Consider the following 56,190-nt stretch of genomic DNA (forward strand, 5'->3'; position numbering starts at 1 on the left):
GCACTTTGCCCTGCAACCCGGCGGCGAGTTTGCCGCGGGCCAGGTGTAGTACAAATGAAGCTGAGCGGTTGTTTGACCTTGAGAGCCAATCAAAACCGTTAGAAGGCTCAGGCTGAGGTTAAAAAAAATTAAGGTGGCGGCTTCCTCAGCCAGTGCAATTTTTGCCGGCCCCAGGAGCCGGCGCCGCAACGAATGGGGCCAGCTCCCGGCGGAGCGGCGCCAACTTTTCGCCGCGCTGCGGCTTATTCAGCGGTACCATCCTGCTCCGCATGAAGCTTCACCAACTCGGCACTTCCGATTTGCGCGTCAGCGCCGTCAGCTTCGGCTGCATGTCCCTCGGCAACGACCACGCCGCCAACGCCCGCCTGCTGCACCAGGCCCTCGATGCGGGCATCAACTTCTTCGACACCGCCGATTTGTACCAAAAGGGCGAAAACGAAGCCAGCGTCGGCAAGGCATTCCTGGGCCGGCGCGCGGAAGTGGTGCTGGCCACCAAAGTCGGCAACCAGTGGCGCCCCGACGGCAGCGGCTGGGACTGGAACCCCACGAAAAGCTACATCCTACAAGCCGTGGAAGGCAGCCTGCGCCGGTTGCAGACCGACTACATTGACCTCTACCAGCTGCACGGCGGCACCGTTGAGGACCCGATTGACGACACCATCGAAGCCTTCGAGCTGCTGCGGCAGCAGGGCAAAATCCGGGCGTACGGCATTTCGTCCATCCGGCCTAACGTCATCCGCGAGTACGCGCAGCGTTCCAGTATTGCCAGCGTGATGATGCAGTACAGCCTGCTGGACCGCCGGCCCGAGGAAAGCTGCCTGGATTTGCTGCAGGAGCATCACGTGAGCGTGCTGGCGCGGGGTAGCTACGCCCAGGGGCTGCTGCTGGGCAAGGCGGCCAAGACCTATCTGAACTACTCCGCCGAAGAAGTGGCCCGCGCTGCCCAAGCCGTGCAGATGGCCGCGGAGCCGCCGCGCCCGGCTTCGGAAACGGCCGTACAGTTTGCCCTGGCGCACCCGGCCGTTACGTCGGCGGTGCTGGGCATCCGCACCGAGCAACAGTTACGGGAGGCCGTGGCTGCCGGCCAGGCCCCGCCGCTGACGGATGCGGAGTTGCAAATGCTCCGCCATGCCTTGCCGGTCAACCGGTACGAGCAGCACCGGTAGCCCGGGCTACTTGCCGATGCAGAAGCGGGTGAAGATGCTGCCCAGCAAATCGTCGGAGCTGATGTCGCCGGTGATTTCGCCGAGGGCGCGTAGGGCCCGGCGCAGGTCGGAAGCCACCAGCTCGGTGCCCAGGCCGTGCTGCAAGCCCTGCTGCACGGCCGTCAGGGCTTCGGCGGCCACTTCCAGGCTGCGAGCGTGACGCAGGTTAGTCACGATGGTGGCGGCGCCGGCGTCGAGGCCTTCTTTGCGCACGGTGGCGAGCAGGCGCTGCCGCAGCTCCTCCAGGCCCGCATGGCTGGCGGCGGAGAGCAGCAGCATATCGGGGTAAGCGGCGCGCAGCTCGGCGACGGCCGCGGCCGGTGCTTCGTCCAGCTTGTTGCCGACGAGCAGCAGGGCCGCGCCTGCGGGCAGGGGTAAATCTGCTACGTCAGCCGCTACTTCGGCAGGCGAGGCGGTGGCCAGGTCGAAGAGGTAGAGCACCACGGCGGCCTGCTGCACGCGCTGCCGGGTGCGCTCCACGCCAATGGCCTCGACCACGTCGGTGGTGGCGCGCAGGCCGGCCGTGTCGACGAAGCGAAACTTGATGCCTTCCAGGCTGACCTCGTCCTCGATAAAGTCGCGGGTGGTGCCCGGAATGGCCGACACGATGGCGCGCTCCTCGTTAAGCAGGGCGTTGAGCAGGGTGCTCTTGCCCGCATTGGGCCGCCCGGCAATGACGGTGGTGACGCCGTTTTTGATGACGTTGCCCAGCTCAAAGGAGCGCAGCAGCCGTTGCACCAGGGTTTTAACTTCCGTCAGCAGCTTCAGCAAGCCGGTGCGGTCGGCAAATTCCACGTCTTCCTCGCCGAAGTCCAGCTCCAGCTCCAGAAGGGCCGCGAAGTCGATGAGGCGCTGGCGCAAGTCGGCCAGTTCGCGCGAGAAGCCGCCGCGCATCTGGTTCAGGGCCACGCGGTGCTGCAGGGCCGAGTCGGCGGCAATCAAATCGGCCACGGCCTCGGCCTGGGCCAAATCGAAGGCGCCGTGTAGAAAGGCGCGCTTGGTAAACTCCCCAGGCTCGGCCAAACGGGCGCCGCGGCGCACCAGCAGGGCCAGCAGCTCGCGCACGATGTAGTCGGAGCCGTGGGTGCTGATTTCGACCACGTCCTCGCGGGTGTAGGAGTGCGGGCCGCGAAACAGGCTGACCACCACTTCGTCGAGGATGGTGTCGCCGTCGCGCAGGGTACCGTAGTGCAGGGTGTGGCCGGGCTGGGCGGTCAGGTCTTTGCCGCGAAATACCTCGTTGGTCAATGCTATAGCTGCCGGGCCCGAGAGGCGCACGACGGCAATAGCCCCCGCGCCGGGCGGGGTGGATAGCGCAACGATGGTATCGGAAAGGGCGAGGGGCAGCAAGGGAAAAAGCGTGAAGCGGTGAAGTGGGAAGTCAAAGTGAAGCGGCGCAACTGGCAGGCGCTAGGAAGCATGCCGCAGCGCACCCGTTACAGCTTTACCACTTAAAACGTGACGAATAGATTACGGCTGACCTCCGCCGAAATTTGGTTTTTCGGTTGCTGGTTGATGCTTATTTCTAGTGAGTTGTCGAATAAGATCTTATCCAGTACTTCAATGTGGCAGCCCAGGCTGAGGCCGACCTTGTTCAGGTACTGCAGGAAGGGCTGGGACGTGTTTTTAACCGCCACCAATAGGCCTTGTTGGCCGGGTTTCAGCTCCGAGAGCAGCTGGTGCTGGGGGCGGAGCATGGCCCCGTCCTCGCGCGGAATCGGGTCCCCGTGCGGGTCGACTTCCGGAAAGCCCAGGAACTCATCGAGCCGACGCACGAGCACGGGGGAGCTGATGTGCTCCATTTCCTCGGCCACGTCGTGCACCTCGTCCCAGGCAAAGCCCAGCTTTTGCACCAGAAACACCTCCCAGAGGCGGTGCTTGCGGATGGTGAGCAGGGCCAGCTGGCGCCCCTCGGCCGTGAGCAGCACCCCGCGGTAGCGCTGGTAGCTCAGCAGGCCTTTTTCGCCGAGGCGGCGCAGCATGTCCGTCACCGACGCGGGCCGGGTCTGCAGCACTTCGGCAATGCGGTTGGTGCTGACCTCGGCGCCGGGCTCGGCTTCCGACAACTTGTAGATGGCCTTCAGGTAGTTTTCCTCGGTGTGGCTGGGCAAGGCGGAGAATGGCTGAATGGAGAGGTATGAATTCCGGCTGGGGCGCCGAAGTCACGCGGCAAAGGTCCCAAAAAAAAGTGAGGCCGACGCAGCGCGTCGGCCTCACCAGGCTCTTAAAAAATGGCGGCTACCACTTGATCAGCGCCGAGGCCCAGGTGAAGCCCGAGCCGAAGGCGGCCAAGCAGATCAGGTCGCCGGACTTGACGCGGCCTTCCTGCACGGCTTCGCTCAGGGCCAGGGGCACGGAGGCGGCGGTGGTGTTGCCGTACTTCTGAATGTTGCTGAACACCTTGTCGGCGCCCAGGCCCATTTTCTGGCCCACGTACTGGGTGATGCGCAGGTTGGCCTGGTGCGGAATGAGCAGGTCGATATCCGAGGCCTGGTAGCCGTTGGCCTGCAGGGCTTCGTTGATGACTTCCGGGAAGCGCGTGACGGCGTGCTTGAACACCTGCTGCCCGTTCATGTAGGGGTACATGGCTTCCGGGTCGTCGAGCACGACCTGCACGCGGTTTTCGCGGTTGGAGCCCGGCTCTTTGGTAATCAGCTCCTCGGCGTACTCGCCCTGCGCGTGCAGGTGGGTGCTCAGGATGCCGTGGCCCTCGCGCGAGCTGCGGCGCAGCACGGCCGCCCCGGCCCCGTCGCCGAAAATCACCGACACGGCCCGGCCGCGGGTGGTTTTGTCGAGGCCCGAGGAATGGATTTCGGAGCCGACGACCAGCGCCGTTTCGTACATGCCGGTTTTGATGAACTGGTCGGCCAGCGAGAGGGCGTAAATGAAGCCCGAGCACTGGTTGCGCACGTCGAAGGCCGGAATGGGCGCCTTGATGCCCAGCTCGCGCTGCAGCAGCACGCCCGAGCCCGGGAAGAGGTAATCGGGCGAGAGCGTGGCGAAGACGATGAGCTGCACGTCGTCGGGCTGCAGGCCGGCTTGCTCCAGGGCCATGCGGGCGGCGCGGGCGCCCATGTTGGCGGTGGTGTCTTCGCCTTCGTTGAACCAGCGGCGCTGCTGAATGCCGGTGCGCTCCTGAATCCACGCGTCGGTGGTTTCCATGAGGCCTTCGAGGTCGGCGTTGGTGACCACGCGGGACGGCACGTAGTGGCCCATGCCGGCAATTTCGGCGGTATACAATTGGGACATGATGTTGATGGGGGTGAGAAGGAACGCGGAGCGGTGAAAAGCGGGGAAAAAGGCGCCAAAGATAGCAATAGCGCCGGGCTTAGAACGAAGCCCCGGGGCGGGCAGTTTCCGCGGCGGTGGCCGGGCCCAGCGCCGCCTGCACGGCCGCCAGCAGGCGCGGCGCTTCGCTTTGCCACAGCGCGTCGGCCGGCGGGCCGTGCGGGTAAAAGCCGCGCGGGTAGTGGCGCGGGCTGCTCATGGCCCACACCCGCTCTACTTCAGGTAAAGCCCGCTGAAAGTCCACGACAGCGCCGGCCTCGTGCTGCTCGACTTCCGCCTGCCACAGCGGGTTGGGTGGAATCAGCACGGGCAGTGCGTTGGCGAAGTATTCGTAGAGTTTGGTGGGGATGCAGTGCCAGCTGCTGGGGTGGGGCCGGTAGGGCAGCAGGCCCAGGTGGCTGCGCCGGATTTCGGCCAAGATTGCCGCGTGCGGCACCGGCTGCGCCCCGCCCACCACGCGCAGCCAGTCGGCATGTTCGGTAGCGAGGTCGTCGAGGCGCCGTTGCTCGTCGGGGCGCTGGCAATAGCCGATGACGGTCAGCGACACGTTGCCCCGGTGCCGGTGCAGCCGGGCCGCCAGGTTGATGGCGTCGAACACCCCGTTCAGCTCCGAGATGGTGCCCGAATACAGCAGCCGCAGCGGCTCGGCCGGCGCAGGCAGGCGCACCGGCGCGGGGGGCGGGGCGGGGGCGCCGGCGGGCGGCACGTACTTGTTTTCGAGTACCACGGTGCGGCCGGCGGGTAGCCAGGGCAGCTCGCGGGCGTAGCTGCGCTCGGCCAGTAACACCGCGGCGGCGCGGCGGGCGGCCGCTTGCTCCATCCACGCGACGCCCGCGGCCAGCACCCGGCGCAGCAGCCCACGGTACACCTGCTGGGTGCGGATGTTCAGGGCGTAGTTCTCGCGCACGTCGTAGAAGAAGGGACGGCCGGTGAGCTTGTGCCAGAGCACGGTGAGCGGCAGCAGCTCGGGTGCGTGAGCGATTACCAGCTCGGGCTTCGTGGTCCGCAGCAGCCGCCAGTAGTGCCATTGGGCCCGCAGGCGGGCCAGCCCCAAGCGGTGGCCGTGAAAAAGGGGCTCCTGCAGAATGCCGTCGTTGGCGCCGGAGGGGGCGCCGGCGGCGCGTCCGGCCACGGCAGCCCGGTAGCCCGCTTCGGCCAGGCTGCGGCCAAACTTCTCGTACATGCGCGTGTCGTCCACCGGCTTCAGCACGGAAGCCAGCAGGATGAACGGCGCAGGGCGGGAGGGTGACAGCACGGGTCAAACCTACTACTTTCGCGCCTCCGCCGGCAAGCGGCGCTTGTACAACTGTTTCCGACATCTGACTTTATGACCGACATTCAGCCCCTCATCGAGGCCGCCTGGGCCGACCGCAGCCAGCTGCAGAACGCCGCCACCCAGGACGCCATCCGCTCCGTTATCGACCACCTCGACCGCGGCCTGCTGCGCGTAGCCGAGCCCTCCGCGGCCGAAGACGGCAGCTGGCAGGTGAACGACTGGGTGAAGAAAGCCGTCATCCTCTACTTCCCGCTGCAGCAGATGAAGACCGAGGAAGTGGGCATCTTCGAGTTTCACGACAAGATGCAGCTCAAGACCAACTACGCCCAGCAGCAAGTGCGCGTGGTGCCCCCGGCCGTGGCCCGCTACGGCGCCTACCTCGCGCCCGGCGTCATCATGATGCCCTCGTACGTGAACATCGGCGCCTACGTGGGCGAGGGCACGATGGTGGACACCTGGGCCACCGTGGGTTCGTGCGCGCAGGTGGGCAAGCACGTGCACCTTTCGGGCGGCGTGGGCCTGGGCGGCGTGCTCGAGCCGGTGCAGGCCTCGCCGGTCATCGTGGAAGACGGCGCCTTTATCGGGTCGCGCTGCATTCTGGTGGAAGGCTGCCACATCGGCAAGGAAGCCGTTATCGGCGCGGGCGTCACCATCACCGGCAGCACCCGCATCATCGACGTGAGCACGCCCGAAGGCCAAGAGTACCGCGGCTACGTGCCGCCCCGCTCGGTGGTCATTCCCGGCTCCCTGCCCAAGCAGTTTCCGGCCGGCGAATTTCACGTGCCCTGCGCCCTGATCATCGGCCAGCGCAAGCCCTCCACCGACCTCAAGACCAGCCTCAACGACGCCCTGCGCGAGCATAACGTGGCCGTGTAACCAACGGTAGTGGGCTTCGCTCCCGACCACGCTCCGCCAGCCGGCGGGGCGTGGTCGGGAATGGACCGGTTTAGGAAGTAGCAAAGAGAATCCGAAAGCCCCGGCGCCACCAGACCTAGCCAGTACGGCCGGGCCCGGTGGCGCCGGGGCTTGCTGTTCTACTTAAAGTGAGCTTCCACTTCCTCTTTCCAGATGGCCACAAAGGGTTCCTGGTCGGTCTGCTGATACGCGCAGCGCATCACGTTGGTGTTCGACTCGATGGCAATGTTGCCGTCCGGGTCCAGGGCGATGATGCCCCGGTCGCCCTGCAGCTTGTCGGCGTACACGTCCACGGCTGCCTGGGCCGCCTTGGCTATGCTCACCTTCTTGTACTTGCGCAGGGCGTACACCTCGTGGGCCACCCCGGCCAGCATGATGATTTCCCCGTCGCCGGTGCAGGACACGGCGCAAACCTCGTTGTTGGCGTAGCCGCCCCCGCCGAAGATGCAACTGTCGCCCACGCGGCCGCGCAGTTTGCCCTCGATGCCGCCGGTGGAGGTGGCCATGGCCAGGTTGCCGTGCATGTCCAGCGCCACGGCCCCCACGGTGTCGTGCTTGTTGGCGTGCTCCACTTCGGCCTCCTGGATGATGTCCAGCCACTCCTGCCGCTGCTCGTCGGTCTTGAAGTAGTTCGGGTCGTGCAGGGGCAGGCCCTGCGACAGGGCGAATTCCTGGGCACCCTCGGCCGTGAGAAAGGAATGCTTGCATTGCTCCATCACCAGCCGGGCCACGCTGACGGGGTTTTTTACCAGCTTCAGCCCGCTTACGGCCCCGCCGCGCAGGGTAGCCCCGTCCATGATGGAGGCTTCGGTTTCCACTTCGCCGTTGATGTTGAACATGCCCCCGCGGCCAGCGTTAAACAAGGGGTTGTCCTCCATGCTCTTGACGGCGGCTTCTACCGCGTCGAGGGCCACGCCGCCGCGCGTCAGGATTTCGTAGCCGGCCATCAGCGCCTGCCGCAGGCCCTGCTTGAGCTGTTCTTCCTTGTCCGGGGGGATGGTCGTCGGATCGGTGTTGACGGCCCCGCCGTGGATAATCAAAACGCATTTGCCCATGTTCAGCAATGGTCGGAGGTGAAGGGAACGGGTAATGCGGCGTGCCCTGCTACGCGCGCTGTTTTGGATTGGTTAGCGCCGGGCTGGTCAACTGGCTGAGGGACACAAGTAAAATAATGCTCCCTGTCGCCCAGCACCCCTTGCCTCGTGCCGATAGGCCAGCGGGATGGGGCAATGGGCTTTGTTGGGCTTCTGCGCGCAGTGCCGGCGCTGCCCCTGGGCCACCACGTGGAAGCGTCGGCGGTCCGGGGGCAGCGGCCAAGCCGGCTACGGAGGCCTTGAAGCCTGCGGGCTGCAGCTCGTGGGTAAGCTACCGCGTGCAGGCTAGCTGCCGGTAGGAGCGGAGAAGCGGGAGCCGGCCGGAAAACCCCAGCAGAAAAGCGTAGCTACGGCGTCGTAGGCAGTTGTTTTTCCCGCAGCTTGAGTTCCTCCAGATCCAGCAACGTCAAGTGCTTGCGAATCCGGTCCTCGTCGAGGTTTTCCCGCTTGTTGAGCTCGTGCAGCACGCGCCGCTGCCGGGTTAGCAAGTCGGCGTAGAGTTGGTGGAACTGCAGCAGCTCCCCGGCGGGTTGGGCGTCCCGCTCGGCCAGTCCCTCGCCGGAGGAACCCAGTTCGAGCTGCAGCCGGGCCCGCAGGTTGTGTAGGTAAGGGTTAGCCCCGGGCTGCGCCTGCACAAACGACAGGGACTCCCGGGCGAGGGTTTGCCGGATCAGCAGCTCCTGCTGGGTTTCGGAAAGCGTGTTGTCGAATTCCTCCGGCTGCACCTGCCGAATCACCCAGGGCAGCGTCAGGCCCTGAAACACGAGCGTAACCAGAATGGCGACGAAGGTGACAAACAAAATCAGGTTGCGGTACGGAAACGGTTGCCCGGCCGGCGTGAGCAGCGGCACCGACAGGGCCGCGGCCAACGACACCACCCCGCGCATGCCCGCCCAGCCGATGACCACCGGGCCGCGCCAGCCCGGGTCGGCCACCGCCACGGTGATAAACCGGCTGGCCAAGCGGGTGAACTGCGCCACCCCAAAGGCGCTCAGCATGCGCGTGACGATGAGCACCAGCGAGATGAGCAGGCCGTAGCTGATGGCGCTGCCCAAACTGGTGCTGCCCAACTGCCGGACGGTGATGGGCAGCTGCAGCCCAATCAACATAAACACCAGCCCGTTGAGCACAAAGCTGAGTACCGTCCACACGTTCACGCCCTCCAGCCGGCTGCGGAAGGAGAGCAACACGTGGCGCTTGCTGGAGAGCAGCAGCCCGCCGCCCACCACGGCCAGCACCCCGGAGTAGTGAAAATGCTCGGCCGCGTAGTACATGCAGTAGGGCGTCACCAGCGTCAGCACCACCTCGATGCTGGGCGTGGTGGGCAGCCAGCGGTGAATGGCGTAGAACACCAGCCCCACCAGCAGCCCGATCAGCGTGCCCAGCACAATCACCAGCACAAAGCTTGTGGTGGCCTCGCCCAGGTGGAACTGCCCGGTGAGCACGGCCGCCAGGGCAAACCGGAACACCACCAGCGAGGAGGCGTCGTTGAGTAGACTCTCTCCCTCGATGATGCTTACCAGCGGCTTGGGCACCTGTACTTGCCGCATGATGGTGGTGGCCGAAATGGCGTCGGGCGGGGAAATGATGCCGCCCAGCAGAAAGCCCAGCGCCAGCGTGAAGCCCGGAATTAGGGCGTGGGACACCACCGCCACCACGCAGGACGTCAGGATGACGATGGGGAAGGCAAAACCGGTAATGACGCGCCGCCAGCGCCAGAACTCCTTCCACGAGGTTTGCCAGGCAGCTTCGTAGAGCAGCGGCGGCAGGAACAGGAAAAAGACCACTTCGGGCTTGATGACAATGTCGGCAAACCACGCCGTGAAGCTCAGCCCCAGCCCGCCCAGCACCAGCACGATGGGGTAGGCCACGCGCAGCTTGCCGGCCAGCATCACCAGGGCCAGAATGATCAAGACCAAACAGACGTACTCAAACAACTGGCTTTGCATGGCGGGCGGCGGTTGGCAGAAACACCCCGGGTGCCCGCGGGCGAGCTTTCGGGGGCGGCAACATACGCACGCAGTCGGCCGCCTGCGTCGCCGGCGCCCCGATTTGTTGCCGTCGCCAGGCACGTGGGCGGCCCGCTTGCCCGTCGCATGGCCTGCTGCCCGTTCGCCCGGGCGTCGAGTTTGCGTCCGTCCAGCCCTTGCACCCCAGCCGGAGCGCGGTGGTCGAGGAAAAGGTTGGTGCCGGTGTCTAGGGGTTGGATGGCCTTCAGCTCCGCCGGCGCGGGTGAACCGGTGCGCACGCACTGGGCGCGTCCGATCTACACCAGACAACAGCCCTGATCGGACACACCGTCAGCTGGCTTAGCCGTTTCAAGTCAGAGCTGCGGCTGCGGCCCGCACTGCCCGAAAACAACAGCGCCCCAACCAACCGGCTGGGGCGCTGTATGCTGTTGAACGACTAGGGCGGACTACACGCCGGCTTTTAGCTTGTCGGCGAAAAGGGCCTTAACCTTTTCCACTTTGGGCCGGGCCACAAACTGGCAGTAGGGCTGCGAGCCGTTCTGGTTGTAGTAGTTCTGGTGGTAATCCTCGGCCTTGTAAAACGGGCCGGCGGGCAGGATTTCCGTCACCACGGGCTTGTCGAAGGCGTGGGCTTCGTTGAGCTTCTGCTTGTAGCCTTCGGCGAGGCGCTTTTGCTCCTCGTTGTGGTAGTAAATGCCCGAGCGGTACTGCGTGCCCACGTCGTTGCCCTGGCGGTTGAGGGTGGTCGGGTCGTGGGTTTTCCAGAAGATTTCGAGCAGCTCCTCGAAGCTGATAACGGCCGGGTCGAAGGTGAGCTGAATCACCTCGTTGTGGCCGGTCAGGCCCGAGCAGACTTCCTTGTAGGTGGGGTTGGCAATGCGGCCGCCGGTGTAGCCCGATTCAACTTTCTCGACGCCGTTCAGGTTTTGAAATACGGCTTCGACGCACCAGAAGCAGCCGGCCCCGAAGGTTGCTAATTCCATGAAGGGAGGGAAATAAGGTGTGGAATGGTGGTTAAGCGTAATTCGGCCGGGAAGGTTGCAGTGGCCTTGCCACCGCCTCTTTGCCGCCCCGCTTATCCTGCCATCCACCTTACAAATACCAAGCCCCGACACCTCCTGGGCGTCGGGGCCTGACAGAACCGCCAGAATGGCGGTAAGTGGCAGCTTTTCAGTCTATTTGCGGAAGCGCGGGGCCACCACCAGCTCCTTGGAGCCCGGCGTCCAGCTGTAGAAGCCTTCCCCCGATTTGGCGCCCAGACGCCCGGCCGTCACCATGTTTACGAGCAGCGGGCAGGCGGCGTATTTCTGGTTGCCCAGCCCGTCGTAGAGCACATTCAGGATGGCCAAGCACACGTCGAGCCCGATGAAGTCGGCCAGCTGCAGCGGGCCCATGGGGTGGGCCATGCCCAGCTTCATCACCGTGTCGATTTCCTCCACGCCGGCCACGCCCTCGTGCAGCGTGATGATGGCCTCGTTGATCATCGGCATCAGGATGCGGTTGGCCACGAACCCGGGGTAGTCGTTGACTTCGGTGGGGACTTTCTCCAGCTGGCGCGAGAGGTCCATTACTTGCGTGGTTACCTCGTCGGAGGTGGCGTAGCCGCGAATAACTTCCACCAGCTTCATCACCGGCACCGGGTTCATGAAGTGCATGCCGATAACCTTGTCGGGCCGCTGGGTAACGGCGGCAATGCGCGTGATGCTGATGGAGCTGGTGTTGGTGGCCAGAATGCAGCCGGGCTTGGTCAACTCGTCGAGCTGGCGGAACAGGTCCAGCTTGATGCTCACGTTTTCGGTAGCGGCTTCCACCACGAGGTCGGCGTCGCGCACGCCGTCGGCCATGGAGGTGCTGCGGTGCAGGCGGCCCAGGGTGGCGTTTTTATCTTCCTCGGTCAGGCCGCCTTTGGCCACCTGGCGGTCCAGGTTTTTGCCGATAGTGGTCCAGGCCTTGTCGAGGGCAATCTGGTTGAGGTCGATGAGGGTGACGGGAAAACCGTGCTGGGCAAACACATGGGCAATGCCGTTGCCCATGGTGCCCGAGCCGATTACGGCGACGTTCAGCATGTGTGGGAAGGGGAGGAATGGAGCAAAAAGAAGGCGCCCGGCGGCGCCTCGGCGGCAAAGCTAACCCAATCCGCGGCTACGCTCAAGCCGCAACAAGAACCGGCTTGCCGGCCCTCGGAAGAGAACTACCCCGCAAAACCGCAGATTTTCAGAATTGTTTGGCCGCAGAAAACCAAGACGCTAGCATAGCTATGCAACTATGTGTTGAAATATTTTTTGCCCGCGGATATCCTTTTGTACAACCCCGCGTACAAACCCGCAGAACGCCCCGCCAATGGCCTTCCTAACTAGGATGCAACCGGGGCGGAGCACAAGCAAGTTCTCTCAACCAACCTCTCACCTTAAAACCTTCCCCTGAGTCATGGGCAACCTACTGTACATCATCGCCGTCGTCCTGGTCATCATTTGGCTCCTCGGCTTCCTGGGCTTCAACAGCTTTGGCATGGGCAACCTGATCCACGTGCTGCTGGTTATTGCCATCATCGCCGTGGTGCTGCGCCTGATACGCGGCAGCGCGGTGTAGGTACCGCGTCCGCGCATAGTCTGAAAAACACGCAACGGGCGGCTTCCCACTGGGAGGCCGCCCGTTGCGTGTCTAAGCCCGAGGACTTACTTACCGCCCAGGTTATACACCAGGCTCAGGCGCTGAATCAGGACGCCGTAGTAGTTGAAGGCGGAGTTGGAGTTGTACAGCAAAGCGCCGTCGATGGCAAACCGGTCACCGAGGCTCTGCCGGTAGCCCACGCCGAGCAGGAACGCCCGGGTGTCGAGGCTCACTTTCCGGGCCGCATACTGTTGGTTGGGAATGATTTCGCTGACCGCGTAGTCCTGCGAGCGGGTCGATTCGTATTCGGCTTGCAGGTAAAAATTCTTGTACACCGTGAACTGCACCAGGCCTCGGGCTCCGATGTCCTTGAGCTGGTAACCGCTCGTGGGCAAACCCAAGCTGCCCGCGTCGGGCCCGAAATCGGCGCTGTGATACACGAACACCGGCCCCGCGGCCACCGACAGCCGGTTGGTGATGCGATAACCCAAGGCGGGCGCAAAGCCCGCCGAGAAGTCCACGCCGTTAAAATAGTTGCTGCTCAGGCCGAAGCGCAGCAGGCTGCCGTACAAGAACAGCTTGCCCGGCTGGTACTCCGACTGCAGGGTCGCGCCGGGCACCGCGCCGTTTTGCGGCAGCGTCTGCGCGGGCCGGCCGTCGTCGTCGATGCCACCGCCGGGGCGCTGGGGCGTTGCCGGAACCGCGGGTTGGGCCGGGCTGCTGCCGGGCAGGGGCTGGGCCGAACGGCCGTCGTCATCGATGCCGCCAGGGCGGGTTGGTTGCGCGGGCTGAGGTTGGGGCGCCGTCTGCTGCGGCGTGTACACCGGGCGCGGGGGCTGCGCTGGCGCGGGCGGCGGCACTGCCGGCGGCCCGGTGGGCAGCTGCGGCTTTACGTAGGTAGTATCGGTGCGCTGGGCCAGCGCGTCGGTGGCGGTAGCGAACAGTCCGGCGACGCCAAAGGCGGCGGCCAGTAACAAACGCTTCATAGGAGTGAGGAACAAAGGGTCGTTTGAGTAGTAAGTAACGAAAAGGCCGCGGATGGTTGTATCCGCGGCCTTCCCGAAGTCAGGTACTAAGCGCCAACCGTTTGGTACATGCGCTGGCGCTGGGCCTTGATGTTCTCGTCGGCAAGGTACTCCTCATACGACATCCGCTTGTCAATAATTCCCTCCGGCGTCAATTCGATGATGCGGTTGGCAATGGTGTCGATGAACTGCAAATCGTGCGAAGCGAAGAGCATGGAGCCCTGGAAGTCGCGCAGCGAGTTGTTCAGGGCCGTGATGCTTTCCAAGTCGAGGTGGTTGGTCGGGTCGTCGAGCACGAGCACGTTGCCGGCCTCCATCATCATCTTGGAGAGCATGCAGCGCACTTTTTCGCCCCCGCTGAGCACGTTCGATTTCTTCTGCGACTCTTCGCCCGAGAAGAGCATGCGGCCCAGGAAGCCGCGGATAAACGACTCGTCCTTCTCGGTGGAGTACTGGCGCAGCCAGTCCACCAAGTTCAGGTCGGTGTCGAAGAACTCGGTGTTTTCCTTCGGGAAGTAAGAGGGCGTGATGGTAGTGCCCCACTTGTACGTGCCCTTGTCGGCCTTGCGCTGCTCAAACAGGATGTCGAACAGCAGCGAGGCGGCGCGGTCGTCGCGGCTCACGATGGCCACTTTGTCCTTCTTGTCCAGGGTGAAGTTCACGTCGCGGAAAATCACCTCGCCGTCCACCGCGGCCGAAAGGTTTTCCACCGTCAGCAGCTGGTTGCCGGCTTCGCGCTCCGATTTGAAGGCGATGTAGGGGTACTTGCGCGACGACGGCTTAATCTCCTCCAGCGTGAGTTTCTGCAGCAGCTTCTGGCGCGAGGTAGCCTGCTTGGACTTCGAGGCGTTGGCCGAGAAGCGGCGCACAAACTCTTCCAGTTCCTTGCGCTTGTCCTCGGTCTTCTTATTTACCTCCTGACGCTGGCGCAGGGCCAGCTGCGACGACTCGTACCAGAACGAGTAGTTGCCGGGGTACATGGTGATTTTCGAGAAGTCCAGGTCGGCCATGTAGTTACACACCGCGTCGAGGAAGTGACGGTCGTGGCTCACCACGATTACCGTGTTCTGGAACGAGTCGAGGAAGTTTTCCAGCCACAGCACCGTTTCAGCGTCCAGGCCGTTGGTTGGTTCGTCGAGCAGCAGCACGTCGGGGTTGCCGAACAGGGCTTGGGCCAGCAGCACGCGCACTTTATCGGAGGTGCCCAGGTCGCCCATCGTGGTGTAGTGCTTGTCCTCGCCGATGCCGAGGCCCGAGAGCAACTCGGCGGCTTCGTAGTCGGCGTTCCAGCCCTCCATATCGGCAAACTCGCCCTCGAGCACGGCGGCCCGCTCGCCGTCGGCGTCGCTGAAGTCCGGCTTGGCGTAGATGGCGTCTTTTTCTTCCATCACCTTCCACAGGCGCTGGTGGCCCATAATCACCGTCTGCAGCACCGGGTACTGGTCGTAGGCAAACTGGTCCTGCTTAAGCACCGAGAGGCGGGCGCCGGCGGGCATGTCCACCGAGCCGGTGTTGGGCTCAATCTCGCCCGAAAGAATCTTCAGAAACGTCGACTTGCCCGCGCCGTTAGCCCCGATCAGGCCGTACACGTTGCCGGGCATGAATTTGATAGTGACGTCTTCAAACAACACGCGCTTGCCGTAGCGCAGGCTGACGTTGGTAGTGCTGATCATGCAGAAAGAAAATGCGGAATAAGGACGGACCGCGACCCGGAAAAACCGCGCAAAGGTAGGCAAAAATTGCCCGCGCCAGATGCTTGGGTTAGGGCATTAACAGCCAGGGCGGGCGAAAAAATCCCGTCGACTGCAAGTTCATTGTCAGATGGTTGACCGAAAGAAAGCGGCTAAAAAACGGCTGTTGGGGCAACCGCCGCCCGGCAATCCGAGTATTAAAGACCAGAAACCGCTGAGGCTCAGCCGTGCTACAAGCATGGTCTGCACGTCCGGCGTCCGCGTCCTCTCTCTAACAACTCCAAAACTCCTCTCGCCACATGGCTGATCAACTCATTTCCCCCGAACGCAACGGCGTGCGTTACGGCCTCTTCACGGCGGTCGGCATGGCCATCTATTTCGTAGTGGCCAGCCTGTTGGGCCTTGCCGACAACGTCATGTACAGCTACGGCAACGTCATTATCTTGGCCATCGGCGCCTGCGCTGCCATTTCGCACTACAAGCGCGTGCGCCACGACCGGATGCCTTATCTGCAAGGGTTTGGCACCGGCATCATCACGGCGGCCGTGGCTAGCTTGGTATTTGCCTTGTTCTTCGTCATCTACACGGTGATTAACCCCAGCCTCATGGAGCAGCTGCGCGCCTCCGACCTGTTCGGGTTTGAGCTGTCGGTAACCATTGCTTTCCTGGCCATTTTGCTGCAAGGCGTTATGTCCGGCGTGATTATTTCGCTGGTAGCTATGCAGTACTTCAAAAGCCCCGACCACAACCCCCTGCAACAGCACGTGGAATAGGCTAGCTCTGTTTTCGATAAAAGGCCCTGCAGCGCGCTGCAGGGCCTTTTTTTATTGCCCGTGCAGTGGGTTTCCCAATATGAACAATGTTCCCGAAATGGGAACATTTCACTGGAAAACAAATGTTTATGTATGTAGCTTGACTTAAAACTTTATAAATATATATTTGGACTAAAAGCAGCTAAAAGTCAAGATAATGCTGCTATCATCCAAATATCCACACTCAACGTTCTCCACCATGAAGGCATTTACCCTCGCCCTTCTGCTCAGCGGCTTTTCCTTGGCTGCTTCCGCCCAAATGAAAGACCGCGTGGCGTCTGCCCCCGGCGGCCAGCCGCAGCCGGTGACGTCGGCCGCTGAGCTGACGCGCCAGATGGCCAGCCGGCTGAAGCTCAACGAAGCTCAGTACATCCGCCTGCGCACCGTCAACCAAATCAAGCTGGCCCGCATGGACGAAATCCAGTGGCAATACCAGCAAGACCCAGCCGAACGGCAACGCCGGCTGACCGAATTGGAAGCCCAGTACGAACAGGAGTGCCAGCGCATTCTGACGCCCTCGCAAATCAGCCTGCTGCGCGAGGAACTCAAGCGTGATGCAGTGCCGACGCCGACCACGCCGGCCGGCAACGGCCTGGGCTAAGTTTAACCCGGTTTTCACAGCCTGCGGGCGGTTTTCTGCGGAAAGCCGCCCGTTTTTTATTGGGCCCCAATGGGCGCTGCGTACAATACTTCCGTAACGGTGCCCAGGGAGCCAAAGCGCACCGAGAGGCGGCGGGTGGCCGCGTCGGGACGGCCGCCGGAGCACTGCGGGCCGGGCGTCACGTAGTAGTAATACACCCGCTGCGACTGTTCCTGCAGCTCTTCCTCATCGGGCCGGCCGAGCAGGTCGGTGACGACGTCGACGCGGGCGCTGTACAACTCTTCGCGGTGTTGGTCGAGGGCGGGCAGTTGGGCCTGCCGGGCGCCGGAGCAGCCGCGCAGGTCGCGGCGCCAGGCGGCGGCATCGAAGCCCGGCAACGTCTTTGGGGACTGGCTGCAGCTGCCGAGCAGCAGCGCACACGAAAGAGCAAAAACCGAGCGTTGTACCATTGGGGGAACCAGCAAAGACCTCGGGCGGTTGGGGTGCCTGTGGTAGGACAAAACTACTATTTTTGACTTTGCTTCGGGTTCTGCCCGCTCTTACCCTCTGCTCCACCACCCTATGAAGTTTGTTCGCTCTTGCCTAGCCGGGCTGCTGCTGTGCACCGCGGGGCTGCAGCCGACGCAGGCAGACGCTCCGCCCGCCCAACTGCCGGCCGCTGCCCAACCCGCCGCGGTGGCGGCCTTTGAGCAGTTTTTGGTGCGCACGTATACAGGGGCCAAGCTGGCCCAAACCGGCCTCAGCGTGCAGGTGCTGCGCAATGCGTTGATTGGGTACTTCAACCTGCGGGGCCGTGGGCTGGCCAAGCGCCCGGTGCTCACGGTAATCGATTTTAGCCGCTCGAGCCGGCAAAACCGCCTGTGGGTTATTGACCTGAGCCGCACCCGGCTGCTGTACCACACGCTAGTGGCCCACGGCAAAAACTCCGGCGGGGACGTAGCCCAAGCATTTTCCAACCGCGAGGGCTCGGAAATGAGCAGCCTGGGCTTTTACGTAACCGGCGACACGTACCAGGGCAAGCACGGCCTGTCGCTGCGGCTGGAAGGCTTGGATGCGCGCTACAACTCGCACGCCGCCGAGCGGGCCGTGGTGGTGCACGGCGCCGACTACGTGTGCGAGGATTTTATTCGGCAGAACGGCCGTCTGGGCCGCAGCCAGGGGTGCCCGGCGCTGCCGCCGGCTCAATCGGCCGGCATCATCAAAACCATCCGCAGCGGATCGGTGCTCTACGTGCAGGGGCCCAAATCCGCGGCCTACGCTTCGGACTGGCTGAACCTGAACGCGGCCCTGCCCAGCTTTATGCGCAGCCCGGAAGTAGCCGGGAGCGTGGGCCAGTAAGATTCAGTGCGCCACGGCGCATGCTGCACAACGCAAACGGCCCGCTTCCGAAGTACCGGAAGCGGGCCGCGTCGTTGGGGCACTGCGGGTTAGGCTCGGTCGCCGGTGGCGCGCACCAGGCTGATGCCGGCAAAAAAGAAAATCAGGCCGACGCCGAGCGGGACAAAGGAGTTGATTTTGCTTAGGCCCACCATGCCCAGCAGGCCCATGGCGCCGTAGATAATGCCCGCAATGCCTAGCAAGGTCAGCAGCGAGCCGAAAGTGCGTTTCTGATTCATGAGGTTGGAAGAGTAGTGGGGAAGGAGCCGGGCCCGCCCGCGGGCGGCGGCTTTTTGCCTGATACGCAAGGCCGGCGGATTTGGCTGTTTCGGGGCGTACAACCCTTGCGCCCGGGCCGCGTTAGATGGCTTGCCGCCGCGCCACGGCGGATTTCCTTCCCCACACCGACCTTTTCCAATGAGAGGCAACCTGCGTTACATCATCGCCCTGCTGGTCGCGGGGTTTTCGTTGATTACCTACTACTGCAACCGGCAAACCAACCCCGTCACGGGCGAAGTACAGCACGTGAACATGACCGCCGAGCAGGAAGTGGCCCTGGGCCTGCGCGCCGCCCCCGAAATGGCCCAGCAATACGGCGGCCTGCACCCCGACCAGCGCGCCCAGGCCGAAGTCGACCGCATCGGTCAGCAACTGGTGCAGTCGTCGGGCGCCACCAAGTCGCCCTACAAGTTTGACTTTCACCTGCTGGCCGACGAAAACACCATCAACGCCTTTGCCTTGCCGGGCGGGCAGGTGTTCATCACGGCCGGCTTGCTGAAAAACCTGAAAACCGAAGGCCAGCTGGCCGGGGTGCTGGGCCACGAAATCGGCCACGTCATCGGGCGGCACTCCGCCGAGCAGCTGGCCAAGTCGCAGCTAACGCAGGGGCTGGCCGGCGCCGGCGCCATTGCCACCTACGACCCCGACCGCCCGGGCGGCTCGGTGGCCAATGCCGCCATTGCCGCGGCTATTGCCAAAGTGGTAAACCTGCGCTTCGGCCGCGAAGACGAGCTGGAAGCCGACCGCGACGCGGTGCAGTACACCGCCGCCGCCGGCTACGACCCGCGCGCCATGATTCAGGTGATGCAGATTTTGCAGCAGGCCGGGGGCCGCAGCGGTGGGCCCGAGTTCTTAAGCACCCACCCCGACCCGGGCAACCGCATCGGCGTGCTGGAGCGCGAAATCCAGGAAGAATTCCCCAACGGCGTGCCCAGCGGCCTGAAACCCTAAGGCCGCCGACCCCAACCACCTTGTGCCGGCCCGCTGGGCCGCAACAACGGCCGAAGCGCGAAGCTCCGGCCGTTGTTGCGTTCGGCGCGTTATTGTTTTTACTTACCCGGCGGGCGGGTTGCCGCCGCCTTTGCTTTCTATGCCCGATACCCCGCCCATTTTGCGCCGGTTGCTGTTTGTGATGAACCCGATTTCGGGCGACATCGACAAGGCCAGCGTGCAACAACGCATTCAGACCGTGTGCGCCGAGCGCGGCCGCACCGCGCGCATCTACGAAACCAGCGGCGACGACGACCTCGCCAAACTCCGGCTCCACTTAGCGCAAGATACCCCGGACGCCGTGTTTGCCGCCGGCGGCGACGGCACCGTCAACTTGGTGGCCCAGGCCCTGAGCGGCACCGCGCTGCCCTTGGGCATCGTGCCGCTGGGCTCGGGCAACGGCCTATCCAAGGACCTGGGCATTCCGCAGGACGCCGAAGCGGCCCTGGAGCTAATCTGGCAGCACCAAGTGGTGCGCGTCGATACGCTGACGGTGGGCGGGCACTTCACCGCGCACCTGGCCGACCTGGGCTTCAACGCCCTGATTGTGGAACGCTTTGCCGAGGGCGGCACCCGCGGGCCGGGCGCCTACGTGCGCATTGCCCTGCAGGAATACATGCGCTACCAGCCCTGTCTGTACCGCGTCGTCACCGATACTGAAACCTGGGAGGGCGAAGCTTTCATGCTGACGGTGGCCAACGCCCGCACGTTCGGCAGCAACGTGGTCATCAACCCCGCCAGCCGCATGGACGACGGCCGGTTCGAGGTCTGCGTCATCGAGCCGTTTCCGGCCACGGCCGCGCCCGGTATTCTGTACCAGCTTTACACCGACGGCTTCGACGAGTCGGCCTACACTCGGCGGCTGCAATGCCACCAGGCAAGCATCGAGGTGCCGGGCGAGGCGCAGGTGCGCGTGCAGGTCGACGGGGAGCCGCTGCACTTGCCCACGCCGGTAGCCGTCACGATCAATCCGCAGAACCTGCGGGTGCTGGTGCCGGCGTAGCGGCGGGCACGGCCGCCAGCGGCCAGCGAAACGAAACCGGCGTCGGCGTGCCTTGCGCGTCGGCCGGCTCCCAGGTGTGCAGCCAGAGTTGCCCGTCGGCGTAGTAATCGAGGCTGAAAAAGCCCTTGTGCTCGTGCGTGAATGTGGCTTTGCCGCCGGCGGCCACGTAGGCCGTCTTGCTGCCCGAGCCGCTGACGAGGTAGTGCACGCCGCGGCGCAGGAAATACTGCAGGTTGTGGTCGTGGCCAGCGGCGTACACTGTGCCCGGAAACTCGCGCAGCACCTGCAGCAGGCGGCGGCGCATGCGGCGGTAGCGGGGGTGGGCCATGTCTTCGGCGGCCCCGAGCAGGCGGCGGTATGCCGGAAACAACGACCCGAGCACCGGAAGGGGCAGGTAAGCTCGCTTGTGGGCCGCCGTGAGCGGAAACACGTGCTGCTTGACGGTGAATTTGCCGCCGTGCATGGCGTTGGAGTACAGCGGGTGGTGGCCGGCTACCAGCACCTGCTGGCCGGGGTACTGCCCGAGCAACTGCCGCAACTGCGCGAAGGGCTGGCGGGCGTCGTCGGCGCTGCAGCCGTGGGCGCGGCCCAGCGGGCGGGGGCCGCGCTGCACCCACCACTGGGTGTTGAGCACCAGCAAGACCAAGCCTTCGGCCAAGGGCAGCGCTACCGGGCCGGGGCATCCGTTTTCGGGCAGGTACAGGGCCCCGGGCAGGTGCTGGCGCACGTAGGCTTCCTGGGCTTGCAGGTAGGCGTAGCCGTCGGGCCGGCCCTTGTTCCAGTCGTGGTTGCCGCTCAGGTAAATGACTTGGCCCGCAAACTCCCGCAACAGATTCAGCTGCACGTCGAGGCGGCGCTCGGCCTGCTGCCGCAGCGGATGGCCCACCGGCGGCAAGCCCACGGGGTACACGTTGTCGCCGAGCAGGACCACGGTGCCCTTGGCGCCGGCTTCCTGCAGCCAGCGGCGCAGCAGATTCAGCACCGGGTCGTGGCCGTCGGTGGCCACGGCGCCCAGGTCGCCGACGAGGCAGACGCGGTGCCGGGGGGCCTCGGTCGGGGGCGCGAGGGTGGGCCAATGACGGGCGGCCGCCGCCACAAACGGGCGGCGGCGGTGGCGCCGCTCCAGGGCAAAGCGGTAGAGCAGCCAGCAAACAAGCGAAACGGCGGCCGCGGCAAGCAGCCAGAACAGGAGGTGGGTCACAAGCTACCTGTACGGGCGGCGGGCGGCGGCGATAACGCCGGGGCGGCCGAAGCCGGCGCCGGGCCGAGCAACAGCGGAGCGAGGCCGTAGCTGTAACGCGGCTAAAAGTTAGGCGGCGTAAGATTTTTGAAGTGGCCGTTCTGACGCACCCGCTCCTTGAGCCGCTCGGTTTCCAGCACCACGGGCAGAATGTGGGCCAAGTGGTGCAGCACATATTGCTGCCGCTCGGCCTCGGTGGGCAACTTCAGCAGCTCGTACTCCTGCTCGGTCGAAAAGCCCAGGTGATGCGCAATGTCGAACGTGCGGTAGTCGGGGGCCAGCTCGATGAACAGTTTCTGCAGGCCCAGCGCGCCGTAGAGCTGCTCCACTTGCTGGCTGATGCGCGCCTTGAGGCCGGGGTCTTCCAGGGAGTTGTCGGGTAGGTCTTCCACCTGACCGGCCGCGTACAGCTTGGTGGGCAATTCGCGCAGCATGTCCACGACGCGGAAGCGGCCAATGGCCTGCGTCCGGATGTCGGATTCGCCGCCGGGGTAGCTACGCTCCACTTTGAGCAGGCGCATTTCGGTGCCGATGGGCTGCACCTGTTCGTCGAGGAAGGGCGGAATGCCGAAGGTCTGGCCCGAGTCCAGGCAGTCGGCCACGAGCTGGCGGTAGCGCGGCTCGAAGATGTGCAGGTTGAGCTTCTCGCCGGGAAAGACGACGAGGTTGAGCGGAAACAGCGGAAGAAGGCGCATAGGGCTGGAAAAGGCACGGCCCGCCAAGACGAACTAGCCGCTCGGCCGCGGGGCACCGGCCGGTGCCCCGCGGCGCAGAGACGCCCGTGCAGTCAGGCAAAATAGAACTTTTGCTGCGCCCACACTAGACTTATACCGGGCTTAGCAAGCCGGTAACTCTTTTTATGCGCTGGACACCTACAAATCCGTCATGGAGCCGATGGCCAGCTCCCGGGTCAGCTCGTAGACGCGGATGCCGCCGGTCGGAATTTCCAGGGCCTCAACCTGGGCCACGGTCAGGCCTTCCAGCTGCATGCGCAGGGCCCGCAGCGTGTTGCCGTGCGACACCACCAGCAGGCTTTGCCCCGCCCGTAGCGCCGGGGCCAGCACTTCGTTGTAATAGGCCACCACCCGGTCAAGGGTGTGGTGCAGGGTTTCGCCTTCGGGCGGGGCGTCCTCGTAGCCGCGGCGCCAGCGCGTGACCTGCTCCAGCCCGTAGCGGGCAATGGTTTCCGCCTTGTTAAGGCCCTGCAGCGCGCCGTACATCCGCTCGCGCAGGGCATCGGCGGCATACACGGGAATGTTGTCCTCGTGCAGCTCGCTCAGGATGAGCTCCATGGTGCGGCGCGAGCGGACTAAGGTGGAGCAGTAAGCCGCGTCGAAGTGGAAGTTGTGCAGGCGCTGGCCGGCTTCGCGGGCTTCGGCCTCGCCCTGGGGCGTGAGGGGTACATCGAGCCAGCCGGTGAACACGCCCGCCAGGTTGGCTTCCGATTGGCCGTGGCGGACCAGAACAAGTTGTGCCATGAGCAGAGGACCCGGAGGGAAACAGTGGAGCTGCAAGCACGCCGCCCCGCGTGGAGGTTGGGTGAAGGGCTAACTTCCGCTACTTAATTCGGAGTGGCAAGGAAAGTTTGGAACGGCCGTCGCGGCCCAGAAGCCGGCGGAGCGGCGGCCGGGAAGGAGCGGCCCGCGGGCCGCCCGGCAAAAAAAGCGGGTTCGACCGGCCATTCCGCCCGCACCAGGCGTGATTCGGCGGCGGGGAGTCGTAATTTCGCCCCCGGCGGCCCGCCCCAGGGCTGCCGGTGTGCCCCAATTATTCCTGCGCATGGCAGAGTTTGCGAGCCAGCTGCGGCTGGCGCGGCGCGTGGCGCTGCAAGTGTTGGCTTCCCTGTTTCTGGTGACCGTGGCCTGGGTGCTGGTGTACCGCTGGGTGTCGCCGCCGGCGACTTGGCTGATGCTGGAGCGCCGCAGCCGCCGCCCAGAGGCCAACTACGGCGGCCTGCTGCCCGAAGACGCCTCGCGCAAGATTCACTACCGCTTCGTGACGCTCGACGAGGTGTCGCCGCAGCTGCCGCTGGCGCTGGTGGCGGCCGAGGACCAGCGCTTTCTCATGCACCACGGCTTCGATACCGACGCCATCATCAAGGCGGCCAAGCACAACTTCGGCGAGAAAAACGGCGGCATCCGCGGGGGCAGCACCATCTCGCAGCAAGTGGCCAAAAACGTATTTCTGTGGCAGGGCCGCAGCTACGTCCGCAAGGCCGCCGAGGCCTACTTCACCGTGCTCATCGAGCTGCTGTGGGGCAAGGAGCGCATCCTGGAAGTGTACCTGAACATTGCCGAAATGGGTGACTGCGTGTTCGGGGCCGAAGCCGCCGCGCAAAAGCACTTTGGCCGCTCGGCCAAGCGCCTCACGCCCAGCCAGGCCGCGCTGCTGGCGGCTGTGCTGCCCAATCCGCTGAAGTTTCAGGCCGGCCACCCGGGCCCGCAGGCCCGCACCAAGCAGCAGCGGGTGCTGCGCAACATGCGCCGGCTCGGCGGCACCAAGTTTATCGGCGAAATTCTCGACTAAGCCATGCGTCCACAGCTCTACTTCCTGGCGTTGGCCGTCTGCGGACTCGCCGCCTGCTCCGATGGTGCCCAGCCGCAAGCTGAAACTGCCGCACCTGCCGCGTTTGCCGCGGCCGATGCGCAACAGATTCGGCAGGTGCTGAGCACGCAGGCCGCCGCCTGGAACCGCGGCGACCTAGCCGGGTACATGCAGGGCTACTGGCAGAGCGACTCGCTGCTGTTCATCGGCAAAAACGGCCCGCAACACGGCTGGCAGCGCACCCTCGACAACTACCGCCGCAGCTACCCCGGTGCCGCCGCCATGGGCCAGCTCGACTTCAGCCAGCTGCGCATCAGCCCGATCGCGGCCGACGCGGCGCACGTGGTCGGCCACTGGCACTTGGCCCGCCCGCAGAAGGGCGACCTGCAGGGCTGGTTCACCCTGCTCTTTCGCAAACTCGACGGCAAGTGGGTGATTGTGGCGGACCACTCCAGCTAGTGCCCGCTGGCTCTGCGCCGCGCGACGAACCCACGGTGGCCTGACGGGCGCGGGTGGCAGTAGCCCGGCCGCGCCGGGGCTGAGCGTGTCTTGGGCGGGCCGCCCCAAAATCTGAGGTGGCCGACCTGATATCTTCCGGCGATGAATGAGTTTCTGGCGTACGTAGCGCAGTTTGGCAGCCTCAGCCCGCAGCAACAAAGCCTGCTGGCGCACCGGGCCACCAGCGTTGAGCTGCGAAAAGGGGAGAACTTTCTGGAGGCAGGGGTGGTGGCCCGGCGGGTTGGGTTTGTCCTGAACGGGATATTGCGGGTTTGCTACTGCACCGACCAGGGCGAGGAAATTACCCACTACTTTCTCGACGAACACCGCCTGCTTCTGGGACGTGCGCGGGCTTGAGACCAACGCCGCTTCGCCCTACCACGTGCAGGCCGTTACCGATTGCCGGCTTCTGGTGTTTTCCCACCACGACTGGCGAAACCTGGCGTCGGTCGTGCCGGGCTGGGACGCCATCGTGCACCGAATGGTGGAGCAGATGCTCAGCCAAAAGCTGGCGCGGGTCATGCCGATGCGGGCCCAGGATGCCACGGCCCGTTACCTGGCGTTTATGGAAACGTACCCGCAGCTGGCCAACCGCGTGCCGCTGACTTACCTGGCGTCGTACCTGGGCATTACTCAGTCCTCGCTCAGCCGCATCCGCAAAAACGTCCGGTAGGCAGTTTTTGCCATTTGGCAAAAAAAACCTTCGTGCAGTGCCGGACTTTTGTGCTGCAACTATTTGCATCATCACCGGGCGGGCCGTTTTGCGCGAACCGCTGCAACAGACGTTAGGTATGCACAAGCAACTTGTCGCCCTGGTCACCGGGGCAAACCAGGGCATCGGCCTGGAGCTGGCCAAGGCCCTGGCTGCGCACGACTACACGGTGCTCGTCGGGGCCCGCAACCTGGCCAAGGGCGAGGCCGCAGCCTGGAGCATCGGCGCCAATGCGCAGGCCCTGCAGCTCGACGTGACCGATCCGGCCTCCATCCGCGCCGCCGCGGCGCGGATTCGGGAGCAGTTCGGCCGTCTCGACTTGCTGGTGAACAACGCGGCCATTTCCAACACGCAGGCGCCGGGTACGCCGTTCGAGGAAATCCTGCAAGCGGGCCGGCCCAGCGTGGCCCCGCTGGACGAAGTGCGCGCCGTGTTCGAAACCAACGTATTCGGCGTCATTGCCGTCACGCAGGCGCTGCTGCCGCTGCTGCGCGAGGCGCCGGCGGCGCGCATCGTCAACGTCTCCAGCGGCGTCGGCTCGCTCACGCTGAACGCGGATCCGGCCTTCCCGTACCGCCAGGGGTTCAGCGTCGGGTATCCCGCCTCCAAGACGGCCCTGAACGCGGTGACGTTGGCCTTTGCCATCGAGCTGGAAGGCAGCGGCATCAAGGTCAATGCCGTGAGCCCCGGCTTCACGGCCACCGCCCTCAACAATTTCGCGGGTACCGAATCCGTCGAACAAGGCGCGCAGGCCCCCATCCGGATGGCCCTGGACCAAGACGCTCCGACCGGCACGTTTTCGGGCCCGCAGGGGCCACTGCCGTGGTAGGCGCGGCGGGTTAAGACCTAGTAAAGCAGGCGCCCCGGCGGCAAGAACTTGTAGTCCTGCGCCGGGGCGCTTTTTCCGTTGCGCACGCCTAGAAAGCGGCCCGGGTGCTGTTATTTGCCAGCGGCCACGTCGCCCGGGTCTTCGGGCGTGGCTTCGTCCTTCTGCTTCTCGGCTTCGACGGCGGGCACGGCTTCCACGAACACCAAGCCGGTGGCGGCGGCGTGCTCAGCGGCGTGCACCGTGTCTTTTACGAGCAGCATTTCCACCTTGTCCTGGCGCAGCTCCTCGGCCACGCGCTGCACCATCACGGTGCGCTCGGGCAGGTTCACGTCGCGGATGTAGATGGCCAGCACCCGGCCGGGGTGGCGGCGCACCACTTCGCGGTAGATGTTGGCGTCTTCCTGGCCCGAGTCGCCGATGAGCACGAAGGGCAGCTTGGGGTAGGTGAGCAGCAGGTTGTCGATTTCCTTGAGTTTGTGGCCGTGGTGGGCGGAGGCGTCGCCCGAGCTTTTGCGCTTCAGGGCCATGTCGCGCAGCAGCAGCGGGCCGGGCGGAATGTCGTTGAGCGCCAGGAAGTCTTCGAGCAGGTCGTAGAGGTTCCAGGGCGAGCTGCTGACGTAGAAAAACGGGTTGTTGCGCTTGCCGTTGCGGCCCAGCTGCAGCTGCCGGTAGAACTCGGCTACGCCCTTGAAGGGCAGGCGCGAGCGGGCGTTTCGCAGCAGCACCGTGCGGGCCATGCGCAGCAAATCGGTGGCGGCGGTTTGAATGACCGTGTCGTCGAGGTCAGAGATGATGCCGTACTCCGCGTCGGCGGGGGGCACCAGCACGGGGGCGTGCACGCTGCGGGTGGCGGGCAACGGGGCGGGCGCGTGCACCAGCTCCACCTCCACCGGGTGCCAGAGGAAATCCACCGCCGGGCTCAGCTGCCGGGGCTCGATGTTGAGGGTGAAGTAGCCTTCCTCGTCGGTTACCACGGGGTGCTCGGTGCCGTCGCCGGGGCGGATGACGAGCTGGGCGCCGGGCATTTCCTGCGAATCAAAGCGGCGGTACATGTTCAGCAGGTTGTGCCAGCGCGAATCGGAGGGGTCCGGCTCGCCGATGCCTTTGTCGGTGAGCACGCGGCCCTTCACGTAAAGGCGGTCGGGGGTGCCGTAGCTGCGGTAGGGCAACACCTGCACCTGGTGCAGCAGGCCCAGGCGGGTGCGGGCGCGGCGCAGCAGGTCGTCGGCGTTTTCGGCCAGGCCGCTGAGACGGTCGAAGAGGGACATATGCGAAGATTGGAAGAGGGAAGGTGCGAAAGTACACAACGGGGCCAAGGCCGGAACCGTTGGGTAATTTCCCCGCCTTTCCCCGTTGCCATGCTTCGACGCCTACTTTGTATTCCGGTGCTGCTGCTGGGCGCGTGCGCCCCACGGCCCACCAGCACCCCCAGGGCCGCTCCGCCTGTGAGCCTGCAGATTCAGCCCTCCGCCGACACGGTATTCAACATCGTGTGGCTGCGCACGAGCCTGCGCAACCCGGGCCCCAGGCGCGTCTGGGTGGTGCAGCAGCCGGATTCCGTCAACCTGGTTTGCGCGGAGGGCGGGGCGTTTGTGCTGCTGGCCCTCTCGCCCGAGCGCGACTCCATGCAGTTTTGCGGGCCGTGCCAGGCCGCGGCCCCGGCAACGCGCAAACTGGTGCCTTTGGAACCTGGCGCGGAGCGCGTGACGTATCTGCGCGTCGATTTCAACTACCTGTTTCCGCGGCGCGCCTTGGCGTCGGTGCAGCCCTGCGGCCGGTATTTCAACCGCACCGTGGGCGCCTACCAGTTGCGCGTGGCACCGGTGCAGGTGGCGCCCAGCCCGCGGGGCGGCCTGCTCGCAGTGCCCGCCAGCAACACCGTTACCATCCAGCGCAAACAATAAGGCCAGCCGCCCGGCGGGCAGCTGGCCTTATCATCAGGACGAAGTGCCGCTTACAGCAGCCCTTGCAGCTCGCGCAGGCCGCTGCTGTTCACCGTGCGGTTGCGGCAGTTCAGCTCGGTGGCTTTGGTTTGAATGGCCTGGATGCGGTTGTCCGGGTTGGGGTGGGTGCTCAGGAACTCGGGCGGGCTGGCCTGACCCTGGCTTTGGGCCTTGATAAAGAAGCCGGCCGCGCCGTCGCAGGCATAGTAGCCCGGGCCGTTCAGGTAGATGACCGAGTACTGGTCGGCTTCGTTTTCGAAGTCGCGGCTAAACTTCAGGGTGCCCAACCCGGCCAGGCCCGAGGCAATCTGCGAAGCGGTGCTCTCGCTGTTGCCCAGCGCCACGCTCAGCAGCAGCTGAATGCCGTACTGGTTTTGCAGCTGGCGCGAGGTGTGGCGGCGGTCGGCGTGGGCAATTTCGTGGCCCAGCACGCCGGCCAGCTGGCTTTCGTCGTCCAGGTACTTGATCAGGCCGGTAAACACGTATATGTGCCCGCCGGGCGTCGCAAACGCGTTTTGCGTCGAGTCTTCCTTGATGATTTTCACGTCCCAGGCGAAATCATTGCGGTGCTGGATGTCCGAGGAGTTGAGCACGCGGTTGACCACGCCGTCGAGCAGCTGGTAGGCGCGGGCGTGGGTGCTGCGCTCCAGCAGCTTGCCCTGGGCACGGTAGGTGGAGTCGGTTTCGGCGGCTACCTGGTCGCCCAGGGCAATGTCGTCTTCGAGGCTGAAGAGAAGCGGGTTGCCTTCTTTGTCGGTGCAGGAAGAAGCGGCGAAACCCAGCGGCAGCGCCAGCGCGGCCAGCAGGCCAAAGCGGGAAAAAATGCGTTGAAACATGCGTGTTGAGTAGAAAGGTCGGGGGTGAAAACGGGCGGCTGAGCGGCCCAAAGAAAAAACGGTGCCAAACCCGCTTGGGGCCCGATACGCACGCAAGTAACGTCCGGTTGGGCCCTGCAGGCATATTCCGGGCCTAGCTCAGCCGTTTCCGGCGTCGTTTTCAGACCGATAATTTTTTGGTCGTTGGCGCGCTGCTGGCCCACGGCGGCCTGCGGGGCAGCCGCCACGGCGGCCCTTGCGTACACGGCTAAGCCCGGCTCCGGGCCCCTCAGCATTTCCGACCCATGCCTACCGCCACCGGCGCCACCACCCCGCGCCTCAAAGTCCGCAAAAAGAAGCTGGTGCCCGTCGACGCCGACGCGCACGAGCTCTACAAAGACCCCGCCCGCCAGGCCGAGCTAGCCGGCCTGCGCTACTTCCCCGACACCAAACCGGGCTACGCGCGCCAGCTCGGCCGCAACGCCCATTTTCGCTACGTGGATAGCAAAGGCGCGGAAATCACCGACGAAAAAACGCTGGCCCGCATCCACAGCTTCGTGATTCCGCCGGCCTGGACGGACGTGTGGATTGCCCCGTCGGCCAACGCCCATTTGCAAGTGACGGGCCGCGACGCCAAGGGCCGCAAGCAGTACATCTACCACCCGCTCTGGGACCAGGCCCGCTCGCTGACCAAGTTCAGCCGCCTGCGCGCCTTCGGCGAACAGCTGGCCGAGCTGCGCCAGCGCCTGCAGCAGGACCTCAAGCGCCCCGGCCTCGACAAGCCGAAAGTGGTGGCCCTGGTGCTGACGTTGATGGACCAGTCGTTTATCCGCGTCGGCAACCGCGAGTACGCCAAGAAAAACAAGAGCTACGGCCTGACAACCCTGCGCGACCGGCACGTGCAGGTCGATGGGGCCGACGTGCGCTTTGCCTTCGTGGGCAAGAAGGGCGTGGCCCACGACGTGACCCTGCACGACCGGAAACTGGCCCGCTTGGTGCAGAAATGCAAGGAAATTCCCGGCCAGCACCTCTTTCAGTATTACAACGCCGACGGGCAGCGCCAGGAGCTGGAGTCGGGCGACGTGAACGATTACCTGCGCGAGGTGACCGGCCTGCCGCTGTCGGCCAAGGACTTCCGCACCTGGGGCGGCACCGTGCGCATGGTGCAGTGCCTGGAGCAGGTGCTGCAGGCCGAGCCCGAGTTGCCCAAGGACAAGGTCATCAAGAAGGCCGTCAAAGACGTGGCCAAAGACCTCGGCAACACGCCCACGGTGTGCAGCAAATATTACATTCACCCGCAGGTGGTGGAGCTGTTTCAGTCCGACAAGCTCATCGACTACCTGCGCCGCCACGACGCCGACCCGGCCGACAACGACCAACTCAGCCCCACCGAGCACCTGGTCTTGGACATGCTCTCGACCGTTTAGACGGTAGAGCGCGTGCGTTTCAAACCGCTGAGGGAATCGTCATCCTGAGTGCAGCGAAGGACCTGCCTCACACCGCGCACCGCCATTGCCGCCGAAGCGCAGACGCTTAATTAAGCACATACACTACCTGAAAAGCGCAGCCACCTCGCCCGGACGATTGAGCGTTGGTGGCTGCGCTGATTCGTTGGTACGGGGCCAGAGGAAGGTCCTTTGTCCTCGCTTGATATGCGACATGCTCAGGACGACGTGCTGGTTTGCGCGGCTACCCATCACCGGCCCGAGCCGTCCCGGTCGAAGGCGTGGGTGGCCACGCCGCTTTCGGTTTTGATTTTCAGCTCGGGCGCGGGCTCCACTTCGTTGTTGCGCTTGGTGTCGTAGAAGCGCGTTTTGCGGCGTAGCCCGGCCACGCGGGAGCTGTCGGCCACGGAGTCCTCGCCGGGGCCGCCGTAGATGTCGATGCGCGGGGAGCGGCGCACCTGCCCGCGGAGCACGAATTCGTCTTTGCCGCCGAGCCCGTGCAAGAGCACCCGCTTGGTTTCGGCGGGGTGGAAGGCGCGGCGGTAGAGCAGGGTTTCGGCTTTGTCGCGGCTGAAGACCGACACCACGGTCAGTGAGTCGCTTTGCCGCTCCACCACGAAGCGTTCCGGCTCGTCGGTGCCCGGCACCACCACTTCCTCGGCGTGCCGGCGGTAGAATTCGGCGGCGGCGGCCGGCAGCGTGGCCCGGCGGGCTTTGAGCGCCGCCACCAGGCGCGGCCCTTCCAGCCGGTACACCTCCGGCGGCAGCCGGCGCGCCGCCCGCTCGATGACCTCGTCGGTGAGGGCCTGCTGCAGCGAGGCGGCGGCGTCCAGGTACTGCGGGCGCGTCAGCTCGTTCAGAGCCCGCGAGTCGATAAAGTGCGCGTTGCGGGTGTAGCCGCCGATGCTCTGGTACGCGGGCCCAAACGTGCGAAACTTGCGCACGGCCTTGCTCACCAGCCAGGAAATGACCCCGTCGTCGAAGCGGAAGAAGACCTGGTCCCGGTCGATGGGAATGGGGCGGTAGAGCGTGCGGGCCTCCTGCTGCACGGCCACCCAATCCCACTGGCCCTCGTGCCGGTCCCAGTCGCCCAGCCAGAGGTCGAGCAGGCGCGCGCGCAAAAAGGCGGGCTGGTCGAAGCGGTGGCGCCCGTCGCGGTAAATGGCTTCCAGCGCGTCGTCGCTTTCCATCAGGTCCTCGGCCCCGGGCCCAAACCCGGCGTTGAGGTTGTCCTTGCTTTCGTACTTTTCCTCCAGCAGCACCACTTTGCCCCGAAACCGCTCCGAGGCCTTGTCCAGCCCGGTTTCGTCGTTGCGAATGTAGAAGGGGCGGGGCTTGGTGTGCAGCACGCCGGCGGCTTGGGCCAAGGGCGGCACCACGAAGGCGCCGTAGGGCGTGCCGGCCGAGGTGGCGTCGCGCACCACGTTGAGGACGAAGGTGTGGCGCAGCACCTTGGGCAGGGTTTTGTAGGGGTCTTTGTCGAGGCTGCGCAGGGCGTAGGTGCGTCCGTCGGGGCCGTTGAGCGTCATGCTGGTGGTCTGAAAGCCGCCGCCCATTTTGCCGGGCTGCAGGCCGCCGGGCGCGGCGCGGCGCAAATCGAGTACGGGCAGGGTGACGGGCTGGGCCCAGGTGGCGCGGTAGTGCTGGCCGAAGAGCAACCGTCCCGGCCAGCCACGACGGTAGTGGCGGCCGGCCGTCACGCGGGCGCTGTCGGGGCCCACGGCGGCTTGGGCCGCCGCGTCCGGAATGCGGGCGTCGGGCTGAAAGAAGCGCTGGCGGGCGCAGCCGGCCGAAAGCAGGCCGAGCAGGAGCGCAGCGCCGGAAACACAGCGCGTCATGCGGTCGGAGGGGAGCAGAGGTCTGGCATAGAATTCAGGTGTCCTTACGCAGCCGTGCCGGAAATGGTCGAACTTATCCGGCGTGGGCAACCGCCCCGGCGGCGCTGCGGTATAAGAGGCAGCTTTTCGGGTCGGGGCCGCCGCTGGCCCCACTACCGTTGCCGCTTTGCTGACCTTGCTACCCACTTCCCGTCTGTTGCTGCTGGCCCTGGGGCTGCCGGCTGCTTCGGCCCGTGCCCAAACGGCCGCCGCCCCGCCCGCCATTTCCGCCGATTCCATCGTGCACGTGGCCGCCGGCCCGCAGTACCGCCGCGGCTGGCTGCACCAGCTCATGTGGGGCTTTCACTACCGGCGGGAGTGGGCCACGCCCGTCACGGCGCCGGTATTCAACCTGCGCACGGCCGTGCCCGGCGGACTCAAGCCCGTGAAAGAGGGCGGCAGCTTTCAAACCCACAACCTGCGCTTGGTGGCCCCCGACGGCCGCCAGTACGTGCTGCGCTCCGTCGACAAAGATGCCACCGCCGCCCTGCCCGAAGACATGCGCAACGGCTGGATCGGGCGGCTGATGAAGGACCAGACCAGCGTCATTCACCCCTACGGCGCCTACATCGTGCCGCCGCTGGCCCGGGCGGCCGGCGTGTACCACACCAACCCACGCCTGTACTACCTGCCCGATGACCCCGCCTTGGGCGAGTACCGGGCCGCTTTTGCCAACGCGCTGTACCTGTTCGAGGAGCGGCCCGAGGGCGACCAGCGCATGGTGCGCAGCTTCGGCGCCTCGGCCCAGGTGGTCAGCTCTAAGCACGCGTTTACCCAACTGGTGGCCTCGCCGCGGGTGCACGTCGACGCCCGCCACTACCTGCGCAGCCGCCTCTTTGATATGTGGCTGGGCGACTGGAGCCGGCGCGAAGATCAGTGGCGCTGGGCCGCCTTTCCGGGCCCCGACAGCACCACCGTGCTCCGGGCCATTCCGCGCGACCGGGACCACGCCTTTTTCAAGTTCGACGACGGCGTCATCACGCGACTGGTCAGCTTCGTCAAAACCAATTACCAAACCTTCTCGCGCGACATCAAGCTGCACGACGTGGAGGGCCTGAACCGCGCCGCCCGGCCCATGGACAAGTCCCTGCTGGTGTATCTCTCGGAGCAGGATTTTCACCAGGTAGCCGATTCGCTGCGCCTTGCCCTCACCGATAAGGTCATTGCCGATGCCCTGCAGGTGTGGCCCAAGGAAGTGTACGCGCTGTCGGGCGAGGAATTTCAGCAGAAGCTGCAGAGCCGCCGCGAGCAGCTGCCGCGGGTGGCCGAGGAGTTTTACCGCCAGCTGGCCCGGGAGGTCGAAATACCCGGCACCGACGAGCCCGAGCGGTTCGTGGTGGAAGCTGCCGGCCCCTGGCAGGCCTGGGTGCGGGTGTACGCCCTGCGCCCCGACGGCCGCAACGGCCGCCTCATCGGCCAGCGCCTCTTCGACGCGCGCCAGACCGGCACCGTCAGCCTCTACGGTCTCGGCGGCAACGACGAATTTCAGCTCGTGGGCCAGCCCGACCGGCGCCTGCGCATCCACATTTACGACGGCCAGGGCCAAGACGTGGTGCAGCAGCTCCAAGTGCCACCGCGCGCCCTCAAAACGCGCGTCACCATCTACGATTCCGGCGACGGTAACCTGCTGAAAGTCGGCAAAGACCAAGTCGAGACCGAAGCCTACCAGCCCAAAGCCAACGAGTACGACGGCGCCGGCTGGTTGCTGCGGCACCGCCTGTACTGACAAGTCCGCGGGGCCACCCGAAGCGCCCGACGATGAAGTCGGGCTTCGGGTGGACCCGCGGACAGCTGGTAACGAAACCTTGGTTGCAACGCGGTCGGCTGCCGCAGGCGCCGGAAACCCGTAGCCCGGGCGCGGACTTAGTTGCCGTGGATGTGGTCGATGCGAAACATGCCGGCGGCCAGGTTATCCGCGAGCTGCGCCGACGGCGCGTCGCCCGAGGCCGAGCTCATCTGGGCGAACCGCACCGGCTGGGGGCCGTCGAACAGCTTCAGCACGTTGGCTTTGAGGTGCATTTCGGGGGAGGCCCCCTCCTTGATGTGCAGTGCCGTGGTGCCCGCCGGCAGCGGCAAGGTGAGCGTGCGAATGTTATTATAGGGGTCCTCGAAGCCGGCAATATCGAAGAACAACCCGCCGTTGCCGGGCGCCTTGCTGGAGCTGCCGTTGAGGCGCAGGAAAATGTAGCCCGTTGTCCAGTTCCAGATCATCTGGTGGGCCGGGTCGAGGGCCCCGGTTTGCGCCCCGGCCGTGTTGCGCGGCGCGTCCACCCCGATGGTAATGCGCAGGGCGGTGTAGTCGCCCGCGGGCACATCTTTGATGGTCAGGTGCTGGGAGTCGGCTTGGGCCTGGTCGATGAGGTAGTAGCTTTCCGGTTCGGCCCACACCGAGCCGTCGGCGCGCACCAGTTGCACGTTGGTGAGGTAGTAGCGAAACTCCGTGACCTTAAAATCGTCGCCGGCCGCGGTCGTGTACGCCGTGTTGTACGCCAGCGTGCTGCTGCCCACCACGTTTTCCACGTGCATTTCTAGCTCGCCGGTTTCTTGCTGGGGCGTGACGTGCTTGTTTTCGCAGGCGGCCAGTAACAACAGGCCGGCGAGGGCAGGGTAGAGGATGGATTTCATACGCAAGGCGGCGGGTTGAGAGTTGCCGGAACACTACCCCACTCGCAAATCCTCGGCGCCAGGGTTGCCTTGGGTAAGAGTGAAATGGGCAAAAGCGAAGTTGCGAATGATTGGCCTCCGTTCACAACTTCGCTTTTGCCCATTTCACCACTTGGCTCAGGCAAATACTTTCACCTTGTCCTTGTGCTTGGTGCGCATGTACTGCCGGATGATCTGTTGCACATCCTTGTTGTCGACCTGCGCCTTGATGACGTCCTTGAACGCCTCCAGGCGCCGCGCCGTGAACGTTTCGTCGATGTAGCCGAAGCCTAGGTAGCGCCCGTGCTCCACCACCACCACCGACCGCTCGCCCGCCCGGCGCCCCTCGCCGATGATGACGAAGGACTGGTGCTCGTAGGTGATGCTTTCGATGGCCTCGTCCACGCGCCGGTTGTAGTCGTCCACCGGCTCCAGCCCGATGCAAGCGCCCTTGCAGCGGTGCACTTGGTAGTCGAAGCAGGAAGAGGTGGTTTTATACAGGTCGCAGAGCTTTTGGCAGAGGTTGTACTTGGCCACCTTGTGGTACAGAAAGCCCTTGGCCTTGAATTGGTTGCCCAGCGCAATGATGGGTATTTCCTGGTTGTTGGCGTCGGCGCGGCCGTAGTAGAGGCGCTTGTAGCCATTTTCGTCGACGCGCATGTAGATGCCCGCCGGAAACACCGAGCGGCGCTGGGCCCGGTTGTAGTGCGGCTTCAGGCGCTTGATTTCCGAGGACTCGTGCAGCAGCGCCACCAGCTCCGAGCCCGTCAGTTCCCAGGTGATGTCGGCAATGGAATTCTTGAAGTCCAGCGACTTGCGCGACTTGTAGTCCACTGCGAAGTGCTGCTGAATCCGCTTGTAGATGTTGATGCTCTTGCCCACGTAAATTACCTCGCCGTGCTCGTCGTGGAAGTAGTACACGCCGGCTTCCTGCGGCAGCGAGGCCACTTTTTCGGGCGTAATCAGCGGGGGCAGCAGGGCGGTTTTGATGGCCTGCTGCACGGCGGCAATTTTGCGGGCCGAGGGCTGCTTGGCGGGCCGCTGCCCCATCGGCGCGGCGGCGTCCACGGCCATCAGCTTGGCTGTCGAATTGGCCTGCTCGTAGCCGGGCGCGTCGGCCTGCTGGCTGATTTTGAGCAGGCGGTCGAACAGAATGGCGGTGGCTTCGGCGTCGCCGGCGGCGCGGTGGCGGTTGTTGAGCGGAATGCCGATGTTGGCGCAAAGCTTGCCCAGCGAGTAGCTCGGCTGCCCCGGAATCAGGGAGCGGCTCAGGCGCACGGTGCACAGCGTCTTGCGCGAGTAGGTGTAGCCCAGGTCGGCGAATTCCTTTTTCAGAAAGGAGTAGTCGAAGCGCACGTTGTGGGCCACGAACACGCAGCCCTCGGTCATCTGCACCACCTTCTTGGCCACCTCGTGAAAGCGCGGCGCCTCCTTCACCATCTCATCGGTAATGCCGGTGAGCTGCTGGATATAAAAAGGAATGGGCCGGCCGGGATTGAGCAGGGTTGCGTATGAATCCACCACCTTGTCGCCGTCGTGGATGTAGATGGCAATTTCGGTGATGCGGTCCTGCGTGGGCTGGCCCCCGGTGGTTTCAAGGTCGATGATGGCGTACAAATCGGCAGCAGCTAAAGCGTCCAGTGACGGCTGATAACAAATTTAGCAAGCGAAAAGGTGCCGCTTTGGTTTTTAGCAGGGGAGGAGCCGTTTGCGCGGCGGTGCATCGGTTGCTGTTGGCAGTATCTGCACACGGCAACATTAGTAGTCCTTGCGAGCGAAGCGCGGCAAAGCTTCCTCCAGCAGCACCAACGATACAATACCTATCAACCGAAAACGGCCCCGCCCGAAACCCCGCTTCTGCAGGTCCCGGTGGGGCCGTTTTGTTCTGGGAACATTTCGGTTTCTGCTAGTGGTAGCGTCGTGCCGCGTGAGAAAAGATTGCCGCGCGTTGCTCGCAAGGACTATCAGTGTGGCCGTTTTTGCCGCCGCGCAGTTCCTGCAGGACGAACCGGCTTTTCCAACAGGTCTAACAACATGCTAGGCCCGAAAACAAAAGAACGGCCCGCCTTTCGACGGACCGTCCCTTCTCTCAACAGCCAGGTTAACCCTAGCGGTTGGATGCTTTCCACTGCGTCACCTGGTTTTTAGCGGCCAGGATTTCGCCGTGTTGCTTCTGGATGATGGAAGACACCTGAGCCGGAATGCTCTGGGCCTTCAGCGCCGATTCATAGGCTTGCAGGGCCACTTGGTCACCGGTTTCGCACTCGCCGAGAATGGCGGCGTCGCTTTGGCCGGTAATGGCCGATTTCAAGTTGATCCAGCCGCGGTGTACGGCGGCGGCGGCATCGGCCACCACGCCTTCCACCGTGTTGTCGTTCGTTACATCAATGCCGGCTTGGCGGGCTTGCTGCTCGAGTTCGGCGGCAAACTGGGCGCGTTGCTGGCTCAGGCGGCTCAGTTCCGATTTCAGTTGCGGATTCGAAACGCCTTCGGCTGCCTCTTGGTAGCCTTTGGCTCCGGTCTTGTTGATTTCCACCAGGTCGTTGAAGGCCCGGGCCGAATCAGAATTAATAGATGCCATGGTTGTGTCGTAGTGGGTGTGGGTGCAGATCCGAAGCGCGGCGAAAGAGACAGTGCGCTTGCGGTTTCTGAGGGCTTATACTTCCGGCCGGGCCGCGGGGTTACGCCCGCAGCCCGAAAACTTTGGCGGGCTTACTTGCCGAGCATGTGCCAGAGGCGCCGGTACCACGGCCGAATTTCCGCCTCCGCTTGCTTTTTGCTCGTCACGTTGTCCTCCCCGTCGGCCACGTCGCCGAGCAGGAAGCCGAAGGGTTCCAGGGGTTTGTAAGCATCGAACACCACCTTCAGAATGGCCGTGAGCGGAATGCTCAGGATCATGCCCGGCGTGCCCCACAGCGCCCCGCCCAGAATCAGCGCCAAAATGGCCGCCAGCGGGTTGATGCTCACCTGCGAGCCGGTAATCATGGGCGTGATGAAATTGCCCTCCAGAAACTGCACCACCACAAACACGCCGATAACGGCCAGCGCCTGCAGTGGGGAGCCGGTCTCAACCAGGGTAATAATGGCCGGTATGGTGGCCCCGATCATGATGCCGATGTAGGGAATGACGGCCAGCACCGAGGCGAAAATGGCGAAGAACACCGCGAACTTGACGCCCAAGGCCAGCAGGCCGATGGCGTTTAGAATGCTCACGATGACGATAACCTTGAGCAGCCCCGAAATGTAGGCCTGCACCACCGTCTGAATGCTGTCAACGGTGTTGAGCACCATGGTGCGCTTGTCGGGGGCCACGAAGCGGAACATGAACTGCCGCAGATGGTCGCGGTAATACAGAAAGCAGAAGATGTAGATGAGCACCTGCGCGAGGTTGCTGAGCACGTCGGTGGTAGTGTTCAGCGTGGTGCCCAGGTAGGTGGTGCCCGATTTCTTGATGCTCTTCATCGTCGACTCCTTCACTTCGTCGATGCTCATCGGGTCGTAGCCGAACCGGTCGTGGGCCCAGGCCTGGGCTTGGTTGAAAATTTCCATCATCTTGGCCTGCAGCTTGGGAATCTCGTCCCGAAACTGCGTCAGCTGCGAGCCGAACCCGATGATGATGCCCGCGAAGATGAGCAGCACCAGCAGCAGGCAGATGACGATGGCCAGCACCCGCGGCACCTTGTGCGCTTCCAGCCAGCGGCAGATGGGCAGCAGCAGCAGGGTAAACACGGCCGAAAACGCAATGGGCAGCAGAATTTCGTCGAGCTTGTGGAGCACGAACACCAGCAGTGTGAGTCCGATAAGCACAAACGTGTAGTAAATCACCGGCGCCTGCTTGATTTCGGGCGCTTGGTGCGGGTGCTGCGGCCGGTTAAAATTGTTGGGAGGAGGAAGCATTTGCTAAAATTGTTGGGAGAAAGGTGCGGTCAAAGCGTGGGGTTTTGCAGGCTTTTTCGGAAATTTGGGTGAACCTACTCCGAGCAGCGGCGGTTAGGAAACGGCTCGATTTGCCAATGCGAATAGCAAGCGGGCCCGGCGCGGCCAAGGTGGAAACCCTGCCTTTTCTGCGTTATTTTACCGCTTAAACGTACTGAAGGATATTACCCAATGGCTGAGCAGCAACTGCCTCTCGAAAGCGCGCCAAGCGCCCCCGTCGACCACGGCTACAACGAGGATTCCATCCGTTCGTTGGACTGGCGGGAGCACATCCGCCTGCGCCCGGGCATGTACATCGGCAAGCTGGGCGACGGTTCGTCGCCCGACGACGGTATCTACATCCTCGTCAAGGAGGTCATCGACAACTCCATCGACGAGCACATGATGGGCTACGGCCGCACCATCGAAGTCAAAATCACCGAGCAGCGCGTGACCGTGCGTGACTACGGCCGCGGCATTCCGCTGGGCAAGGTGGTCGACGTGGTGAGCAAGATCAACACCGGCGGCAAGTACGACTCCAAGGTCTTCCAGAAGTCGGTAGGCCTCAACGGCGTGGGTACCAAGGCCGTGAATGCGCTGAGCACCAACTTCGTGGTGCAGAGCGTGCGCGACGGGATGATGAAATCGGCCGAGTTTCAGGGCGGCAAGCTCATCAGCGACCCGAAGCCCATCAAGACCTCGCAGCGCAACGGCACGATGATGTCGTTCGAGCCGGACCCGACCATCTTCCGCAACTACCGCTTCATCCCGGACTTCCTGGAAAGCCAGTTCTGGAACTACGCCTACCTGAACGCGGGGCTGACCATCAACTTCAACGGGCAGAAGTACCACTCCGAAAACGGCCTGCGCGACCTGCTGGAGCGCAAAACCGACCCGGACGCCATTCGTTACCCGGTAATTCACCTGAAGGGCAACGACATTGAAATGGCCCTGACCCACGGCAACGACTACGGCGAGGAGTACTACTCCTTCGTCAACGGGCAGTACACCACCCAGGGCGGTACGCACCTGGCCGCGTACCGCGAGGGCATTGTGAAGACCCTGCGCGAGTTCTACAAGAAGGACTACGACGCCACCGATATCCGGGCCAGCATCGTGGGCGCCATTGCCATCCGGGTGCAGGAGCCGGTGTTCGAGTCGCAGACCAAGACCAAGCTGGGCTCGATTACGATGGAGCCGGAGGGCGCCGTGACCGTGCGCAACTTCGTGGTGGACTTCGTGAAGGAGCACCTCGACAACTACCTGCACAAGAACCCCGAAACGGCAGAAGCCCTGAAGCGCCGCATCGAGCAGAGCGAGCGGGAGCGGAAGGACATGGCCGGCGTGAAGAAGCTGGCCAACCAGCGCGCCAAAAAAGCCAGCCTGCACAACCGCAAGCTGCGCGACTGCCGCTTCCACTTCGACGAGGGCAAAACCCCGGACAAGGAAGCGCTGACCACCCTGTTCATCACCGAGGGCGACTCCGCCTCGGGCTCCATCACCAAGAGCCGCAACGTGGAGTTGGAGGCCGTGTTCAGCCTGCGCGGCAAGCCGCTGAACTGCTTCGGGATGAAAAAGAAAATCGTCTACGAAAACGAGGAGCTGAACCTGCTGCAGCACGCGTTGAACATCGAGGAAGGCATCGAAGGCCTGCGCTACAACCGCGTGGTCATTGCCACCGACGCCGACGTGGACGGCATGCACATTCGCCTCTTGCTGCTCACCTTCTTCCTGCAGTTCTTCCCCGATTTGGTGCGCAACGGCCACGTTTACATCCTGGAAACGCCCCTGTTCCGGGTGCGCAACAAGAAGCAAACGATTTACTGCTACGACGAGCGCGAAAAGCAGGCCGCCATCCGCAAGCTGGGCCGCAACCCGGAAATCACCCGCTTCAAGGGCCTGGGCGAAATCAGCCCCGACGAGTTCGGCAAGTTCATCGGCGACAACATCCGCCTGGAGCCGGTCATTCTGCAGTCGGACCGCTCCATCCAGAAGCTGCTGACCTACTACATGGGTAAAAACACGCCCGCCCGTCAGGAATTCATCATCGACCACCTGCGCATCGAGAAGGACCTGGTGACCTCCGACACGTTGCCGCTGAGCGAAGCGGTGGAAGCCGAGGCACTGGCCTAAGCGCTAGGTTGGAATGCATTGGTAGCCCTCGTGCCGTGGCGGCGCGGGGGCTACTTTGCTTGTTGATGGTGTGTGAAGGTGCACGGTAAGTCCGTTGTAATGCACTCTGAGCGGGTGTGCTGCCTCTATTGGAACGAGCATCCGACTGCCCGTTGCAGCGGTGCGGCGCTGCAGATACTTTTGGGCATCTCTGCGCCCATCAATCCCAACCTGCACGTTGCTATGAACCATGCTTCACGCCTCCTCCAAGTTTGCCTTATCAGTGGTCTGTGCGCAGCGCCGCTGCTTGCCGCCCGCGCCCAATCGGTTGGGGTGGGCACCAACACGCCCCACGCGTCGGCCGCGCTGGAAGTGCAGTCGGATAACAAAGGCTTGTTGATTCCGCGCATGACGGCGTCGCAACGCACCGGTATTAGCAGCCCAGCGGCCGGCCTGTTGGTGTACCAGACCGACGGCAGCCAGCCGGGGTTCTGGTACTACACCGGCGGCACCTGGACCTACCTTAACCCCAATCCGGCCGGCGACAACCTGGGCAACCACACCGCCACCCAGGCGCTGAAATACAGCAACAACGACGCCGACAAAATCCTGTTTACCCAGGCTTACGGCGCCAGCGGCTCCAAGCTCGAGCACGCCTCGGGCTGGCTGCTGAATTATTACGCTGGCCCCTCCAACGGCTTGGCGGGCACCCACCGCTTTCTCACGGGCACCTCCGGCGGCTGGCGGGAGCGAATGCGCATCGATGATTCCGGCAACGTGGGCATCGGCACCGACAGTCCGCAACGCACGTTGGACGTGAACGGCTCCATCCGCCAGCAGACCATGAATTCGGGGTTGATAACCTTGCCGGGAACATCGATAGCAAGTTTCGAGTGGACGCACAATCTCGGGTATCAGCCTACTCTTATGATCAGCTTGGACCAATCGGGCGGCGGCGGAGCCGAGTACGTGGTCGTGAGCTACGAGCACCTGAACAACAACGTCGTGCGCTTTCACCTGCGCAATACCCGCACCAGCGACGCCTCTTTCAGCGTGCGTTGGATACGCGTCGACTAAGTCGCTAGCTGCTATGAGTGGCTGCTCCTGGCCCGGCCACGAGGCCCCGGGCCGAACCGCAGGTGAGCCGAGCCGTTGGGAGGCTCGCAACGCTTTCACGACGCCGAGGCAGCCCGTCTTCGGCGGGAACTCCGCCGCCCCGACCTGCACTGCCCGACATCGGGGCGGCCTCGAAGCGGGCTTGCCACCGGCTTGGTGCTGATAAAACTGTATCTTGCCCGACTTGCCGCCGCCGAACCTGGCCCGCTTGCCGCCGCTAAAGTTGCACGGCCGCTGGTCCACCTGTTGTTATTGCACTTCTTTTTATGACCGCTGCCGCCTCCGCGCTGCCCCAGTTGCCCAAAGCCCCCACGGGCATCGACGGGCTTGACGAAATCACCAACGGCGGCTTGCCCGCGGGGCGCCCCACGCTGATTTGCGGTTCGGCCGGCTGCGGCAAGACGCTGATGAGCGTGGAGTTCCTGGTACGCGGCATTCAGGAGTTCGACGAGCCGGGCGTGCTGATGGCGTTCGAGGAAACCGCCGACGAGCTGGCCGCCAACGTCACCTCCCTGGGCTTCGACCTCAAGCAGCTGGTGGCCGACAAGAAGCTGCGCCTCGACCACGTGCACGTCGACCGCTCCGAAATCGAGGAAACCGGCGAGTACGACCTCGAAGGGCTGTTTATCCGCCTGGGCTACGCCATCGACAGCATCGGGGCCAAGCGCGTGGTGCTCGACACCATCGAGTCGCTGTTTTCGGGCTTTACCAACCAAGCCATCCTGCGCTCCGAAATCCGCCGGCTGTTTCGCTGGCTCAAGGACAAGGGCGTCACCACCATTATCACCGCCGAGCGGGGCGACGGGTCGCTGACGCGGCAGGGCTTGGAGGAGTACGTGTCGGACTGCGTGATTCTGCTCGACAACCGGGTGATTAACCAGATTACCACCCGTCGCCTGCGCATCGTGAAGTACCGCGGCAGCACCCACGGCACCAACGAATACCCCTACCTGATTACCGAAGACGGCATTTCGGTGCTGCCCGTCACCTCGCTGAAGCTCGAGCACGAAGTCTCCAACGAAGTGGTGTCGACGGGGGTGCCGGGCCTCGACGAGATGTTTGCCCGCCGCGGGCTGTACCGCGGCAGCAGCACGCTTATCACCGGCACCGCGGGCACCGCCAAAACTACCCTGGCCGCCGCCTTCGCCGCCGAGTCCTGCCGCCGCGGCGAACGATGCGTGTACTTCGCCTTCGAGGAGTCGCCGCAGCAGCTGATGCGCAACATGCTGTCGGTGGGCCTGGACCTGCACCCGTACGTGGCGCAGGGGCTGCTGCACATCGAGTCTTCGCGCCCTACGCTCAACGGCTTGGAGCAGCACCTGGTCACCATTCACAAGCTCATCGGCCAATACCAGCCCCGTACCGTCATCATCGACCCGATCAGCAACCTCGTGTCGGTGGGCAGCATCACGGAAGTGCGCGGCATGCTCACCCGCCTGATCGACTACCTGAAAGTGCAGGGCATCACGGCCCTGTTCACGGCCCTGGTCAGCGGCAGCCACAGCAACCTGGAAATGACCGAGGAAGGTGTTTCCTCGCTGGTTGATACCTGGCTGCACGTGCGCGACCTGGAAGGCGTCGGCGAGCGAAACCGCGGCGTGAGCATCCTTAAGGCCCGCGGCATGGCCCACTCCAACCAAGTGCGCGAATTCCTGGTCACCGACGCGGGCATCCGCCTGCTCGACGTGATTATCGGCCCGGGCGGCATCGTGACAGGGGCCTCGCGCCACACCCAGTTTCTGCAGGAACAGGCCGCTTCGCTGGCTGCACAGCAGGAAATCGAGCGGCGCGAACGGGAGCTGGAGCGCAAGCGGCGGGTGCTTGAAGCCACCATTGCCAACCTGCGTACCGAGTTTGAATCGGTGGAGGAGGAGCTACGCCGCACCAACCTGGAGGAAGAGCGGCAGCACCACGAGCTGCTGCAGGCTCGCCAGCGCATTGCGGCCGGCTCCAACGCCCACCCGGGCGCCCATTCGGCCGCCGCGCCCGAAAATTCGTAAACCATCCAGTATGCAGAGCACACTGGCCCCCACGCAAGCAATTATGGACGAGGAAACCTGGGAACTGCGCCTATACGTGGCGGGGCAAACGGTGAAGTCTGTGACGGCGCTGGCCAACCTGAAGAAATACTGCGAAGCGTACCTGCAGGGGCGCTACCGCTTGGAAGTCATTGACTTGCTGGAACACCCCCAGCTGGCCGAAGGCGACCAAATTTTGGCTATTCCGACGCTGGTGCGCAAAGTCCCTTCGCCGATTCGCAAAATCATCGGGGACCTTTCAAATCAGGAACGGGTACTGGTGGGGCTCGACATCCGACCGGCTGGTCCTAAGTAAGCCGGGCCTATGGAACCAGAGCAAGGCCTGCCGGAAGCCGGCCCCGAATACGTGCTGCACTTGTATATCACCGGTGCTACTCCCAACTCCACCCAGGCCGTGCGCAACCTCAAGGACATCTGCGAGCGGTACCTGTCCGGCCGGGTGGAGCTGCAAATTATTGACATTCACCAACAACCCGAACTGGCCCGGCAGGAGCGCATTGTGGCCGCGCCTACGCTGGTGAAAAAGCAGCCCGGCCTGCTGCGCTTTCTCGTCGGCGACCTGTCGGACCGCCGCCGGGTGCTGGCTCTGCTCGGCGTGGCCCCCGATCCTCACGACCCATACATCTATGACTGAGCACGCGCCACGCCCCGCCGCCGACCTGGCCCGTGAAAACGAGGAGCTGCGCCACCGCCTGCAGGAGGCCGAAGAGCTTATCACGGCCATTCGCACCGGCACCATCGACGCGCTGGCCGTGCAGGCGCCCGAGGGGCCGCGCATTTTTACCCTCGAAGGCGCCGACCAGAGCTACCGCGACCTGATCGAGCAGATGAACGAGGGGGCGTTGCTGCTGAGCCAGAACGACACCGTGCTCTATTGCAACGCCTGCCTGGCCGGTTTGCTGAAAGCGCCGCTGGAAACCATGATGGGCGCCTCGTTCCGCGACTTTGTGCCCGCCGACTACCTCGGCTACTGGCAGGATCTGCTGACGACGGGCTGGGCCGGCAAAAGCAAGGGCGAAATGCCCTTGCTGGCTCTCGACGGCCAGCAGCGCCCGGTGGCCGTGGCCCTGAACGTGCTGCTGTTCAACCAAACGCCGGTGCTGGCCATCATCATCACCGACGTATCGGAGCAGCGCGAAATCAACGCCATCCGGGCCCGGGTAAGCGAGCAAAACGCTCTGCTGGAGCGCCAGCAGGAAACCCTGCGCACCCAGGCCCTGGCCCAGCGCGCCGCCGAGCAAACCGCCGCCGAAACCAGCCGCATCCTCGAAGGCATTCCGCACATTGCCTGGACGGCCAACCCCGCCGGCCGCAATACTTACCTCAACCACCGCTGGTTTGAGTACACCGGCCACGATTCCCACTCTGATTCGGCCCACAGCTTCAGCGCCCTCATTCACCCGGATGATTTGCCGGCCGCCGTGCAGCGCTGGCAGGAATGCATCGGCAGCGGCGAGGCGCTGGAAATCGAATGCCGCATCCGCAGCGCCAGTGGGGACTACCGCTGGATGCTGGGCCGGGCGCTGCCTTCACGTAACGAGCAGGGCGACATTATTCAGTGGATCGGCGCCTACACCGACATCCACGAGCACAAAATGGCCCAGCAACGCGTGGCTGAAACCCAGCAGCAGTTGCGCGCCAGCAATGAGCAACTGCTGCGCATCAACCGCGACCTGGACAACTTCATTTACACCGCCTCCCACGACCTGAAAGCCCCCATCAACAACATCGAAGGTCTGCTGGCGGCCTTGCTAGCCGAGCTGCCCGCCGAGTTGATGGCCGGGCCCGCCGTCGAGCCGCTGGTGGGCATGATGCAGGACTCGGTTGACCGCTTTAAGCGCACCATCGAGCACCTGACCGAAGTGACGCGCCTGCAGAAGGAGCACGAGCAGCCGCCGGTGCTGGTGGAGCTGGCCCCCGTGGTGCAGGCGGTGCGGCTGGACCTGACGCCCTTGCTCGAAGCCGCCGGCGCCGAGCTGGAAGTGGACGTGGCCCGCTGCGGTCCGGTGCGGATTTCGGAGAAGAACCTGCGCTCGGTGGTGTACAACCTGCTCTCCAACGCCCTCAAATACCGCCACCCCGACCGCCCGCCCCGCGTGCGCGTGCGCTGCCGCGCCAGCGACGAATACCAAGTGCTGACCGTCGAGGACAACGGCCTGGGCCTGCAGGTGGCCGGCAACGCCAAGTTGTTTGCCATGTTTCAGCGTTTCCACGACCACGTCGAGGGCTCGGGCATCGGTTTGTACATGGTCAAGCGCATCATGGAAAACGCCGGCGGGCGCGTGGACGTGGAGAGTACCGTGGGCGCAGGTTCAATATTTTCCGTGTACTTCCGCCGCTAACTTGCGTATGCCTTCCTGCGCGGGCGCAAAGCGCCCGCGTCACCCGCCCTCTCACACCGCTTGCAATGTCTCTTCCTGCCTGTATTCTGCTTGTCGACGACGACCAAACCACGAACTATCTCAACCGCCTGCTGCTGAAGCGCCTTGCCATAGCCGATGAATTGTTGGTAGCCCAAAACGGGCTCGAAGCGCTGGAAGTGCTGCGCACGCACCGCCCGCAATCCGAATCGGGAGCCCCCGTGCTGGTCTTTCTCGACGTTAAAATGCCCGTAATGGACGGGTTCGAGTTCTTGCAGGCCTACGAGCAGCTGCCCGCCGCCGACAAGGCCCAAACGGTTATCGTGATGCTGACTACGTCGCTGCACCCGCACGACGTGGAGCGTATGCAGCAGCTCAACATTGGCGGCTTCCTAAACAAGCCGCTTACCAAGGAAAAAGTCGACGCGGTGCTGCAGCGGCATTTTCCGCAGCCCGTCTCTGCGGACTAGGCATTCAAGCTCCGAATACGTACCGCCCGCCGCGGCCCCCGAAACGGGCCGCGGCGGGCGGTTTTCGTTTGCAAAGCCATGTGCTAATCATGTTAGTTTTGCTCTGGTCTAATGATGAATAGGTTGGCGCTTTTTTGTTCTCGCAATAAGGTTTTGACTAATTTTTTTAGGAACTTTATGTGCGACTTCCGCCTTGCTTCCTGTTGTGCTCTGCTCGCTAAACGGTACTTTTGAAGGCCATTGTCCCGGCCCGATAAGTGCCCGGGCGAGTAGGCCCGTCCTGCGTTTTCCTGCTTTTTGCGTTTACCAGATGAGTTAACTCTTACGTTTGCGGCCGGCGCACCAATCCCACGCCAGCCATGTTTAAAGGAGCCTTCGGCGGCTGAGCGGCTGCTGAGGAGAGGTACAAGAACAATAACCGTGGCCCAAGCCACCCCCGCGCGTGTCAAACGACAACCACACCCCCGACGAGCAGAACCTGAACGGACAAGACCCCGAGTTGTTCGGCGTCGGGGACACCATTGATTTTGGGGCCGCAGCTGCCGCGGCCGACGACGAAACCGCTGCCGAAGACGCTGCGCCCGCCCTGGGCCCCGACGGCGAGCCGCTGGCCGAAGCCGACGAGCCCAGTCTGGAAGGCGAAGCTGCCGACGCGGACGACGCCACCGACGAGGCCGTCGTGGTGCAGGCCGAAGAAGGCGACTTCAAGCCCGGCGAAACCATCCACGACATCAGCAGCATCGGCGGCATGTACCAGAACTGGTTTCTGGACTACGCCTCGTACGTGATTCTGGAGCGCGCCGTGCCCGCCATCGAGGACGGCCTCAAGCCCGTGCAGCGCCGCATCCTGCACGCCATGAAGGAAATGGACGACGGCCGCTTCAACAAAGTGGCCAACGTCATCGGGCAGACCATGCAGTACCACCCGCACGGTGATGCATCGATTGGCGACGCCATCGTGAACCTGGGCCAGAAGGACCTGCTGATCGAAACCCAGGGCAACTGGGGCGACGTGCGCACCGGCGACGGCGCCGCCGCGCCCCGCTACATCGAAGCCCGCCTCTCGAAGTTTGCCCTCGACGTGGTCTTCAACCCCGATACCACCGAGTGGCAGGCCAGCTACGACGGCCGCAAGCGCGAGCCGGTAACCCTGCCGGTGAAATTCCCGCTGCTGCTGGCGCAGGGCATTGAGGGCATTGCCGTAGGCCTGTCGACCAAGATCATGCCCCACAACTTCCGCGAGTTGTGCAAGGCCTCGATTGACGTGCTCAAGGGCCGCGACATCATTCTGTACCCGGACTTTCCGACGGGCGGCCTCTGCGACATTTCGAACTACAACGGGGGCCTGCGCGGCGGTAAGCTGCGCCTGCGCGCCACCATCGAGAAGGTCGACAAGACCATGCTCATCATCCGCGACGTGCCCTACGGGACCACGACGACCGGCGTGATGGAAAGCATCGTGAAGGCCTCGGAAGCCAACAAAATCAAGATCAAGAAGGTGGTGGACAACACCGCCGCCGTGGTCGAAATCCAGGTGCACCTGCCCGCGGGCGTGTCGCCGGATCTGACCATGGACGCGCTGTACGCCTTCACCGACTGCGAAATCAGCCTTTCGCCCAACACCTGCGTCATCATCGACGAGAAGCCGCGCTTCGTGGCCGTCGAGGACATGCTCAAGCTCAGCACCAGCAAGACGCTGCGCCTGCTGGAGCGCGAGCTGGAAATTCGCCAGGACGAGCTGCAGGAGCGCTGGCACTCGGCGTCGCTGGAGAAAATCTTCATCGAGAACCGCATCTACCGCAAGATCGAGGAGTGCGAGACCTGGGAGCAGATCCTGGAAACTATTGACGCCGGCCTGAAAAAGTACGTGCGCATCGACGGCGAAAAGGAAAAGGCCAACGACACGCGCATCGTGCTGCGCCGCGCCATCACGGAGGAGGACCTGACGCGCCTGACGGAAATTCGCATCAAGCGCATTTCCAAGTACGACGGCTTCAAGGCCGACGAGTACATTCAGAAGCTGGAAGCCGAGCTGGCCGAGGTGGCCGACAACCTCGCCAACCTCACCCGCTACGCCATCCGCTACTTCGAGGGCCTGCTCAAGAAGTACGGCGACGGCAAGGAGCGCAAAACCGAGCTGCGCACCTTCGACGTGGTGACGGCCCAGAAAGTGGCCGTGGCCAACCAGAAGCTCTACGTGAACCGGCAGGACGGCTTCGTGGGCCACGGGCTGAAGAAGGACGAGTTCGTGTGCGACTGCTCGGACCTGGACGACATCATTGCCATCCGCCGCGACGGCTCCTTCGTGGTGACCAAGATTGCGGAGAAGACCTTCGTGGGCAAGGACATCCTGCACGTGGGCGTCTACAACAAAAACGACGACCGGCTGGTGTATAACATGATCTACGTGGACGGTCCCTCGCAGATTAGCTACGCTAAGCGCTTCCTCGTGACGGGCATCACCCGCGACAAATCCTACGACTTGACCAAGGGCGGCAAGAACTCCAAGGTGCTCTACATGACGGCCAACCCCAACTCGGAGTCGGAAATCGTGTCGGTGCAGCTCTCCGACAAAGCCCCGGCGCGGGTGAAGCAGTTCGACTTCGACTTTGCCGAGCTGGCCATCAAGGGCAAGGGTTCGATGGGCAACATCGTGACCAAGCAGCCGGTCAAGAAGATTACCCAGAAGTCCAAGGGCGACTCTACGCTCGGCGGCCGGGAGGTGTTCTTCGACGAAGTGGTGGGCCGCCTCAACACCGGCGGGCACGGCCGCTTCCTCGGCACCTTCGACACGGACGACGCGGTGCTAGCCATCTACAAGGACGGGACCTACGAGCTGACCGCGCCCGACCCCGCCATTCACTTCGTGATGCGCGACTTGGTGCTGCTGCGCAAGTTCGAGCCCGACACGGTCATCAACACGGTGTACCTGGAAGGCGAGACCAAGACGCACTACGTCAAGCGGTTCCGCATCGAGACGAGCACTCTGGCCAAGCGCTTCCTCTTCATCCCCGAAACCAAGGGCACGCACTTGCTGGTGGCCACCTGCGGCGTGGCGCCCGAAATCGAGGTGAAGGTGCAAAAGGAGAAGAAAGGGGAGAAGCTCTCGGAGCGCTTGCACCTGCACGAGTTCATCGACGTGAAGGGGTGGAAGGCCATGGGCAACAAGCTCAACTACTTCAAGGTGCTCGGCGTGGAGCTGCTCACCGACGAAGGCCCCGAGCCGGAGCGCAAGGCCCAGGCCAAGCGCAAGGGCCCGGCTACCATTCCGCGTCCGGCCGCTACGCCCGACGCCGAGCCCCTGCCCGAGCACGACGGACCGGTGGAAATTTCGGCCGAGGAAGTGGAGCGCGCCCAAGCCCTGCTGCAGCGCAAGCCCAAGTCACAGATGACGTTGTTTTAGGGCAGTGAGGGCGCGGCGCGTGGATAAAGCACGTGCGCCTTGCCTGTCTAATTAAACCGCGGCCCGGTCCGGTTGTCTAGCTCAAAGGGCGGACGGCGGGACCGGGCCGCGGTGCGTTTGCAGCCTTTTGGCGCTGAAATCGTATCTTACTCTGCCGAACCACCCGTGGGCGCCTACTGTGACCGTTATGCTACCCGTCCGTTTTCGTTTGTTGCTCACGCGCCGCCTGCTGCCGGGCTTGGTGTGCTGCGCCCTGACGAGCCCGGCCGCCCGGGCCGATGACCCCAAGGACGCGCCCAATGCCGTGGACGTATCAGCTTTGCTGCGCGAGGCCAAGGCCTTGCAGTTGCAGTACCGCGAATCGGCCGCTTTGGCCCGCTACGAGCAAGTGTTGGGGGCGTTTCCGCGCAACTACGAGGCGCTCTGGCAAGCGGCCGTGCTCAGCGTCAACATCGGCACGCGCTACACCGATGAAAGCCGCCGCGGGGCCTACTACACTTCCGCCCGGCAATTTGCCGACCGTGCGTACGCCGTCAACCCCAAGGGCGGCGAAGCCAACTATGCCGTGGCGCTGACGCTGGCCCAGCAAGCCACCATCCGCAGCGCCCGCGACCGGTTGAGCCTCTACAAAAGCATGAAGCCCTACGTGCTCCGCGCCGTGGAATACAGCCCAACCATGCCGGAAGCTTGGCAGGTACTCGGGCGTTGGAACTACCGCGTGGCGCACCTCAACTTGGTTGAGCGGGCCTATTGCCGGCTGTTGTTGGGTGGTCCGCCCACCGGCGCTTCTAACACCAAGGCCATGGAAGCCCTGCGGCGCGCCCACAACCTGGACCCCTGCCGCATTCAGTACTACTACGACTTGGCCCGCGTGTACCAAAACCAGCGCCTGCTGCAGTCGGCCCGCGAGGTGCTGAAGGAAGCCGCCGAGGTGCAGCCCATGACGGGCGAGGAGCTGGAAATCAGCCGGCGCTGCCGCAACATGCTGGAGCAGCTAGAACGCAGCTAGCGGCCCCGTTTTGGAGAGCAAGCCCAACCGGACGGCCCGCCAGCCGTCCGGTTTTATTTGGGAGGGGCCCAACGGTTTACCCGAAATTCCAGTTAACTTATTAGGCGGGGCAGTCGGGTACTTTCGGCTGCGCAGCGGCACCATGAGCCATTCGGTCGAAGGGAAGCTGTGCGTCTGCCTAGGGCTGCTGTTCTGCTTGGTCCTGGGGCAAACTGCCGCGGCGCAAACCAATGCCGACGTAGCCGCTCAGCTGCGCCAGCGCCTCGCGGCACCCGCGGCGGCCGACAACGAGATGGGGGCCGAGCTGCAGCGCTTTTACGCGCAGGTCAACTATGCCCCGGTCTGGACCACCGCTACCGGCCCCCGCGCCGCCGCCACGGCCGGGCTAAAGCTGCTGCGGCAAGCGCGCGACTACGGCCTGCGCTCCGACAACGCCGCCCAGCAGGCGCCAGCGCGGGTCCTCGACTCGCTGGCGCTGCCCGCGCTGGACTCGGCGGCCCGGCTGAGCGGCCGCGTGCGGGCCGAGCTGCTGCTCACCGCCCAGCTGCTGCAGTTCACCACCCAACTACGCCGCGGCCATGTGCGGCCCGAAAGTCTGCAACCAACCACTTGCACTGCCGATTCGACCTTTGACCCGGTATTCTGGCTACTCTCCGCCCGCAGCTGCGCCGATTTCAGCCGGCAGGTGCTGGCCGCGCAGCCGCAAAGCCGCAGCTACGTGCGCTTGCTAGGGGCCTGGCAGCGCCTGCTGCGCACCGATTCGGCCGCGGCCCGGCGCCAGCAGTGGCTGGTGGCGGCCAACCTGCAGCGCCTGCGCTGGGAACCCGCAGCCGACTCCTTGTATTGCGTGGTCAATATCCCGGCCTACAGCCTGCAGGTGGTACGCCGCACCAAAGTGCTGCGCACGTGCCGGGTGGTAGTGGGGGCGCCGGCCACGCCCACCCCCGAACTGTGCAGCCGCATCCGGTTCTTCGAAACGTCCCCGCGCTGGAACGTGCCGCGCAGCATTGCCACCCGCGAAATGCTGCCCCAATTGCGCCGCAACCCGGGCTTCCTAGACGATAACAACTACATACTCTACGACCGGCAAGGGCGGGTACCCAACCCGCGCCGCATCAACTGGAAAGAGGTGTCGGCCGAGTCGTTTCCCTACGTCATCCGGCAGGCCGCCACCAGCGACAATGCCCTTGGCAACGTGGTGTTTCGCTTCCCCAACCCACACGACATCTTCCTGCACGATACGCCGGCCCGCCGGGTTTTCAGCCAACCCAAGCGCGCCCTCAGCCACGGCTGCATCCGCTTGCAAAACCCCTTGCAGTTGGCCGTGTTCCTGCTGCGGCACGACTTCGCTGACCAACCCAGCCGGGCCCAGCGCAACGTAGAACGCATGTGGGACAGCGTCTACGGCGGCTACAGCAAGTATTTTCCCTTGCGCTACCCCGTGCCCGTGTACGTGCGGTACCTCACCTGCCACGCCGACGACGGCCCCAGCTTGCGTCAGCTACCCGACATCTACGGGCGTGATGCGACGCTGATAGCGGCCTTGCGCGGGCAGGTGGCCGAGGGGGCCATGGCCGGGGAGTAGCGGGCGTTGGGGCCTGGTGCGTACCTTTGCGCCGTCTGCTTGCCCACCGACCGCCGTGTTTCCATCCGTTTGCCGTTTGCTGCCCTTGCTGCTGGCGCCTTTGCTGCTGGCTTGCGGCGACGCTGCGCCCGGCGAAGAACAGCCCGACACCATGGTCGACCTGAGCACGGTGCGCAGCGGACCCGAAATCCAGGCTAACGAGCTGAACGGCGCCATTGCCCGCCAGCCGCGCAACCCCGTGCTCTACGCCCGCCGGGCCGACTTTCGGGTCAAGGACGGCCAGCTCGACGCGGCGCTGGACGACATTAACCGCGCCATTGAGCTGGACGACGAGCCCCCCGGGGAGTTCTTTTTGACCAAGGCCCGCGTGCTGCGCGCTCAGGGCAAGCTGCAGGCCGCCATTGATGCCACGGCCCAAGCCCAGCAGCGCGGCTACAACCCGCCGGAACTGCACTTGCTGCTCGGCGAAACCAACCTGGCCGCCCGCCGCTACACCACTGCCCTCGACTACCTCGACCGCGTGCTGCGCGAAGACGCCGACAACGCCGCCGCGCTGTTTTACAAGGGCCTCGTGTACGCCAACTTGCGCGACACCGTCCAGGCACTCGATTACCTGCGCGCCAGCGCCGCCCGCGCCCCGCGCCTGCCCGAGGTGCTGCACCAAACGGCCTACCTGCTCAACGCTAACCGCCAGCCCCTGGCCGCCGCGCCCTACATCGAAAGCGGGCTGCGCGCCGACCGCAGCTACGCCGCCCTTTGGTATGACCGCGGCCGCGTGTTTGACTTCGCCGGCCAGCCCGACAGCGCCGCCCGCCAGTACGCCCGCGCCACCCGGCTCGACAGCACCCTCTACCGCGCCGACTACCGCCTTGGCCTCTACCACTACAAGGGCAAGCGGTACGCCCAGGCCATTCGCCCGCTCAGCCGGGCCCGCCGCCGCAGCCAGTACCTGCCCGACGTGGGCCTGATGCTGGCCGAAAGCTACGAGTCGGTAGGGCAAACGCAGTCCGCTTGGATTGCCTACCGGGCGCTGGTGAAGCAGTTTCCCGGCAACCGGCACTACACGTACAAGGTCTGGAAAGTGGGCCAGCGGCTGCCCAACCGCCAGCTGGACTCGCTCAAGATGGTGTACGGCGCCCCGCCCTTGCCCCAGCCGCGCCGGGTGCCCTCCACCGTCCCGACCACCATCGAGCCGCTGGAGGTCAAGCCCCCGACGTTGCTCACGCCCGCCAATTAGCGGTGGTGAATTAATGTGCCCGTGGCGGCGTTACCGGCTCAGCAATGCCCATTTATCGGCTTTCCGCGTGGTTTGTGCCCGCGAAGCTGCTAACTTGCGGGCTACCGCAATTTTTTGCACGTTTCTCTAATGATTAACATCACGCTCCCCGACGGCTCCGTGCGTCAGTTCGAAGCGGGTGTGAGCGGCTACGACGTAGCCGCCAGCATCAGCGAAGGCCTGGCCCGCAACGCCTTGGCCGTGCGCGTCAACGGCGAAGTCCGCGACCTGCACCGCCCCATCCAAGACTCCGCCAACCTGGAGATTCTCACATGGAACGACGAGGCGGGGAAGAATACCTTCTGGCACTCCTCGGCCCACTTGCTGGCTGAGGCGCTGGAAGCGTTGTATCCGGGCATTAAGTTCGGCATCGGCCCGCCCATCGAAAACGGCTTCTACTACGACGTGGACCTGGGCGAAGGCCGCAGCATCGGCCCCGACGACTTTGCCAAGATCGAGCAGAAAATGCTGGAGCTGGCCAAGAACAAGAGCCGCTACGAGCGCCGCGAGGTGTCGAAGGCCGACGCCATTGCCTACTTCACCGAGAAAGGCGACCCGTACAAGCTGGACCTCCTGGAAGGCCTCGAAGACGGCAGCATCACCTTCTATCAGCAGGGCAATTTCACCGACCTCTGCCGCGGTCCGCACATTCCGGATACGTCGAACATCAAGGCGGCTAAGCTGCTGAACGTGGCCGGGGCCTACTGGCGCGGCAACGAGAAGAACAAGCAGCTGACGCGCATCTACGCCATTACCTTCCCCAAGGACAAGGAACTGAAGGAGTACCTGCACAAGCTGGAGGAAGCGCGCAAGCGCGACCACCGCAAGCTGGGCAAGGAGCTGGAGCTGTTTGCGTTTTCGGAGCGGGTAGGAGCGGGGCTGCCGCTGTGGCTGCCCAAGGGCACCGCCCTGCGCGAGCGGCTGGAGCAGTTCATGCGCCGCGCGCAGGTGAAGGCCGGCTACCAACCGGTCGTCACGCCGCACATCGGCGCCAAGGAGCTGTACGTCACCTCGGGTCACTACGAGAAGTACGGCGCCGATTCTTTCCAGCCCATCAAGACGCCGAACCCGGGCGAGGAATTCTTCCTCAAGCCCATGAACTGCCCGCACCACTGCGAGATTTACAAGACCAAGCCGCGCTCTTACCGCGACCTGCCCTTGCGTCTCGCCGAATTCGGCACGGTGTACCGCTACGAGCAATCGGGCGAGTTGCACGGCCTGACCCGCGTGCGCGGCTTTACCCAGGACGACGCCCACATCTTCTGCCGCCAGGACCAGGTGAAGGAGGAGTTCATCAAGGTCATTGACCTGGTGCTGTACGTGTTCCGCGCCCTCGGCTTCGAGGACTACACCGCCCAGATTTCGCTGCGCGACCCGGAAAACAAGCAGAAGTACATCGGTACCGACGAGAACTGGGCGGCCGCCGAATCGGCTATTCAGGAAGCGGCCCAGGAGCGCGGCCTGCGCACCGTTACGGAGCTGGGCGAGGCGGCCTTCTACGGCCCCAAGCTCGACTTCATGGTGCGCGACGCCCTCGGCCGTAAGTGGCAGCTGGGCACCATCCAGGTAGACTACAACCTGCCCGAGCGCTTCGAGCTGGAGTACGTAGCCCCGGACAACTCGCGTCAGCGCCCGGTGATGCTGCACCGTGCCCCGTTTGGCTCCCTCGAGCGGTTCGTGGCCGTGCTCATCGAGCACTGCGCCGGCAATTTCCCGTTGTGGCTGGCCCCGGAGCAGTTCATCATCCTGCCGATTTCGGAGAAGTACCACGACTATGCCCAGCAGGTGCTGGCCCAGCTGCAGCAGGCCGATCTGCGCGGCACCACGGATGAGCGCGACGAGCGAATCGGCCGCAAAATCCGCGACGCCGAGATGCAGAAGATTCCCTACCTGCTAGTAGTGGGCGAGAAGGAAGCCGAAAACGGTATCGTCTCGGTCCGTCGTCACGGCGAGGGCGACTTGGGCTCCATGCCCATCGACGCTTTCATCCGCAACTTCCAGGAGCAAGTGGAGGAAATGATGAGCGGCAAAGCCGTTGCCGCTCATTAACCAAAGACTGGTAAGAAGAACGTCATCCTAAGCTGAAGGCGGAGGACCTTCCTCGAACCTTGCACCAATCAAGGAGCGCAGCCACAAACCCATGTAAAAAGGGTAGTGGCTGCGCTTCTGGTTAAAGGCGTCCGTACTTCGTAGGTAGCGGCGATGCAGGGTAGGAGGAAGGTC

At 64.2% G+C, this 56,190-nt stretch carries 50 protein-coding genes; 28 read left to right on the plus strand and 22 right to left on the minus strand.

Going from position 1 to position 56,190, the window contains the following annotated elements; translation table 11 throughout:
• Positions 1-269 precede the first annotated feature (269 nt).
• Positions 270-1,166 (plus strand): aldo/keto reductase, encoded by an 897-nt coding sequence (locus LJ737_RS07655; RefSeq protein ID WP_227764331.1) that lies wholly within the window; start codon positions 270-272, stop codon positions 1,164-1,166.
• A 6-nt stretch (positions 1,167-1,172) separates the two neighbouring features.
• Here LJ737_RS07655 and mnmE read toward each other — a convergent pair whose 3' ends face one another.
• The 4 genes from mnmE to LJ737_RS07675 form a co-directional block, all read right to left on the minus strand.
• Positions 1,173-2,555, minus strand: a complete 1,383-nt coding sequence (gene mnmE, locus LJ737_RS07660) for a tRNA uridine-5-carboxymethylaminomethyl(34) synthesis GTPase MnmE (protein WP_410779945.1) — start codon at positions 2,553-2,555, stop codon at positions 1,173-1,175.
• A 101-nt stretch (positions 2,556-2,656) separates the two neighbouring features.
• Entirely contained in the window at positions 2,657-3,316 is a 660-nt protein-coding gene (locus LJ737_RS07665; protein ID WP_227764332.1) for a metal-dependent transcriptional regulator, read from the minus strand.
• A 127-nt stretch (positions 3,317-3,443) separates the two neighbouring features.
• Positions 3,444-4,454, minus strand: a complete 1,011-nt coding sequence (locus tag LJ737_RS07670) for a 3-oxoacyl-ACP synthase III family protein (protein WP_317206646.1) — start codon at positions 4,452-4,454, stop codon at positions 3,444-3,446.
• 79 nt (positions 4,455-4,533) lie between these two features.
• Positions 4,534-5,748 carry a glycosyltransferase gene (locus LJ737_RS07675; protein WP_227764333.1) on the minus strand — a complete coding sequence of 405 codons (1,215 nt, stop codon included), beginning with the start codon at positions 5,746-5,748 and terminating at the stop codon, positions 4,534-4,536.
• 72 nt (positions 5,749-5,820) lie between these two features.
• Here LJ737_RS07675 and LJ737_RS07680 point away from each other — a divergent pair, with 72 nt between their 5' ends.
• Complete coding sequence (locus LJ737_RS07680; RefSeq protein ID WP_227764336.1) at positions 5,821-6,645, plus strand: 2,3,4,5-tetrahydropyridine-2,6-dicarboxylate N-succinyltransferase; 825 nt, start codon at positions 5,821-5,823, stop codon at positions 6,643-6,645.
• 158 nt (positions 6,646-6,803) lie between these two features.
• On the opposite strand, the gene LJ737_RS07685 is transcribed toward LJ737_RS07680, so the two are convergent.
• The 4 genes from LJ737_RS07685 to LJ737_RS07700 all read right to left on the minus strand — a co-directional run bounded on the left by LJ737_RS07685 (position 6,804) and on the right by LJ737_RS07700 (position 11,814).
• A complete protein-coding gene (locus LJ737_RS07685; RefSeq protein WP_227764337.1) occupies positions 6,804-7,739 on the minus strand; it encodes an isoaspartyl peptidase/L-asparaginase family protein in 936 nt (311 codons plus the stop codon).
• 386 nt (positions 7,740-8,125) lie between these two features.
• Positions 8,126-9,727 carry a Na+/H+ antiporter gene (locus tag LJ737_RS07690; RefSeq protein ID WP_227764339.1) on the minus strand — a complete coding sequence of 534 codons (1,602 nt, stop codon included), beginning with the start codon at positions 9,725-9,727 and terminating at the stop codon, positions 8,126-8,128.
• Between the two features lie 467 nt (positions 9,728-10,194).
• Positions 10,195-10,731 (minus strand): peptide-methionine (S)-S-oxide reductase MsrA, encoded by a 537-nt coding sequence (gene msrA / locus LJ737_RS07695; protein WP_227764340.1) that lies wholly within the window; start codon positions 10,729-10,731, stop codon positions 10,195-10,197.
• Positions 10,732-10,923: 192 nt separating this feature from the next.
• Complete coding sequence (locus LJ737_RS07700; RefSeq protein WP_227764343.1) at positions 10,924-11,814, minus strand: 3-hydroxyacyl-CoA dehydrogenase family protein; 891 nt, start codon at positions 11,812-11,814, stop codon at positions 10,924-10,926.
• 361 nt (positions 11,815-12,175) lie between these two features.
• On the opposite strand from LJ737_RS07700, the gene LJ737_RS07705 reads away from it, so the two are divergent.
• Entirely contained in the window at positions 12,176-12,337 is a 162-nt protein-coding gene (locus LJ737_RS07705) for a lmo0937 family membrane protein (protein ID WP_227764345.1), read from the plus strand.
• Between the two features lie 86 nt (positions 12,338-12,423).
• On the opposite strand, the gene LJ737_RS07710 is transcribed toward LJ737_RS07705, so the two are convergent.
• Positions 12,424-13,344 (minus strand): hypothetical protein, encoded by a 921-nt coding sequence (locus LJ737_RS07710; protein WP_227764347.1) that lies wholly within the window; start codon positions 13,342-13,344, stop codon positions 12,424-12,426.
• A gap of 86 nt (positions 13,345-13,430) precedes the next feature.
• Positions 13,431-15,056 (minus strand): ABC-F family ATP-binding cassette domain-containing protein, encoded by a 1,626-nt coding sequence (locus LJ737_RS07715; protein WP_227764349.1) that lies wholly within the window; start codon positions 15,054-15,056, stop codon positions 13,431-13,433.
• Positions 15,057-15,373: 317 nt separating this feature from the next.
• Here LJ737_RS07715 and LJ737_RS07720 point away from each other — a divergent pair, with 317 nt between their 5' ends.
• Entirely contained in the window at positions 15,374-15,847 is a 474-nt protein-coding gene (locus tag LJ737_RS07720; protein ID WP_227764351.1) for a DUF4199 domain-containing protein, read from the plus strand.
• Positions 15,848-16,085: 238 nt separating this feature from the next.
• Positions 16,086-16,487, plus strand: a complete 402-nt coding sequence (locus LJ737_RS07725) for a hypothetical protein (protein ID WP_227764354.1) — start codon at positions 16,086-16,088, stop codon at positions 16,485-16,487.
• Positions 16,488-16,543: 56 nt separating this feature from the next.
• Here the strand turns inward: LJ737_RS07725 and LJ737_RS07730 are convergent, their stop codons facing one another.
• Positions 16,544-16,864 (minus strand): hypothetical protein, encoded by a 321-nt coding sequence (locus LJ737_RS07730; RefSeq protein WP_227764355.1) that lies wholly within the window; start codon positions 16,862-16,864, stop codon positions 16,544-16,546.
• Between the two features lie 184 nt (positions 16,865-17,048).
• On the opposite strand from LJ737_RS07730, the gene LJ737_RS07735 reads away from it, so the two are divergent.
• Positions 17,049-17,825, plus strand: coding sequence for a murein L,D-transpeptidase catalytic domain family protein (locus tag LJ737_RS07735; protein ID WP_227764358.1), 777 nt, complete (start codon positions 17,049-17,051; stop codon positions 17,823-17,825).
• Between the two features lie 89 nt (positions 17,826-17,914).
• Here LJ737_RS07735 and LJ737_RS07740 read toward each other — a convergent pair whose 3' ends face one another.
• Positions 17,915-18,103 (minus strand): hypothetical protein, encoded by a 189-nt coding sequence (locus tag LJ737_RS07740; RefSeq protein ID WP_078010988.1) that lies wholly within the window; start codon positions 18,101-18,103, stop codon positions 17,915-17,917.
• Between the two features lie 178 nt (positions 18,104-18,281).
• Between LJ737_RS07740 and LJ737_RS07745 the strand changes: the two genes are divergently transcribed.
• The gene (locus tag LJ737_RS07745) at positions 18,282-19,094 is read left to right on the plus strand and encodes a M48 family metallopeptidase (protein WP_227764360.1); all 813 of its coding nucleotides are present in this window, start codon (positions 18,282-18,284) and stop codon (positions 19,092-19,094) included.
• Positions 19,095-19,233: 139 nt separating this feature from the next.
• Positions 19,234-20,136 carry a diacylglycerol/lipid kinase family protein gene (locus tag LJ737_RS07750; RefSeq protein WP_227764362.1) on the plus strand — a complete coding sequence of 301 codons (903 nt, stop codon included), beginning with the start codon at positions 19,234-19,236 and terminating at the stop codon, positions 20,134-20,136.
• Here the strand turns inward: LJ737_RS07750 and LJ737_RS07755 are convergent.
• From LJ737_RS07755 to LJ737_RS07765, 3 genes are all read right to left on the minus strand, one after another.
• Positions 20,099-21,337, minus strand: coding sequence for a metallophosphoesterase (locus LJ737_RS07755; protein WP_227764364.1), 1,239 nt, complete (start codon positions 21,335-21,337; stop codon positions 20,099-20,101). The genes LJ737_RS07750 and LJ737_RS07755 overlap by 38 nt on opposite strands.
• A 101-nt stretch (positions 21,338-21,438) precedes the next feature.
• Positions 21,439-22,071 carry an LON peptidase substrate-binding domain-containing protein gene (locus tag LJ737_RS07760; RefSeq protein ID WP_227764367.1) on the minus strand — a complete coding sequence of 211 codons (633 nt, stop codon included), beginning with the start codon at positions 22,069-22,071 and terminating at the stop codon, positions 21,439-21,441.
• Between the two features lie 177 nt (positions 22,072-22,248).
• Positions 22,249-22,854: a 2,3-bisphosphoglycerate-dependent phosphoglycerate mutase gene (locus LJ737_RS07765; RefSeq protein ID WP_227764368.1), complete on the minus strand. Its 606-nt coding sequence runs from the start codon at positions 22,852-22,854 to the stop codon at positions 22,249-22,251.
• A gap of 301 nt (positions 22,855-23,155) precedes the next feature.
• On the opposite strand from LJ737_RS07765, the gene mtgA reads away from it, so the two are divergent.
• From mtgA to LJ737_RS07790, 5 genes are all read left to right on the plus strand, one after another.
• Positions 23,156-23,902, plus strand: coding sequence for a monofunctional biosynthetic peptidoglycan transglycosylase (gene mtgA / locus LJ737_RS07770; protein ID WP_227764370.1), 747 nt, complete (start codon positions 23,156-23,158; stop codon positions 23,900-23,902).
• Positions 23,903-23,905: 3 nt separating this feature from the next.
• Complete coding sequence (locus tag LJ737_RS07775) at positions 23,906-24,379, plus strand: YybH family protein (RefSeq protein ID WP_227764371.1); 474 nt, start codon at positions 23,906-23,908, stop codon at positions 24,377-24,379.
• Positions 24,380-24,520: 141 nt separating this feature from the next.
• The gene (locus tag LJ737_RS07780) at positions 24,521-24,775 is read left to right on the plus strand and encodes a cyclic nucleotide-binding domain-containing protein (RefSeq protein WP_227764374.1); all 255 of its coding nucleotides are present in this window, start codon (positions 24,521-24,523) and stop codon (positions 24,773-24,775) included.
• Positions 24,762-25,091, plus strand: coding sequence for a Crp/Fnr family transcriptional regulator (locus LJ737_RS07785; protein WP_227764376.1), 330 nt, complete (start codon positions 24,762-24,764; stop codon positions 25,089-25,091). Before LJ737_RS07780 ends, LJ737_RS07785 begins: the two co-directional genes overlap by 14 nt.
• Before the next feature lie 118 nt (positions 25,092-25,209).
• The gene (locus LJ737_RS07790; RefSeq protein WP_227764378.1) at positions 25,210-25,959 is read left to right on the plus strand and encodes an SDR family NAD(P)-dependent oxidoreductase; all 750 of its coding nucleotides are present in this window, start codon (positions 25,210-25,212) and stop codon (positions 25,957-25,959) included.
• A gap of 110 nt (positions 25,960-26,069) precedes the next feature.
• Here LJ737_RS07790 and LJ737_RS07795 read toward each other — a convergent pair whose 3' ends face one another.
• Entirely contained in the window at positions 26,070-27,227 is a 1,158-nt protein-coding gene (locus tag LJ737_RS07795; protein WP_227764380.1) for an App1 family protein phosphatidate phosphatase, read from the minus strand.
• A gap of 90 nt (positions 27,228-27,317) precedes the next feature.
• On the opposite strand from LJ737_RS07795, the gene LJ737_RS07800 reads away from it, so the two are divergent.
• Positions 27,318-27,863, plus strand: a complete 546-nt coding sequence (locus LJ737_RS07800) for a hypothetical protein (RefSeq protein WP_227764381.1) — start codon at positions 27,318-27,320, stop codon at positions 27,861-27,863.
• Between the two features lie 50 nt (positions 27,864-27,913).
• On the opposite strand, the gene LJ737_RS07805 is transcribed toward LJ737_RS07800, so the two are convergent.
• A complete protein-coding gene (locus tag LJ737_RS07805) occupies positions 27,914-28,738 on the minus strand; it encodes a M48 family metalloprotease (RefSeq protein WP_227764383.1) in 825 nt (274 codons plus the stop codon).
• 284 nt (positions 28,739-29,022) lie between these two features.
• Between LJ737_RS07805 and LJ737_RS07810 the strand changes: the two genes are divergently transcribed.
• Positions 29,023-30,144 carry a DNA topoisomerase IB gene (locus tag LJ737_RS07810; protein ID WP_227764385.1) on the plus strand — a complete coding sequence of 374 codons (1,122 nt, stop codon included), beginning with the start codon at positions 29,023-29,025 and terminating at the stop codon, positions 30,142-30,144.
• Between the two features lie 269 nt (positions 30,145-30,413).
• On the opposite strand, the gene LJ737_RS07815 is transcribed toward LJ737_RS07810, so the two are convergent.
• On the minus strand, positions 30,414-32,000 hold the full coding sequence (locus LJ737_RS07815) for a hypothetical protein (RefSeq protein ID WP_227764386.1): 1,587 nt from the start codon (positions 31,998-32,000) through the stop codon (positions 30,414-30,416).
• A gap of 166 nt (positions 32,001-32,166) precedes the next feature.
• On the opposite strand from LJ737_RS07815, the gene LJ737_RS07820 reads away from it, so the two are divergent.
• The gene (locus LJ737_RS07820) at positions 32,167-33,765 is read left to right on the plus strand and encodes a hypothetical protein (protein WP_227764387.1); all 1,599 of its coding nucleotides are present in this window, start codon (positions 32,167-32,169) and stop codon (positions 33,763-33,765) included.
• Positions 33,766-33,902: 137 nt separating this feature from the next.
• On the opposite strand, the gene LJ737_RS07825 is transcribed toward LJ737_RS07820, so the two are convergent.
• The 4 genes from LJ737_RS07825 to LJ737_RS07840 all read right to left on the minus strand — a co-directional run bounded on the left by LJ737_RS07825 (position 33,903) and on the right by LJ737_RS07840 (position 38,579).
• Positions 33,903-34,664 (minus strand): MbnP family protein, encoded by a 762-nt coding sequence (locus tag LJ737_RS07825; RefSeq protein ID WP_227764389.1) that lies wholly within the window; start codon positions 34,662-34,664, stop codon positions 33,903-33,905.
• Between the two features lie 156 nt (positions 34,665-34,820).
• Positions 34,821-36,299, minus strand: coding sequence for an exonuclease domain-containing protein (locus LJ737_RS07830; protein WP_227764391.1), 1,479 nt, complete (start codon positions 36,297-36,299; stop codon positions 34,821-34,823).
• A 490-nt stretch (positions 36,300-36,789) separates the two neighbouring features.
• Positions 36,790-37,263, minus strand: a complete 474-nt coding sequence (locus LJ737_RS07835) for a ferritin-like domain-containing protein (protein ID WP_227764393.1) — start codon at positions 37,261-37,263, stop codon at positions 36,790-36,792.
• A 131-nt stretch (positions 37,264-37,394) separates the two neighbouring features.
• Positions 37,395-38,579 carry an AI-2E family transporter gene (locus LJ737_RS07840; protein WP_227764395.1) on the minus strand — a complete coding sequence of 395 codons (1,185 nt, stop codon included), beginning with the start codon at positions 38,577-38,579 and terminating at the stop codon, positions 37,395-37,397.
• Between the two features lie 210 nt (positions 38,580-38,789).
• Here LJ737_RS07840 and LJ737_RS07845 point away from each other — a divergent pair, with 210 nt between their 5' ends.
• The 12 genes from LJ737_RS07845 (at position 38,790) to thrS (ending at position 56,016) form a co-directional block, all read left to right on the plus strand.
• Positions 38,790-40,730: a DNA topoisomerase IV subunit B gene (locus LJ737_RS07845; protein WP_227764396.1), complete on the plus strand. Its 1,941-nt coding sequence runs from the start codon at positions 38,790-38,792 to the stop codon at positions 40,728-40,730.
• A 222-nt stretch (positions 40,731-40,952) separates the two neighbouring features.
• Positions 40,953-41,786 carry a phage tail-like protein gene (locus tag LJ737_RS07850; RefSeq protein WP_227764399.1) on the plus strand — a complete coding sequence of 278 codons (834 nt, stop codon included), beginning with the start codon at positions 40,953-40,955 and terminating at the stop codon, positions 41,784-41,786.
• Between the two features lie 305 nt (positions 41,787-42,091).
• Entirely contained in the window at positions 42,092-43,825 is a 1,734-nt protein-coding gene (kaiC, locus tag LJ737_RS07855; protein ID WP_227764402.1) for a circadian clock protein KaiC, read from the plus strand.
• A 10-nt stretch (positions 43,826-43,835) separates the two neighbouring features.
• Positions 43,836-44,159, plus strand: coding sequence for a circadian clock KaiB family protein (locus LJ737_RS07860; protein WP_227764404.1), 324 nt, complete (start codon positions 43,836-43,838; stop codon positions 44,157-44,159).
• 9 nt (positions 44,160-44,168) lie between these two features.
• Entirely contained in the window at positions 44,169-44,498 is a 330-nt protein-coding gene (locus tag LJ737_RS07865) for a circadian clock KaiB family protein (protein ID WP_227764406.1), read from the plus strand.
• Positions 44,491-46,206, plus strand: coding sequence for a sensor histidine kinase (locus LJ737_RS07870; protein ID WP_227764407.1), 1,716 nt, complete (start codon positions 44,491-44,493; stop codon positions 46,204-46,206). The genes LJ737_RS07865 and LJ737_RS07870 overlap by 8 nt, the downstream gene beginning before the upstream one ends.
• A 65-nt stretch (positions 46,207-46,271) precedes the next feature.
• Positions 46,272-46,694 (plus strand): response regulator, encoded by a 423-nt coding sequence (locus LJ737_RS07875; RefSeq protein WP_227764409.1) that lies wholly within the window; start codon positions 46,272-46,274, stop codon positions 46,692-46,694.
• 679 nt (positions 46,695-47,373) lie between these two features.
• Positions 47,374-50,097, plus strand: coding sequence for a DNA gyrase/topoisomerase IV subunit A (locus LJ737_RS07880; RefSeq protein ID WP_410779946.1), 2,724 nt, complete (start codon positions 47,374-47,376; stop codon positions 50,095-50,097).
• 187 nt (positions 50,098-50,284) lie between these two features.
• The gene (locus tag LJ737_RS07885; protein ID WP_227764411.1) at positions 50,285-51,106 is read left to right on the plus strand and encodes a tetratricopeptide repeat protein; all 822 of its coding nucleotides are present in this window, start codon (positions 50,285-50,287) and stop codon (positions 51,104-51,106) included.
• A gap of 142 nt (positions 51,107-51,248) precedes the next feature.
• The gene (locus tag LJ737_RS07890) at positions 51,249-52,691 is read left to right on the plus strand and encodes a L,D-transpeptidase family protein (protein WP_227764412.1); all 1,443 of its coding nucleotides are present in this window, start codon (positions 51,249-51,251) and stop codon (positions 52,689-52,691) included.
• A 76-nt stretch (positions 52,692-52,767) separates the two neighbouring features.
• On the plus strand, positions 52,768-53,928 hold the full coding sequence (locus tag LJ737_RS07895) for a tetratricopeptide repeat protein (RefSeq protein ID WP_227764415.1): 1,161 nt from the start codon (positions 52,768-52,770) through the stop codon (positions 53,926-53,928).
• Between the two features lie 129 nt (positions 53,929-54,057).
• Positions 54,058-56,016 (plus strand): threonine--tRNA ligase, encoded by a 1,959-nt coding sequence (gene thrS / locus LJ737_RS07900; RefSeq protein ID WP_227764417.1) that lies wholly within the window; start codon positions 54,058-54,060, stop codon positions 56,014-56,016.
• Positions 56,017-56,190: the final 174 nt, after the last annotated feature.

Source organism: Hymenobacter sp. 15J16-1T3B (assembly GCF_020711235.1).
Lineage (GTDB): Bacteria > Bacteroidota > Bacteroidia > Cytophagales > Hymenobacteraceae > Solirubrum.

What these genes read in the sequence shown, in the direction of transcription:
- LJ737_RS07655 (WP_227764331.1), top strand. Translation starts at nt 270, where the DNA reads ATGAAGCTTCACCAACTCGGCACTTCCGATTTGCGCGTCAGCGCCGTC.
- LJ737_RS07670 (WP_317206646.1), bottom strand. Translation starts at nt 4,454, where the DNA reads ATGTCCCAATTGTATACCGCCGAAATTGCCGGCATGGGCCACTACGTG.
- LJ737_RS07680 (WP_227764336.1), top strand. Translation starts at nt 5,821, where the DNA reads ATGACCGACATTCAGCCCCTCATCGAGGCCGCCTGGGCCGACCGCAGC.
- LJ737_RS07685 (WP_227764337.1), bottom strand. Translation starts at nt 7,739, where the DNA reads ATGGGCAAATGCGTTTTGATTATCCACGGCGGGGCCGTCAACACCGAT.
- LJ737_RS07690 (WP_227764339.1), bottom strand. Translation starts at nt 9,727, where the DNA reads ATGCAAAGCCAGTTGTTTGAGTACGTCTGTTTGGTCTTGATCATTCTG.
- msrA (WP_227764340.1), bottom strand. Translation starts at nt 10,731, where the DNA reads ATGGAATTAGCAACCTTCGGGGCCGGCTGCTTCTGGTGCGTCGAAGCC.
- LJ737_RS07700 (WP_227764343.1), bottom strand. Translation starts at nt 11,814, where the DNA reads ATGCTGAACGTCGCCGTAATCGGCTCGGGCACCATGGGCAACGGCATT.
- LJ737_RS07705 (WP_227764345.1), top strand. Translation starts at nt 12,176, where the DNA reads ATGGGCAACCTACTGTACATCATCGCCGTCGTCCTGGTCATCATTTGG.
- LJ737_RS07710 (WP_227764347.1), bottom strand. Translation starts at nt 13,344, where the DNA reads ATGAAGCGTTTGTTACTGGCCGCCGCCTTTGGCGTCGCCGGACTGTTC.
- LJ737_RS07715 (WP_227764349.1), bottom strand. Translation starts at nt 15,056, where the DNA reads ATGATCAGCACTACCAACGTCAGCCTGCGCTACGGCAAGCGCGTGTTG.
- LJ737_RS07720 (WP_227764351.1), top strand. Translation starts at nt 15,374, where the DNA reads ATGGCTGATCAACTCATTTCCCCCGAACGCAACGGCGTGCGTTACGGC.
- LJ737_RS07725 (WP_227764354.1), top strand. Translation starts at nt 16,086, where the DNA reads ATGAAGGCATTTACCCTCGCCCTTCTGCTCAGCGGCTTTTCCTTGGCT.
- LJ737_RS07735 (WP_227764358.1), top strand. Translation starts at nt 17,049, where the DNA reads ATGAAGTTTGTTCGCTCTTGCCTAGCCGGGCTGCTGCTGTGCACCGCG.
- LJ737_RS07740 (WP_078010988.1), bottom strand. Translation starts at nt 18,103, where the DNA reads ATGAATCAGAAACGCACTTTCGGCTCGCTGCTGACCTTGCTAGGCATT.
- LJ737_RS07745 (WP_227764360.1), top strand. Translation starts at nt 18,282, where the DNA reads ATGAGAGGCAACCTGCGTTACATCATCGCCCTGCTGGTCGCGGGGTTT.
- LJ737_RS07750 (WP_227764362.1), top strand. Translation starts at nt 19,234, where the DNA reads ATGCCCGATACCCCGCCCATTTTGCGCCGGTTGCTGTTTGTGATGAAC.
- LJ737_RS07760 (WP_227764367.1), bottom strand. Translation starts at nt 22,071, where the DNA reads ATGCGCCTTCTTCCGCTGTTTCCGCTCAACCTCGTCGTCTTTCCCGGC.
- LJ737_RS07765 (WP_227764368.1), bottom strand. Translation starts at nt 22,854, where the DNA reads ATGGCACAACTTGTTCTGGTCCGCCACGGCCAATCGGAAGCCAACCTG.
- mtgA (WP_227764370.1), top strand. Translation starts at nt 23,156, where the DNA reads ATGGCAGAGTTTGCGAGCCAGCTGCGGCTGGCGCGGCGCGTGGCGCTG.
- LJ737_RS07775 (WP_227764371.1), top strand. Translation starts at nt 23,906, where the DNA reads ATGCGTCCACAGCTCTACTTCCTGGCGTTGGCCGTCTGCGGACTCGCC.
- LJ737_RS07780 (WP_227764374.1), top strand. Translation starts at nt 24,521, where the DNA reads ATGAATGAGTTTCTGGCGTACGTAGCGCAGTTTGGCAGCCTCAGCCCG.
- LJ737_RS07790 (WP_227764378.1), top strand. Translation starts at nt 25,210, where the DNA reads ATGCACAAGCAACTTGTCGCCCTGGTCACCGGGGCAAACCAGGGCATC.
- LJ737_RS07795 (WP_227764380.1), bottom strand. Translation starts at nt 27,227, where the DNA reads ATGTCCCTCTTCGACCGTCTCAGCGGCCTGGCCGAAAACGCCGACGAC.
- LJ737_RS07800 (WP_227764381.1), top strand. Translation starts at nt 27,318, where the DNA reads ATGCTTCGACGCCTACTTTGTATTCCGGTGCTGCTGCTGGGCGCGTGC.
- LJ737_RS07805 (WP_227764383.1), bottom strand. Translation starts at nt 28,738, where the DNA reads ATGTTTCAACGCATTTTTTCCCGCTTTGGCCTGCTGGCCGCGCTGGCG.
- LJ737_RS07810 (WP_227764385.1), top strand. Translation starts at nt 29,023, where the DNA reads ATGCCTACCGCCACCGGCGCCACCACCCCGCGCCTCAAAGTCCGCAAA.
- LJ737_RS07815 (WP_227764386.1), bottom strand. Translation starts at nt 32,000, where the DNA reads ATGACGCGCTGTGTTTCCGGCGCTGCGCTCCTGCTCGGCCTGCTTTCG.
- LJ737_RS07825 (WP_227764389.1), bottom strand. Translation starts at nt 34,664, where the DNA reads ATGAAATCCATCCTCTACCCTGCCCTCGCCGGCCTGTTGTTACTGGCC.
- LJ737_RS07835 (WP_227764393.1), bottom strand. Translation starts at nt 37,263, where the DNA reads ATGGCATCTATTAATTCTGATTCGGCCCGGGCCTTCAACGACCTGGTG.
- LJ737_RS07840 (WP_227764395.1), bottom strand. Translation starts at nt 38,579, where the DNA reads ATGCTTCCTCCTCCCAACAATTTTAACCGGCCGCAGCACCCGCACCAA.
- LJ737_RS07845 (WP_227764396.1), top strand. Translation starts at nt 38,790, where the DNA reads ATGGCTGAGCAGCAACTGCCTCTCGAAAGCGCGCCAAGCGCCCCCGTC.
- LJ737_RS07850 (WP_227764399.1), top strand. Translation starts at nt 40,953, where the DNA reads ATGAACCATGCTTCACGCCTCCTCCAAGTTTGCCTTATCAGTGGTCTG.
- kaiC (WP_227764402.1), top strand. Translation starts at nt 42,092, where the DNA reads ATGACCGCTGCCGCCTCCGCGCTGCCCCAGTTGCCCAAAGCCCCCACG.
- LJ737_RS07860 (WP_227764404.1), top strand. Translation starts at nt 43,836, where the DNA reads ATGCAGAGCACACTGGCCCCCACGCAAGCAATTATGGACGAGGAAACC.
- LJ737_RS07865 (WP_227764406.1), top strand. Translation starts at nt 44,169, where the DNA reads ATGGAACCAGAGCAAGGCCTGCCGGAAGCCGGCCCCGAATACGTGCTG.
- LJ737_RS07870 (WP_227764407.1), top strand. Translation starts at nt 44,491, where the DNA reads ATGACTGAGCACGCGCCACGCCCCGCCGCCGACCTGGCCCGTGAAAAC.
- LJ737_RS07875 (WP_227764409.1), top strand. Translation starts at nt 46,272, where the DNA reads ATGTCTCTTCCTGCCTGTATTCTGCTTGTCGACGACGACCAAACCACG.
- LJ737_RS07885 (WP_227764411.1), top strand. Translation starts at nt 50,285, where the DNA reads ATGCTACCCGTCCGTTTTCGTTTGTTGCTCACGCGCCGCCTGCTGCCG.
- LJ737_RS07890 (WP_227764412.1), top strand. Translation starts at nt 51,249, where the DNA reads ATGAGCCATTCGGTCGAAGGGAAGCTGTGCGTCTGCCTAGGGCTGCTG.
- thrS (WP_227764417.1), top strand. Translation starts at nt 54,058, where the DNA reads ATGATTAACATCACGCTCCCCGACGGCTCCGTGCGTCAGTTCGAAGCG.